Origin of the sequence: Sphingomonas sp. JC676 (genome assembly GCF_014489075.1) — a bacterium.
Taxonomy (GTDB): domain Bacteria; phylum Pseudomonadota; class Alphaproteobacteria; order Sphingomonadales; family Sphingomonadaceae; genus Sphingomonas.
This window is the reverse complement of record NZ_JACTGR010000006.1, coordinates 277,001-329,670: the sequence shown is the minus strand read 5'-3', so window position 1 is coordinate 329,670 and position 52,670 is coordinate 277,001. Positions and strand designations below refer to the sequence as shown.

General features: G+C 66.1%; 66 protein-coding genes and 1 riboswitch (2 of these 67 running past the window's edge). Of the genes, 41 read left to right on the top strand and 25 right to left on the bottom strand.

Annotated elements, in window-relative coordinates:
* Together ptsP and IAG41_RS20160 are read right to left on the bottom strand one after the other, a co-directional pair.
* Positions 1-68, bottom strand: the start of a protein-coding gene (gene ptsP / locus IAG41_RS20165) for a phosphoenolpyruvate--protein phosphotransferase (RefSeq protein ID WP_187730457.1). The gene continues 2,209 nt to the left of window position 1, outside the view; only the first 68 of its 2,277 coding nucleotides appear in the window; its start codon is at positions 66-68; its stop codon lies off the left edge, out of view.
* Between the two features lie 65 nt (positions 69-133).
* A complete protein-coding gene (locus IAG41_RS20160) occupies positions 134-784 on the bottom strand; it encodes a hypothetical protein (RefSeq protein ID WP_187730456.1) in 651 nt (216 codons plus the stop codon).
* 174 nt (positions 785-958) lie between these two features.
* On the opposite strand from IAG41_RS20160, the gene IAG41_RS20155 reads away from it, so the two are divergent.
* Together IAG41_RS20155 and IAG41_RS20150 are read left to right on the top strand one after the other, a co-directional pair.
* Positions 959-1,300, top strand: a complete 342-nt coding sequence (locus IAG41_RS20155; protein WP_187730455.1) for a PadR family transcriptional regulator — start codon at positions 959-961, stop codon at positions 1,298-1,300.
* Positions 1,300-2,262, top strand: a complete 963-nt coding sequence (locus IAG41_RS20150; RefSeq protein WP_187730454.1) for an HAAS signaling domain-containing protein — start codon at positions 1,300-1,302, stop codon at positions 2,260-2,262. Before IAG41_RS20155 ends, IAG41_RS20150 begins: the two co-directional genes overlap by 1 nt.
* 30 nt (positions 2,263-2,292) lie before the next feature.
* Here the strand turns inward: IAG41_RS20150 and IAG41_RS20145 are convergent, their stop codons facing one another.
* Entirely contained in the window at positions 2,293-3,324 is a 1,032-nt protein-coding gene (locus tag IAG41_RS20145) for an NAD(P)H-dependent flavin oxidoreductase (RefSeq protein ID WP_187730453.1), read from the bottom strand.
* A gap of 394 nt (positions 3,325-3,718) precedes the next feature.
* Here IAG41_RS20145 and IAG41_RS20140 point away from each other — a divergent pair, with 394 nt between their 5' ends.
* Positions 3,719-4,762 (top strand): hypothetical protein, encoded by a 1,044-nt coding sequence (locus IAG41_RS20140; RefSeq protein WP_187730452.1) that lies wholly within the window; start codon positions 3,719-3,721, stop codon positions 4,760-4,762.
* Between the two features lie 65 nt (positions 4,763-4,827).
* Positions 4,828-5,481: a hypothetical protein gene (locus tag IAG41_RS20135; RefSeq protein WP_262408783.1), complete on the top strand. Its 654-nt coding sequence runs from the start codon at positions 4,828-4,830 to the stop codon at positions 5,479-5,481.
* 49 nt (positions 5,482-5,530) lie between these two features.
* Here IAG41_RS20135 and IAG41_RS20130 read toward each other — a convergent pair whose 3' ends face one another.
* Entirely contained in the window at positions 5,531-5,950 is a 420-nt protein-coding gene (locus IAG41_RS20130; protein WP_187730450.1) for an organic hydroperoxide resistance protein, read from the bottom strand.
* Between the two features lie 176 nt (positions 5,951-6,126).
* On the opposite strand from IAG41_RS20130, the gene IAG41_RS20125 reads away from it, so the two are divergent.
* The gene (locus IAG41_RS20125) at positions 6,127-6,861 is read left to right on the top strand and encodes a copper homeostasis protein CutC (RefSeq protein WP_187730449.1); all 735 of its coding nucleotides are present in this window, start codon (positions 6,127-6,129) and stop codon (positions 6,859-6,861) included.
* On the top strand, positions 6,858-7,865 hold the full coding sequence (locus IAG41_RS20120; RefSeq protein ID WP_187730448.1) for a N(4)-(beta-N-acetylglucosaminyl)-L-asparaginase: 1,008 nt from the start codon (positions 6,858-6,860) through the stop codon (positions 7,863-7,865). Before IAG41_RS20125 ends, IAG41_RS20120 begins: the two co-directional genes overlap by 4 nt.
* Positions 7,866-7,871: 6 nt before the next feature.
* On the opposite strand, the gene IAG41_RS20115 is transcribed toward IAG41_RS20120, so the two are convergent.
* Positions 7,872-9,125 (bottom strand): aspartate kinase, encoded by a 1,254-nt coding sequence (locus IAG41_RS20115; protein ID WP_187730447.1) that lies wholly within the window; start codon positions 9,123-9,125, stop codon positions 7,872-7,874.
* 51 nt (positions 9,126-9,176) lie between these two features.
* On the opposite strand from IAG41_RS20115, the gene ubiG reads away from it, so the two are divergent.
* On the top strand, positions 9,177-9,908 hold the full coding sequence (gene ubiG, locus IAG41_RS20110; RefSeq protein ID WP_187730446.1) for a bifunctional 2-polyprenyl-6-hydroxyphenol methylase/3-demethylubiquinol 3-O-methyltransferase UbiG: 732 nt from the start codon (positions 9,177-9,179) through the stop codon (positions 9,906-9,908).
* 8 nt (positions 9,909-9,916) lie between these two features.
* Here the strand turns inward: ubiG and IAG41_RS20105 are convergent, their stop codons facing one another.
* The 3 genes from IAG41_RS20105 to IAG41_RS20095 are packed head-to-tail and all read right to left on the bottom strand — an operon-like array spanning position 9,917 to position 11,227.
* The gene (locus tag IAG41_RS20105) at positions 9,917-10,453 is read right to left on the bottom strand and encodes a hypothetical protein (RefSeq protein ID WP_187730445.1); all 537 of its coding nucleotides are present in this window, start codon (positions 10,451-10,453) and stop codon (positions 9,917-9,919) included.
* 49 nt (positions 10,454-10,502) lie between these two features.
* The gene (locus IAG41_RS20100; protein ID WP_187730444.1) at positions 10,503-10,874 is read right to left on the bottom strand and encodes a tRNA-binding protein; all 372 of its coding nucleotides are present in this window, start codon (positions 10,872-10,874) and stop codon (positions 10,503-10,505) included.
* A gap of 2 nt (positions 10,875-10,876) precedes the next feature.
* A complete protein-coding gene (locus IAG41_RS20095) occupies positions 10,877-11,227 on the bottom strand; it encodes a GFA family protein (protein WP_187730443.1) in 351 nt (116 codons plus the stop codon).
* A 108-nt stretch (positions 11,228-11,335) separates the two neighbouring features.
* Between IAG41_RS20095 and IAG41_RS20090 the strand changes: the two genes are divergently transcribed.
* Genes IAG41_RS20090 through ung form a run of 3 tightly spaced genes read left to right on the top strand, consistent with a single transcriptional unit; the run spans position 11,336 to position 13,201 of the window.
* On the top strand, positions 11,336-11,761 hold the full coding sequence (locus IAG41_RS20090; protein WP_187730442.1) for a DUF1810 domain-containing protein: 426 nt from the start codon (positions 11,336-11,338) through the stop codon (positions 11,759-11,761).
* A gap of 32 nt (positions 11,762-11,793) precedes the next feature.
* Positions 11,794-12,468, top strand: a complete 675-nt coding sequence (gene nth / locus IAG41_RS20085; RefSeq protein ID WP_187730441.1) for an endonuclease III domain-containing protein — start codon at positions 11,794-11,796, stop codon at positions 12,466-12,468.
* A 31-nt stretch (positions 12,469-12,499) separates the two neighbouring features.
* A complete protein-coding gene (gene ung, locus IAG41_RS20080; protein WP_187730440.1) occupies positions 12,500-13,201 on the top strand; it encodes a uracil-DNA glycosylase in 702 nt (233 codons plus the stop codon).
* A 48-nt stretch (positions 13,202-13,249) separates the two neighbouring features.
* Here the strand turns inward: ung and IAG41_RS23370 are convergent, their stop codons facing one another.
* Both IAG41_RS23370 and IAG41_RS20070 read right to left on the bottom strand, forming a co-directional pair.
* Entirely contained in the window at positions 13,250-13,900 is a 651-nt protein-coding gene (locus IAG41_RS23370) for a PEPxxWA-CTERM sorting domain-containing protein (protein ID WP_187730439.1), read from the bottom strand.
* Positions 13,901-14,215: 315 nt separating this feature from the next.
* Positions 14,216-14,830: a glutathione binding-like protein gene (locus tag IAG41_RS20070; protein ID WP_187730438.1), complete on the bottom strand. Its 615-nt coding sequence runs from the start codon at positions 14,828-14,830 to the stop codon at positions 14,216-14,218.
* 80 nt (positions 14,831-14,910) lie between these two features.
* On the opposite strand from IAG41_RS20070, the gene IAG41_RS20065 reads away from it, so the two are divergent.
* Together IAG41_RS20065 and IAG41_RS23365 are read left to right on the top strand one after the other, a co-directional pair.
* Positions 14,911-15,513: a TetR/AcrR family transcriptional regulator gene (locus IAG41_RS20065; protein WP_187730437.1), complete on the top strand. Its 603-nt coding sequence runs from the start codon at positions 14,911-14,913 to the stop codon at positions 15,511-15,513.
* A gap of 117 nt (positions 15,514-15,630) precedes the next feature.
* On the top strand, positions 15,631-16,452 hold the full coding sequence (locus IAG41_RS23365) for a PEPxxWA-CTERM sorting domain-containing protein (protein ID WP_187730436.1): 822 nt from the start codon (positions 15,631-15,633) through the stop codon (positions 16,450-16,452).
* 147 nt (positions 16,453-16,599) lie between these two features.
* Here the strand turns inward: IAG41_RS23365 and IAG41_RS20055 are convergent, their stop codons facing one another.
* Positions 16,600-17,469: a polysaccharide deacetylase family protein gene (locus tag IAG41_RS20055; protein ID WP_187730435.1), complete on the bottom strand. Its 870-nt coding sequence runs from the start codon at positions 17,467-17,469 to the stop codon at positions 16,600-16,602.
* A 137-nt stretch (positions 17,470-17,606) separates the two neighbouring features.
* On the opposite strand from IAG41_RS20055, the gene IAG41_RS20050 reads away from it, so the two are divergent.
* From IAG41_RS20050 to IAG41_RS20000, 11 genes are all read left to right on the top strand, one after another.
* Positions 17,607-18,509 carry a LysR family transcriptional regulator gene (locus IAG41_RS20050; RefSeq protein WP_187730434.1) on the top strand — a complete coding sequence of 301 codons (903 nt, stop codon included), beginning with the start codon at positions 17,607-17,609 and terminating at the stop codon, positions 18,507-18,509.
* Between the two features lie 56 nt (positions 18,510-18,565).
* The gene (locus IAG41_RS20045) at positions 18,566-19,354 is read left to right on the top strand and encodes a sterol desaturase family protein (RefSeq protein WP_187730433.1); all 789 of its coding nucleotides are present in this window, start codon (positions 18,566-18,568) and stop codon (positions 19,352-19,354) included.
* A gap of 118 nt (positions 19,355-19,472) precedes the next feature.
* Positions 19,473-20,321: a MipA/OmpV family protein gene (locus IAG41_RS20040; RefSeq protein WP_187730432.1), complete on the top strand. Its 849-nt coding sequence runs from the start codon at positions 19,473-19,475 to the stop codon at positions 20,319-20,321.
* Positions 20,322-20,459: 138 nt separating this feature from the next.
* Positions 20,460-21,161 carry a PEPxxWA-CTERM sorting domain-containing protein gene (locus IAG41_RS20035; protein WP_187730431.1) on the top strand — a complete coding sequence of 234 codons (702 nt, stop codon included), beginning with the start codon at positions 20,460-20,462 and terminating at the stop codon, positions 21,159-21,161.
* Between the two features lie 116 nt (positions 21,162-21,277).
* Positions 21,278-21,386: riboswitch (TPP riboswitch) on the top strand.
* Between the two features lie 43 nt (positions 21,387-21,429).
* Positions 21,430-23,325, top strand: coding sequence for a phosphomethylpyrimidine synthase ThiC (thiC, locus tag IAG41_RS20030; RefSeq protein ID WP_187730430.1), 1,896 nt, complete (start codon positions 21,430-21,432; stop codon positions 23,323-23,325).
* A gap of 85 nt (positions 23,326-23,410) precedes the next feature.
* Positions 23,411-24,316: a three-Cys-motif partner protein TcmP gene (gene tcmP, locus IAG41_RS20025; RefSeq protein WP_187730429.1), complete on the top strand. Its 906-nt coding sequence runs from the start codon at positions 23,411-23,413 to the stop codon at positions 24,314-24,316.
* Entirely contained in the window at positions 24,316-25,074 is a 759-nt protein-coding gene (locus tag IAG41_RS20020; protein ID WP_187730428.1) for a DUF5131 family protein, read from the top strand. Before tcmP ends, IAG41_RS20020 begins: the two co-directional genes overlap by 1 nt.
* Positions 25,075-25,081: 7 nt before the next feature.
* Complete coding sequence (locus IAG41_RS20015; RefSeq protein WP_187730427.1) at positions 25,082-25,477, top strand: VOC family protein; 396 nt, start codon at positions 25,082-25,084, stop codon at positions 25,475-25,477.
* A 112-nt stretch (positions 25,478-25,589) separates the two neighbouring features.
* Entirely contained in the window at positions 25,590-25,997 is a 408-nt protein-coding gene (gene arr / locus IAG41_RS20010; RefSeq protein ID WP_262408782.1) for an NAD(+)--rifampin ADP-ribosyltransferase, read from the top strand.
* A 96-nt stretch (positions 25,998-26,093) separates the two neighbouring features.
* Positions 26,094-26,618, top strand: coding sequence for a phage tail protein (locus IAG41_RS20005; RefSeq protein WP_187730425.1), 525 nt, complete (start codon positions 26,094-26,096; stop codon positions 26,616-26,618).
* Entirely contained in the window at positions 26,615-26,848 is a 234-nt protein-coding gene (locus IAG41_RS20000; RefSeq protein WP_187730424.1) for a hypothetical protein, read from the top strand. The genes IAG41_RS20005 and IAG41_RS20000 overlap by 4 nt, the downstream gene beginning before the upstream one ends.
* Before the next feature lie 199 nt (positions 26,849-27,047).
* On the opposite strand, the gene IAG41_RS19995 is transcribed toward IAG41_RS20000, so the two are convergent.
* Positions 27,048-27,932, bottom strand: coding sequence for an endonuclease/exonuclease/phosphatase family protein (locus tag IAG41_RS19995; protein WP_187730423.1), 885 nt, complete (start codon positions 27,930-27,932; stop codon positions 27,048-27,050).
* Between the two features lie 103 nt (positions 27,933-28,035).
* Between IAG41_RS19995 and IAG41_RS19990 the strand changes: the two genes are divergently transcribed.
* Positions 28,036-28,512 (top strand): DUF1579 domain-containing protein, encoded by a 477-nt coding sequence (locus IAG41_RS19990; RefSeq protein WP_187730422.1) that lies wholly within the window; start codon positions 28,036-28,038, stop codon positions 28,510-28,512.
* Between the two features lie 9 nt (positions 28,513-28,521).
* Here IAG41_RS19990 and IAG41_RS19985 read toward each other — a convergent pair whose 3' ends face one another.
* Positions 28,522-28,932, bottom strand: coding sequence for a hypothetical protein (locus IAG41_RS19985; protein ID WP_187730421.1), 411 nt, complete (start codon positions 28,930-28,932; stop codon positions 28,522-28,524).
* A 152-nt stretch (positions 28,933-29,084) separates the two neighbouring features.
* Here IAG41_RS19985 and IAG41_RS19980 point away from each other — a divergent pair, with 152 nt between their 5' ends.
* The 3 genes from IAG41_RS19980 to IAG41_RS19970 all read left to right on the top strand — a co-directional run bounded on the left by IAG41_RS19980 (position 29,085) and on the right by IAG41_RS19970 (position 30,181).
* The gene (locus IAG41_RS19980; RefSeq protein WP_187730420.1) at positions 29,085-29,516 is read left to right on the top strand and encodes a hypothetical protein; all 432 of its coding nucleotides are present in this window, start codon (positions 29,085-29,087) and stop codon (positions 29,514-29,516) included.
* Positions 29,517-29,594: 78 nt separating this feature from the next.
* Positions 29,595-29,999 carry a nuclear transport factor 2 family protein gene (locus IAG41_RS19975; RefSeq protein WP_187730419.1) on the top strand — a complete coding sequence of 135 codons (405 nt, stop codon included), beginning with the start codon at positions 29,595-29,597 and terminating at the stop codon, positions 29,997-29,999.
* 32 nt (positions 30,000-30,031) lie between these two features.
* Positions 30,032-30,181 (top strand): hypothetical protein, encoded by a 150-nt coding sequence (locus tag IAG41_RS19970; protein ID WP_187730418.1) that lies wholly within the window; start codon positions 30,032-30,034, stop codon positions 30,179-30,181.
* A 9-nt stretch (positions 30,182-30,190) separates the two neighbouring features.
* Here IAG41_RS19970 and IAG41_RS19965 read toward each other — a convergent pair whose 3' ends face one another.
* Together IAG41_RS19965 and IAG41_RS23360 are read right to left on the bottom strand one after the other, a co-directional pair.
* Positions 30,191-30,499, bottom strand: coding sequence for an alkylphosphonate utilization protein (locus tag IAG41_RS19965; protein WP_187730417.1), 309 nt, complete (start codon positions 30,497-30,499; stop codon positions 30,191-30,193).
* A 22-nt stretch (positions 30,500-30,521) separates the two neighbouring features.
* The gene (locus IAG41_RS23360; RefSeq protein ID WP_262408781.1) at positions 30,522-30,647 is read right to left on the bottom strand and encodes a hypothetical protein; all 126 of its coding nucleotides are present in this window, start codon (positions 30,645-30,647) and stop codon (positions 30,522-30,524) included.
* A 152-nt stretch (positions 30,648-30,799) separates the two neighbouring features.
* Between IAG41_RS23360 and crtY the strand changes: the two genes are divergently transcribed.
* The 5 genes from crtY to IAG41_RS19940 are packed head-to-tail and all read left to right on the top strand — an operon-like array spanning position 30,800 to position 35,206.
* A complete protein-coding gene (gene crtY / locus IAG41_RS19960; RefSeq protein WP_187730416.1) occupies positions 30,800-31,963 on the top strand; it encodes a lycopene beta-cyclase CrtY in 1,164 nt (387 codons plus the stop codon).
* Positions 31,960-33,438: a phytoene desaturase gene (locus tag IAG41_RS19955; RefSeq protein WP_187730415.1), complete on the top strand. Its 1,479-nt coding sequence runs from the start codon at positions 31,960-31,962 to the stop codon at positions 33,436-33,438. The genes crtY and IAG41_RS19955 overlap by 4 nt, the downstream gene beginning before the upstream one ends.
* Positions 33,435-34,016 carry a TIGR00730 family Rossman fold protein gene (locus tag IAG41_RS19950; protein ID WP_187730414.1) on the top strand — a complete coding sequence of 194 codons (582 nt, stop codon included), beginning with the start codon at positions 33,435-33,437 and terminating at the stop codon, positions 34,014-34,016. Before IAG41_RS19955 ends, IAG41_RS19950 begins: the two co-directional genes overlap by 4 nt.
* Positions 34,013-34,951: a phytoene/squalene synthase family protein gene (locus tag IAG41_RS19945; RefSeq protein ID WP_187730413.1), complete on the top strand. Its 939-nt coding sequence runs from the start codon at positions 34,013-34,015 to the stop codon at positions 34,949-34,951. Before IAG41_RS19950 ends, IAG41_RS19945 begins: the two co-directional genes overlap by 4 nt.
* A gap of 48 nt (positions 34,952-34,999) precedes the next feature.
* Positions 35,000-35,206, top strand: coding sequence for a hypothetical protein (locus IAG41_RS19940; RefSeq protein ID WP_187730412.1), 207 nt, complete (start codon positions 35,000-35,002; stop codon positions 35,204-35,206).
* Here IAG41_RS19940 and IAG41_RS19935 read toward each other — a convergent pair.
* A complete protein-coding gene (locus IAG41_RS19935; protein WP_262408780.1) occupies positions 35,158-35,445 on the bottom strand; it encodes a hypothetical protein in 288 nt (95 codons plus the stop codon). The two genes, IAG41_RS19940 and IAG41_RS19935, sit on opposite strands and share 49 nt — an antisense overlap.
* A gap of 93 nt (positions 35,446-35,538) precedes the next feature.
* Between IAG41_RS19935 and IAG41_RS19930 the strand changes: the two genes are divergently transcribed.
* A complete protein-coding gene (locus IAG41_RS19930; RefSeq protein WP_187730411.1) occupies positions 35,539-37,359 on the top strand; it encodes an ABCB family ABC transporter ATP-binding protein/permease in 1,821 nt (606 codons plus the stop codon).
* Between the two features lie 5 nt (positions 37,360-37,364).
* Here the strand turns inward: IAG41_RS19930 and IAG41_RS19925 are convergent, their stop codons facing one another.
* The gene (locus IAG41_RS19925; protein ID WP_187730410.1) at positions 37,365-38,114 is read right to left on the bottom strand and encodes an SIMPL domain-containing protein; all 750 of its coding nucleotides are present in this window, start codon (positions 38,112-38,114) and stop codon (positions 37,365-37,367) included.
* Between the two features lie 127 nt (positions 38,115-38,241).
* Here IAG41_RS19925 and IAG41_RS19920 point away from each other — a divergent pair, with 127 nt between their 5' ends.
* Entirely contained in the window at positions 38,242-39,174 is a 933-nt protein-coding gene (locus IAG41_RS19920) for an alpha/beta fold hydrolase (protein ID WP_187730409.1), read from the top strand.
* Here the strand turns inward: IAG41_RS19920 and IAG41_RS19915 are convergent.
* Entirely contained in the window at positions 39,171-40,625 is a 1,455-nt protein-coding gene (locus IAG41_RS19915) for an ATP-binding protein (RefSeq protein ID WP_187730408.1), read from the bottom strand. The genes IAG41_RS19920 and IAG41_RS19915 overlap by 4 nt on opposite strands.
* A 138-nt stretch (positions 40,626-40,763) precedes the next feature.
* Here IAG41_RS19915 and recQ point away from each other — a divergent pair, with 138 nt between their 5' ends.
* The 5 genes from recQ to IAG41_RS19890 all read left to right on the top strand — a co-directional run bounded on the left by recQ (position 40,764) and on the right by IAG41_RS19890 (position 45,908).
* On the top strand, positions 40,764-42,530 hold the full coding sequence (gene recQ, locus IAG41_RS19910; protein ID WP_187730407.1) for a DNA helicase RecQ: 1,767 nt from the start codon (positions 40,764-40,766) through the stop codon (positions 42,528-42,530).
* 70 nt (positions 42,531-42,600) lie between these two features.
* Positions 42,601-43,029, top strand: a complete 429-nt coding sequence (locus IAG41_RS19905) for a TIGR01244 family sulfur transferase (protein ID WP_187730406.1) — start codon at positions 42,601-42,603, stop codon at positions 43,027-43,029.
* The gene (locus tag IAG41_RS19900) at positions 43,026-43,433 is read left to right on the top strand and encodes a hypothetical protein (protein ID WP_187730405.1); all 408 of its coding nucleotides are present in this window, start codon (positions 43,026-43,028) and stop codon (positions 43,431-43,433) included. The genes IAG41_RS19905 and IAG41_RS19900 overlap by 4 nt, the downstream gene beginning before the upstream one ends.
* On the top strand, positions 43,426-44,388 hold the full coding sequence (locus tag IAG41_RS19895; RefSeq protein ID WP_187730404.1) for a sterol desaturase family protein: 963 nt from the start codon (positions 43,426-43,428) through the stop codon (positions 44,386-44,388). Before IAG41_RS19900 ends, IAG41_RS19895 begins: the two co-directional genes overlap by 8 nt.
* A complete protein-coding gene (locus tag IAG41_RS19890; RefSeq protein WP_187730403.1) occupies positions 44,322-45,908 on the top strand; it encodes a GMC family oxidoreductase in 1,587 nt (528 codons plus the stop codon). Before IAG41_RS19895 ends, IAG41_RS19890 begins: the two co-directional genes overlap by 67 nt.
* A gap of 106 nt (positions 45,909-46,014) precedes the next feature.
* Here the strand turns inward: IAG41_RS19890 and IAG41_RS19885 are convergent, their stop codons facing one another.
* The 7 genes from IAG41_RS19885 to IAG41_RS19855 form a co-directional block, all read right to left on the bottom strand.
* The gene (locus IAG41_RS19885) at positions 46,015-47,442 is read right to left on the bottom strand and encodes an ammonium transporter (protein ID WP_187730402.1); all 1,428 of its coding nucleotides are present in this window, start codon (positions 47,440-47,442) and stop codon (positions 46,015-46,017) included.
* A gap of 14 nt (positions 47,443-47,456) precedes the next feature.
* Positions 47,457-47,795 (bottom strand): P-II family nitrogen regulator, encoded by a 339-nt coding sequence (locus IAG41_RS19880; RefSeq protein WP_187730401.1) that lies wholly within the window; start codon positions 47,793-47,795, stop codon positions 47,457-47,459.
* Between the two features lie 144 nt (positions 47,796-47,939).
* The gene (locus tag IAG41_RS19875) at positions 47,940-48,143 is read right to left on the bottom strand and encodes a DUF2007 domain-containing protein (protein ID WP_187730400.1); all 204 of its coding nucleotides are present in this window, start codon (positions 48,141-48,143) and stop codon (positions 47,940-47,942) included.
* The gene (locus IAG41_RS19870) at positions 48,143-49,078 is read right to left on the bottom strand and encodes a DUF5996 family protein (protein ID WP_187730399.1); all 936 of its coding nucleotides are present in this window, start codon (positions 49,076-49,078) and stop codon (positions 48,143-48,145) included. The genes IAG41_RS19875 and IAG41_RS19870 overlap by 1 nt, the downstream gene beginning before the upstream one ends.
* The gene (locus tag IAG41_RS19865) at positions 49,078-49,596 is read right to left on the bottom strand and encodes a dihydrofolate reductase family protein (RefSeq protein WP_187730398.1); all 519 of its coding nucleotides are present in this window, start codon (positions 49,594-49,596) and stop codon (positions 49,078-49,080) included. Before IAG41_RS19865 ends, IAG41_RS19870 begins: the two co-directional genes overlap by 1 nt.
* Positions 49,597-49,608: 12 nt before the next feature.
* Positions 49,609-51,036: a metalloprotease TldD gene (tldD, locus tag IAG41_RS19860; RefSeq protein ID WP_187730397.1), complete on the bottom strand. Its 1,428-nt coding sequence runs from the start codon at positions 51,034-51,036 to the stop codon at positions 49,609-49,611.
* 18 nt (positions 51,037-51,054) lie between these two features.
* Positions 51,055-51,288, bottom strand: coding sequence for a zinc-finger domain-containing protein (locus IAG41_RS19855; protein WP_187730396.1), 234 nt, complete (start codon positions 51,286-51,288; stop codon positions 51,055-51,057).
* Between the two features lie 64 nt (positions 51,289-51,352).
* Here IAG41_RS19855 and IAG41_RS19850 point away from each other — a divergent pair, with 64 nt between their 5' ends.
* On the top strand, positions 51,353-52,276 hold the full coding sequence (locus tag IAG41_RS19850) for an ABC transporter ATP-binding protein (RefSeq protein WP_187730395.1): 924 nt from the start codon (positions 51,353-51,355) through the stop codon (positions 52,274-52,276).
* Positions 52,269-52,670: the beginning of an L-aspartate oxidase gene (nadB, locus tag IAG41_RS19845; protein ID WP_187730394.1), read on the top strand. Its footprint extends 1,185 nt past the window's final position; only the first 402 of its 1,587 coding nucleotides appear in the window; its start codon is at positions 52,269-52,271; its stop codon lies beyond the right edge, outside the window. Before IAG41_RS19850 ends, nadB begins: the two co-directional genes overlap by 8 nt.

Here is a 52,670-nt window from a genome sequence, read left to right as displayed (position 1 = left end):
CGTTTCGCCATCACGTCGTGAAGGCGTGTGAGGATTTCCCGGGCTGAAGCAGCGGCAGTGAGGGCCATGAGGGGGCGCTAACAGATTGTGTCAGCGCACGCCATTACTCGCGCGTGAGGGAGCGCGGCTTAGTTCAGCGGGCGCCCGGGCTGTCCGGAACCGAGGCCATCGCCATCACCGACGATGCCGCGCCGCTGCGCCATTCGGCATAAGCGGTGCGATACGCGTCGTAATCGCGATAGAAATCGGTGAACGGCGCCTCGAGCCGCGGCAACGCCGCCGAGGCGAAGGCCGCGAAATCGCCGGGCCGCACCGTCTGCGCCTCGGCCAGCACCGCGCGCGCCACTGCGCAGAAGCGCTGCTGCGCCGGGGGCTGGGCGAAGAAATTGTAGAGCCGGGTCATGTCGCGGTCGTGCATGGGCTCCCAGTCGGCGCCGTAGCGCGCGCGATAGCCGGTCTTCACGCCCGAAGCCGCGGCGGCGAGAACCACGCTGTTCCGCGCGATCAGCCGGTTATAGGCGGCGACCGTCGCGCGCTCCGCAGCGTCGCGGCAGCCGAGCGCGGCGACATTGAGCGCGGCGCGGACGTGCCAGCTGGTCTCGTCCTGGCTCAGCCCCTGGTTGAGCGTGACATAGCGCCCATCGGGACCCAGCGGCGGGACCGCCTGGTTGGACGCGGCGCCGGCGGGCGGGCGTGGCGGCTGGCTCCAGCCCTGCGCCGATGCGGGCGCGGCGAGAAATGCGATTGCGCTCAAGGTAGCCAGCGCGATGCCGAATCGAACCATGAATCACCCCCCGTTGGGCAGCGCGACTCCCCCCGCGCCCTCATGATTTCCTTATAGAGAGAATAAGTATCTCAGGGGTTTACACCCGGGATTCCCCGGAGTGCGGTTATACCTTGCATCGCACGGTACTGTGTGTCATATAGTGTATGTCATACACGATGCGAGACATAGGCCGTGCCAGTCGAAGACGATCTGTTCGAGAAATTGCGCATCGAGCTGCGCCGGGGTTCGCTGGTGCTGGCGGTGCTCGGGGCGCTGCGCGAGGAGCGCTATGGCTACACGCTGCGCGTCAGCCTGGAGGAAGCCGGGCTGCCGATCGAGGAGGGCGCGCTGTATCCGCTGCTGCGGCGGCTGGAGACGCAGGGCCTGCTCACCAGCGAATGGCGCGAGGAGGAAAGGCGCAACAAGCGCTTCTACCGGCTGAGCCCGGTGGGCCTCGCGGTGCTCGGCCAATTGCTCGCCGAATGGAACGCGATTTCGGAATCGATCCTACGCCTTACCGAGAAGGACAAGTGATGGACCTGCTGGACCGTTATCTGGCGGCGGTGCGCCGCAACCTGCCGGCGAAGGACGCCGACGACATCATCGCCGAGCTGCGCGACGTGCTGCTCGCCCAGGCCGAGGAGCGCGAGGAGCGCACCGGCCATGTCGACTGGACAGGGCTGCTCCGCGAGTTCGGCCATCCGCTGACGGTGGCGGCGCGCTACCGGTCGCAGCAATGGCTGATCGGGCCTGAGCTCTACCCCTTCTACCTCTATTTCCTCAAGATGATCGGCGCGATCGTCGCGGTGGTGGTGATCGTCACCGCGGTGGTGAAGGGCGTGGTCTATCAGGGACCGCCAGGGCCGATGATCGTCGACATGCTCGGCTCGCTCTGGTGGTCGCTGGCGGGGACGGTGGGATCGGTGACGATCGTGTTCGCGATTGTAGAGCGCTATGGCGGCGTCGACCGGTATTTCCGCAACTGGAAGCCGGGCGAGCTGCCCGAACTGCCCGAGCTTTCGCAGCTCATTGGCGACAAGCCCCGGAAGCGCTGGGAACATGCGTTCGAAGTCGCGGCCGGCGTGCTGATGCTGTTGTGGTGGGTGGGCGCGGTGCAGCTGCCCTTCGCCACGCACAGCGCCGATTTCCGGCTCGAGCTCGCGCCGGTCTGGACGCAGCTCTACTGGCTGATCCTGGCGCTGCTCGCCGGGCGGCTGGTCTATAATGTGCTGCGCTGGCTCCGCCCGCAGGCGCGCTGGCTGGTCGGGTTCTTCGGCATCACCACGGCGGTCGGCGGCGTGATCCTCGCGGCACTGCTCCACCGCGCCGGGCAATGGGCGACCGTGGTGCCGCTCACCATGCCCGCCGAGCAGGCCGCCAAGCTGCAGGAGAGCCTCAACCTGGCGCTGGGCATCGCGATCATCGCGGTGGCGGTGATCTGGACGCTGCAATGCCTGGGCGAGCTGTGGCGCTGGATGCGCGGGGGGCGAGGCTAGCGCTTTTAGGCGGCGCCGGCCCGCAACCAATCACGCCGCGCGCTTCTCCAGCGCGTGGGCCGCCTCGGCCATCAGCGCGGCGATGATCTCGGCGACGGGCTCTTCCTTGTTGACCATGCCGACCGACTGGCCCGCCATCAGCGAGCCGTTCTCGACATCGCCGTCGATCACCGCGCGCCGGAGCGCCCCGGCCCAGTAATGCTCGATCTGGAGCTGGGCCTCCATCATCTCGACCTTGCCCTCGTCGAGCAGCTGCGCGACTTCGCGCTGCTTGGCGGTGAACAATTCGGTCGAGCTGTTCTTGAGCGCGCGGACCGGAATCACCGGCAGGCGCGGATCGATCTGGACGCTGGCGATCGCATCCCTTGCCGACGCGCGGATGAACGCCTTCTTGAAATTGGCGTGGGCGATGCTCTCGGTCGCGCAGACGAAGCGGGTGCCGAGCTGGACCCCGGCGGCGCCCATGTCGAGATAGCCGGCGATCGCCTCGCCCCGGCCGATGCCGCCGGCGACGAAAACCGGGACCTGCTCGGAGACTTCGGGAAGGATCTCCTGCGCGAGCACGCTGGTCGACACCGGGCCGATATGGCCGCCGGCCTCCATCCCCTCGACCACCAGCGCGTCGACGCCCGAGCGGATCAGCTTCTTGGCGAGGCTCAGCGCCGGGGCGAAGCAGATCAGCTTGGCGCCGTTCGCCTTGATCGCGTCGAGCGACCCCGCGGGCGGCAGCCCGCCGGCGAGGACGACGTGGGTGACGTCATGGCGGCTGCACACTTCGATCAGCTCCATGAGCTGCGGATGCATCGTGATCAGATTGACGCCGAACGGCTTGTCCGTCAGCGCCTTGGTGCCCGCGATCTCCTTGTCGAGCAGCTCGGGGCTCATCGCGCCGCACGCGATCAGTCCGAACCCGCCGGCATTGGACATCGCCGCGACGAGGTTGCGCTCCGAAACCCAGGACATCGCGCCGCACATGATCGCGACCTCGGAGCCCAGAAATTCGCACCCGCGCGCCATGCGCCGCTGAAGGCGCTCGGCGCCGATCGTGGAAACCATGTTCATGGGCCGAGGGCCTAGCCGCGCCTGGGGGCATGGGGCAAGGGCGCCCTGTTCGATCGCCGGCGGACGCCGGTCCCGGCGCGCCGGCACGCGACGCATTCGGAGAGCGTCCGGCGGGATAATCGCCGAATCGGACCTTAATCCGCTCGATCAAGGCCGAATAACTCCCCAAATCGGTTCAGTAACTTCACCTTCGGCAACAAATTGCCGCTACATCTAATTCCACGGCTATGAGCAGTACGGTCTGCTGGTCGCCGGTACGCGTCATATACGTCACGACTTGCGCGAACGCGCCTATTACATCTGTTGAATGGTTCGAAATCACTGCATGGAATTGCGCCATTTCGGCGCATATTCCTTGCGGATGGCGATATATACTTAAATCACGGAGCTTTATATGCCAACCCAATACAAGATCTATCTGATCAACCAGTCCTCCTCGACGCAGACCTTCTGGTGCTTCCTGTCTCGCCCCGCGGAGCTTGCCAGCGACCCGAAGGTGTTCGCGAATTCGAGCGCGACCCTTGCCATCGACCCGAACGATCCGAGCACCAACTCCTTCACGATCCCGGTACAATATGTCGTTGGCGCGGGCGCCAGCAACGATGCCGTCGGCCTGAACGTCAAGGTCGATTCGATGATCACGCAGGACACCGATCTGGGCCAGGTCTGGGATGCGGCCTATGCCAATGTTCCGCCGAACAAAGGGCCCAAGCTGACGCTGGACAGCGGAACCGCCCCCGACAAGATGCTGAAGATCATCACGAATCCCTTCGACCAGGAGAATAACGAGGCTAATGGCTGGTACAGCAACCAGTCGTTCGGCATCATGACCGCCGCGGGCTTCATGGGCATGACCTGGTCGCCCTCTCCCAATCAAAGCAGGACGCTGACGCCGAAATTGACCTTCTACGTGAACGTCGGAGATTTCGGTTCGTCGACCCTCGCCGATTGGACGAACGTGGGCAACGACGCGGCGGTCGTCAGCGTTCCGGGATCCTTCATCGCCGGCGCCTGCACTGTCACCTTGCTGAACAACGGCAAATGGAAGATCGATCCCGGCAAGCCGCCGCAGCTGGCGATGCTGGAGAATCTGCCTTTCCTGAAGTCGGATGCCCATCGGCAATTGATGGCGATGGCCTATCTCGCCGATGGAACCGTTCAGAAGGAGACGGTCAAGTCCGTGCACTGGAACGGGTCAGCTCAGGCCGAGGCCGTCGAGGAAGGCGAAGGCGCCCCGATGACCTTCCTCACCGGCTCGATCACCGTCGGCGTGGCGCTGACCGCGACGTTCGCCTTCTTCGCGCTGTCCGGGGTTTACTTCACCGTCACCAGCGTGACCGGAGGAACCACCGTCAATTTCACCTACAACGGCACCCAATCGGCGCAGGCCATCCACGACCTGCTCGTGACCGGCGCTCAAGTCATCTTCGGCAAGTAATGATCCGAAGACGCTGAAACGCGATGCAGCCGCCCTTTTCGCCAAATCCCCCGGGAGAGGGGCGGTTGAATCCGCGTTTTCCGCCCGTGACAGCTGCCGGGGATTCCCTGGCCGTCGCCACGGGCACCGCGCTCGCCGCCCTGGATGCGCCCGACACGAATGTCGAGATCGAGCCGGCGCAGGACTATGCCATCGAACTGGTGGCGACCTTCTGTCCCGCGGCGGCCGCCCAATTCGACAGCATGCGGCTGGTGGCGGGCCTGCAGACCGTCGACTCCAACGTCTATGTCGATTTCAAGCGCAGCCTGCCGCTCTGGTGGCTGGGATCGGTGTACAGGACCGGCGAGGTCAGTCCGAACAGCCAGGTGTTTGCCTATACCAGCCATACCGACAGCTTCAGCATGCCGATAACCAAGGACATCACGCTTACGCATGATTCCGGCGGATGGAAGGTCCCGCTCTATGATGCGACAGATTATAGCGTGATGGTCGGGTTCGGGCTGGGCGTCGATCTCGTCTTCCCGGCCTATCTGGCCGAAGCGCCGCCGGCTACCCTGCTCACAGTCGCAGCGGGCGGCTATCAGCTCGCGCGATCGGCAGGCGCGCAGACGATCGGAGACGTGGTGGCTTCGAACCAGGAAGCCTGGTCGATGCCGCTGGGAAGCGCATACCTCCTGACGTTCGACGCATCGGGGACCGGGCATTTGACCAAGAGATGATGCGAGCGCGGCGGCCCATCCGGGATGGGCCGCCGTCTCGGCTGGCGGATCAGGCGAGCGCGAGATCGACCTGGGCGCCGTTGCGGGTCAGTTCCGAATAGGGGCAGACCACATGCGCCGCAGCGATCAGCGCTTCGGCGGTGTCCTTGTCGACCGCCGGGATCGAGACCCGCAGCGCGATCGAGAGGCCGAAACCGGCGCCGTCGTCGCGCTGGCCGATGCCCACCTGCGCAGTGACCGAAGGCTCGCCGAGCGCGATCTTCTGCTTGCCGGCGACGAACTTGAGCGCGCCGAGGAAGCAGGCGGCATAACCGGTCGCGAAGAGCTGTTCGGGATTGGTCCCCGCGCCGCCGGCGCCGCCAAGCTCCTTGGGCGTGTCGAGCGTGACTTCGAACGCGCCGTCGCTCGAGCGCGCGGTTCCGGTGCGGCCGCCGGCGGCGGTGACTTCGGCTTTGTACAGGACGTTCATGGCAGGGCTCCTTTGATTGAATAGCGCGATAAATATTATCGCGATATGGATGTGATCTAGGTGGCCTGGTGGAGGATGTCCAGTATAAATTTATCGCGATATGCATTTTTGCGACAAGAGAATGCCGGACCTCGTCCCTTTGCAAGCCGATGCGAAGGCCTTTAGGCATTGGGGCCGTGGGAGCCCTTCTGGAAATTTGCGTCGACGATGCCGCGGGGATCGACGCGGCCTGCGCAGGCGGGGCGGATCGGATCGAGCTCTGCTCCGCCCTCGAACTCGGCGGGCTAACCCCTTCGGCGGCATTGATCGAGCAAGCGGTCGGGTCCGGCTGCATCACGCATATGATGATCCGGCCCCGTGCCGGCGGCTTCGTGCTCGAATCGGGCGAAGCCACGCTGATGCTCGACGAGATCCGGCTGGGCCTCGCGCGCGGCGTCGCCGGCATGGTGGTCGGTGCGCTGCGGCCGGACGGAAGCCTGGACTGCGACGCGCTGGCGCGCTTCCGCGATGCCGCACAGGGCGCGACCCTCGTGCTGCATCGTGCGATCGATCTCGTCCCCGACCCCGTCGCGGCGGTGCGCGAGGCGGCGGCGCTCGGCTATGACAAGGTCCTGAGCTCCGGCGGCGCGGCCACCGCAGTGGAGGGCGCGGCGACACTCGCCAAGATGGTCGAGGCGGCGGGCGACCGGCTGGCGATCATCGCCGGATCGGGAGTCACGCCCGAAAATGTCGCGTCGCTCATCGAACGCACCGGCGTGCGCGAGGTGCACGGGTCGGCCAGCCGCTTGGGCCCCGATCCCGATGCCGACACGCTGCGGCTCGGCTTCGCGACCGGTCCGCGCCGCCGGACCGACGAGACCATCGTGCGGCGATTGCGCGCCGCCGTCACCGATCAAGGGAGACCAGCATGACCGACGGGATTTCGCGGCGCAGCGCGATCGGCCTTGGCGCCACGGCGATGCTTGCGGCGCGCGCGGCCCGGGCTGCGGATGCCGCCGATCCGGTCGCAATCCTCTCCACCTGGGACTTCGGCAAGGCGGCGAACGCGGCCGCGCTCGCGGTGTTCAAGGCCGGCGGCAGCGCGCTCGACGCGGTCGAGGCCGGCGCCAAAGTGCCCGAGGCGGACCCCACCAACCATTCGGTCGGCTATGGCGGCTATCCCGACCGCGACGGCCATGTGACGCTCGACGCGATCATCATGGACGAGAATGGCGGGGTCGGCGCGGTCGCAGCGCTCGAGGATGTGGTCCACGCCATCTCGGTTGCGCGGCTGGTGATGGAGAAGACCCCGCACACCTTGCTGGTCGGCGAAGGCGCGACCCGGTTCGCGCTCGACCAGGGGATGCAGCGTACCAAATTGCTGACGCCCGAGGCCGAGAAGGCCTGGCGCGACTGGCTGAAGACCGCGCACTACCAGCCCGTCGCCAATAGCGAGAACCGGCTTCCCGGACCGCCGGGCTCGAAGCTGAACCACGACACGATCGGCATCATGGCGCGCGGGCTCGACGGGCGGATGGCGGCGGCCTGCACCACCTCCGGCATGGCATTCAAGATGCGCGGCCGCGTCGGCGATTCCCCGCAGGCCGGCTGCGGCCTGTTTCTCGAAAAGGGCGTCGGCGCGGCGGCCTCGACCGGGGTGGGCGAGGAAGTGACCCGCATCGCCGGCACCGCGCGGGTGGTCGCCTCGATGCGCGCCGGCCTTTCGCCCCAGGCGGCGTGCGAGGAAGCGGTGAAGCATATCGCGCAGCTGCGCGGCGACGCGATCAAGGGGCTGCAGGTCGGCTTCCTCGCGCTCGGCCAGGATGGCCGACTGGGCGCCTATGCGCTGCTGCCGGGCTTCACCTATGCGGTGACGCGCCATTCGGGCGCGGCCGAGATACTGCCCTCGGCGAGCCTGTTCAGCCAACCGGCCTGAGCCGGTTCAGGCCGCCGCTTCCTCGGCGTCCAGTCCGTAAGCGGTGTGGAGCACGCGGACGGCGAGCTCGGTCTCGTCCTCGTGGATCAGCACCGAGACCTTGATCTCCGAGGTGGTGATCGCCTGGACGTTGATGCCGCGATCGCCCAACGTCTTGAACATCTGCGCGGCGACGCCGGCATGGCTGCGCATGCCGACGCCGACGACCGAGATCTTCGAGACGCGCGTGTCGTGGATCAACTTGTCATAGCCGATCGAATCCTTCGCCTTCTCCAGCACGTCGAGCACGCGGGCGAGCTCGGCCTGGGGGGCGGTGAAGGTCACGTCCGTGGATCCCGTCGAGTGCGCGACGTTCTGGACGATCATGTCGACATTGATGTTCGCCTCGGCCAGCGGCGTGAAGATCGACGCGACCGCGCCCGGGCGATCGGGCACCGCGGTCAGGGTGATCTTGGCTTCGTTCTTGTCGTGCGCGATGCCGGTGATGAGCTGGCGTTCCATTTCGTCGATCTCCTCTTCGCCCACGATCAGCGTGCCCGGCTCGCTCGCGCCATCGGCATCGACGAACGAGGACAGCACCTGGATGCGGACGCCTTCCTTCATAGCGAGTCCCACCGAGCGCGTCTGGAGCACCTTGGCCCCGACGCTGGCGAGCTCGAGCATTTCCTCATAGGTCACGCGCTTCAATTTGCGCGCGCGCGGCACGATGCGCGGATCGGTCGTGTAGACGCCGTCGACGTCCGTATAGATGTCGCAGCGGTCCGCCTTCATCGCCGCGGCCATCGCCACCGCCGAGGTGTCCGATCCGCCGCGGCCCAGCGTGGTGACGCGCTCGCCGGCGGCGACGCCCTGGAAGCCTGGGATCACCGCGACTTCGCCGTTCGCAAGGGATGCGTTGAGCGCCGTCGTGTCGATATCGGCGATCCGCGCCGAGGCATGGCCGTCCGAAGTGCGGATCGGCAGCTGCCAGCCCATCCAGCTGCGCGCCGGCACGCCGATCGCCTGGAGCGCGATCGCCAGCAGCCCGCTGGTGATCTGCTCGCCGGCCGAGACGACGACGTCATATTCCTTGGCATCGTAGAGGGAAGAGGCCTCGCGGCAGAAGCCGACCAGCCGATCGGTCTCGCCCGCCATCGCCGAGACGACCACCGCGACCTGATTGCCCGCGTCGCGTTCGCGCTTGACGCGTGCGGCGACGCTGCGAATCCGCTCGATGCCTGCCATCGAGGTGCCGCCGAACTTCATCACGATGCGTGCCATGGGTGGTGCTTGGGCCTTGGGATAGAAAGGACGGGCTGATAGGAGCGCGCCATGGCGAAGGCAACCAAAGCAACTATTGACCCGCGTGAAGCTGAGCATTTCGGCCGGCTGGCGCGCGATTGGTGGGATCCGAAGGGATCGTCGGCGATGCTCCACCGGCTGAACCCGGCGCGGCTGGCCTATATCCGCGAGAGCGTCGATGCGCATTGGGGCGGCGATCCGGCCTCGTTCGCGCCGCTGGCGGGCAGGACCGCGATCGATGTCGGCTGCGGCGCGGGGCTGCTGGCGGAACCGCTGGCGCGGCTGGGCGCACAGGTGACGGGCGTCGATGCCGCCCCCGAGAATATCGGCGCGGCACGGACGCATGCCGAGGCGGCGGGGCTCGCCATCGACTATATCGCCGGCGGGATCGAGGATCTGACCGGGCGGCGCTTCGACCTGGTCGTGTCGATGGAAGTGATCGAGCATGTCAGCGATCCCGCGGCGTTCGTCTCGGGACTCGCCGGCGCGCTCGCCGAGGGCGGACTGATGATCCTCTCCACGCCGAACCGCACCCTGCTTTCGCATGTGGCGATGATCGAGATCGGCGAAGGCCTGGGCGCGATCCCCAGGGGAACGCATGACTGGGACCGATTCCTGACCCCCGACGAGCTGGAGGCGCTGCTGACCATGGCTGGGCTGAAGGTGATCGGCCGGCGCGGGCTGTCTTTCTCTCCGGCGCGGGGCTTCGTCACCAGCGGCAACGAGGCGCTCAACTATCTGCTGACCGCGGTGCGGGCCTAATCCCCGCCCTACAAATTGAGATCCAGCAGGAAGATCGGCCCGAGGTCGATCACCTGCTTGCCCGTCGCCAGGTGCATCGCGACGGCGAGCTCGCCCGCGGCATAGTCGCGGTCCGCCACCCCCTCGACGCTGTAGAGCTTCCATTCCGGGCCGATATCGACGCCCTTGGCGAAGAAGCTCGTATAGGGCGCGGTGGCGAGCTGGACCGAGACATTGGCGATGGTGACGCTCGTCCCCTCGGCCTTGTCGAAGCGCGCCCAGAAGGCGAGGACCAATTTGTCGCCCTTCCGAATCGCTTTCTTCACCGGCGCCGACAGGCCGACCGCATAGGGCGTCGCGCCCTTGCCCGGCACCGCGACGCGCAGCGCCTGGCCGCCTTGCACGCTGGCGTCCTTGCGAACCTTGGGCTTTTCGGGGAGGCCGTAGATCGTGAAGGCCGCGGGCGACGGTTCGTTGATGATCTGCTTCGCGATATCGTCCTGCGCCGCGGCGGGCACCGCCGCGAGCCATGCGGCGCCGAGCACCGCAAGCCATGCCTTCCTCATCAGCCTCTCCCCCTTATGTCGTTGTGGGGAAGCTATAATGCGCCGCGCGTCAGAACAAGCGCCCGCCATCGGGCACAGGGACGCTCGGGTGGAACAGCACGACCTTGCCCTCGGCATCGGGGAAGCCGAGCGTCAGCACTTCGGACATGAACTTGCCGATCTGGCGCGGCGGGAAGTTGACCACCGCCGCGACCTGCCTGCCGGGCAGCTCCTCCAGCGTGTAATGCTCGGTGATCTGCGCCGAGGAGCGCTTGCGGCCGATCACCGGGCCGAAATCGATCACCAATTTATACGCCGGCTTGCGCGCCTCCGGATAAGGCAGCGCCTCGACGATCGTGCCGACGCGGATATCGACGGCGAGGAACTGATCGAAGCCGATCGTCTCCGCCGGGCCGGCTGCATTGTCGTGCGTGACGTGCATGATTAGCGGCTCGCCCCGTCATAGTGATGGATCTGGAGCGCTTCGAGGTCGATGCCGTCGGCGCAGCGCAAATTGATCGCCATTGCCGGCTTGCCGTCGGGCCCGGTGCCTTCGCTGAACGGCGCGCAGCCACAGGTCTTGCAGAACTGGTGGCGGATATTGTGGGTCTTGAAGGTGTAAGCCGTGATCGCGTCGCGGCTGGTGTGGAGATCGAACCTGTCAGGGGTGGTGAAATGCAGCATCGAGCCTTTGCGCCGGCACATCGAGCAATTGCACGTCACCGCACTCGAGGGCGCTTCCTCGTCGAGCGTATAGGCAATCGCGCCGCAATGGCAGCTTCCGGTGATGGTCATGCGCGGCGGCTCCTTTTAATTTGCCCTCTTCTGCCACCTGGGACTTGCGGCGGCCAGCCTTGCGTCGATTGGCGGCCTCGTGCGTTCCAGCGCCAGCGGAGGCGGAAAATGGTTGAACTGGAACGATTCGAAGAGGCGCAGCGCGAGATCTATCCGCGCGCGCTGGCCGAGCTGAAGGCGGGGCGCAAGGCCAGCCACTGGATGTGGTTCGTCTTCCCCCAGATCGCCGGCCTGGGGCGCAGCGCGATGGCGACGCATTATGCGATCACCGGGCTGGACGAAGCGCGCGCCTATCTGGCGCATCCGGTGCTCGGCGCGCGGCTGCGCGAAGCCGCCAAGGCAATGTGCGGGCATGCCGGGCTCTCGGTCGAGGCGATCCTGGGCGGAATCGACGCGGTCAAGTTCCGCTCGTCGATGACCCTGTTCGAGGCCGCCGCCCAGGGCGAGCCCAAGGCACTGTTCGGCACCTGTATCGACGCATTCTATGGCGGTGCGCGCGACCCGGCGACCTTGGAGCGGATCAAGCGCGATTGACTATTGTTCCTGATATGTTCTAGTCTCCCGGCATGCAGCTCGGCTTCTTCGGACGTGGCGACCTCGAGCATTGGCGCGCCGGACTGGCGGTGCTGGGCACAGCACTGCCGCCGCGGCGGCGCAAGCCGGTGGGGCAGTTGGTCAAGTCGCTGATCAGCGGACGCACCCGCGATCCCGTGTCGCTCGCCGCCTATCACCGGCTGCGCGACCGGTTCGGCTCGGCGCGCGGCATCGCCGCCGCGCCGGTGCCGCTGATCGAGGACGTGATCGCCGACGTCACCTTCGCCGATTCCAAAGCCAAATGGCTGGCGGCCGCGCTCCGGCGGATCGGGCGCGAGCATCCGGACTTCGACCTGGATTTCCTCGGCGCGCCTCCGCTCGACGACGCGCTGGCCTGGCTTGAGCGCTTGCCGGGCGTCGGGCGCAAGGTCGCGGCTGCGACGCTCAATGCCAGCACGCTCGGCCGGCCGGTGTTCATCGTCGACAGCCACGTGCTGCGCGTCCTCCGCCGGCTGGGTTTCGTCGGTCCCGCCGCCGAGGCTTTTGCCGCGAGCGAGGCGGTGACCGCTGCGATGCCGCACTGGACCGGCGACGATTTCCTCGGGCTTCACATCGCCGCCAAGCGGCTCGGCCAGGTCGCCTGCCATGTCGAGGTGCCGGCCTGCGCGCGCTGTCCGCTTCGTCGCGACTGCCCGTCGCGCGATTGACAGCGGGCCTGCGCTTTCCGAGAGCAGGCGCATGGGAGACGTCAAGCTGCACCCGAGCTGGCTCGCGCCGCTCCAGGACGAGTTCGCCGCGCCGTACATGGCCGCGCTCAGGGACTATCTCGTCGCCGAAAAGGCGGCGGGCAAGCGCATCTTCCCGGCGGGCGGCGAATGGTTCCGCGCGCTCGACCTGACTCCGCTGGAGAATGTCCGCGTCGTGATCCTCGGCCAGGATCCCTATCATGGCGAGGGCCAGGCGCACGGGCTATGCTTCTCGGTGCGCCCCGGCGTCCGCACTCCGCCGAGCCTGGTCAACATCTACAAGGAGATGGAGGCGGACCTCGGCATCCCGCCCGCGCGCCACGGCTTCCTGGAGCATTGGGCCGAGCAGGGCGTGCTGCTGCTGAACGCGATGCTGACCGTGCAGATGAGCATGGCGGCGTCGCACCAGGGCCGCGGCTGGGAGCGGTTCACCGACGCGGTGATCCGGCTGGTCAACGCCAAGCCCGAGCCGGTGGTGTTCCTGCTCTGGGGCAGCCATGCGCAGAAAAAGGCGGCGTTCGTCGATTCGATCGATCGCGGCGGCCGGCATCTGGTGCTCAAAGCGCCGCACCCCTCGCCTTTATCGGCGCATTCGGGATTCTTCGGGTGCCGGCATTTCTCCAAGGCCAATGCCTTCCTGGAGAGCCACGGCCAGAAGCCGATCGACTGGGCGCTGCCCGCGCTGGCGCAATAAAAAACGAGCCGGGCAACGCCCGACCCGTCTTTCCCCCTTCACGATGGATCAGGCGGCGTAGGCCACCGAGACCTTCTGGCGACGGCGCAGCGCGAAGCCGGCCAGCGCGAAGCCGCCGATCATCATGCCCCAAGCCGCCGGCTCGGGAACTCCACCCACCCCATCGGTGGTGAAGGTCAGCGTCCAGCCGTCGAGGACGGTACCGCCATCGGCCGGGAACACGTCGTCGACATAAAGCGTCCACAGGCCGTTTGCGCTGAAGCCGCTGAAGTCCGCGAACGCCGTGGCATTGTCGAAGAAGCTGAACTCATACTGCCCATAGTTCGACGGCAGATAGGTGCCCGAGGTGATCGCACCGCCGACGAACGATTCCGGCAGCTGGCTGCTGGCCGCATCGCTGAAGGTCAGGTTGACGCCCGAGATGTCGGTGCTGCCGCCGGCGCCGCTGAAGAACACGAAGCCGAGGCCGAGGCTTTGGTTGAGCACGCCGAATACGAGATCGTCCGGATAGGTATGGCTCAGGCCGTTCAACGACAGCGTCATCCCGGTGATGTTGCCCAGGCTGCCGGTGACGTTGATATCGCTGGTGGTTTCACCGCCATCGACGACCGTGATCGTGTTCGGATTGGTGTAGGTCTGCGCCAGAGCCGGCGAAACGCCGACGGCAGTGAGCGCAAGTGCAGCAAGCAATGTCTTCATCATTTGTCCCCTTTTGATGTCAAACGCTTGGAGAGGCATGCTCCCGTTCATCAGGGGTAGAGTCAACGGTTTGTTAATCGGTTCTTTCGCAACTGCATCCAAAGTCGAGGGGCTGCGCAATTGTTTCCGAAAGCCCGCGACAGAATATGCGCAAATTCGCAGAAGCCCGTGTTTGATTCGGATTCGTAACGACTTGGTGTGCGCCGCAGAAACATTCCGATCTTGGCTCGCCGGGGCGCGGAGGCGTGATGCGGCGAACCTGATGTCCCGAATCAGAACAGCCGCGCCCGACTCGGCGCCGAACCCCGCCGAGACTCAGGCCGCCTTGAGCAGCGGCCATTCCTCCGCCATCGCCCGGGCGATCGAGGGCCGCGCGCGCATCCGCTGGCGATAGGCGGCCAATACCGGCCAGTCGGCGATCGGCACGCCGGCGCTCTCGCACCAGTTGAGCACCGCGAGCAGATAGGCATCGGCGACGGTGAAGCGATCCTGAAGGAACTCGCGGCCTTCCAGGTGGCGCTCGAGCACGCCGAACGGCCTGACGGCACGGCCGAGCGCCGCGGCGCGCTCCTCCTCGCCGGCGCTCTTCCCGAGCAAAGGCGTGAACACCGATTTGTGCAGCTCGGTCGAGGTGAAGTTGAGCCAGGCGAGCATCCGGTAATGCGCGTCGGAAAAGCCGGTGAACGACAGCGCCCCCTCAGGCGCCAGCTCGGCGATATAGGTGAGCACCGCAGGTCCTTCGGTGAGCGTGAAGCCGCCGCGCGTCTCGATCGCAGGGACATAGCCCATCGGACTCACTGCGCTGAAAGAGCGGCCGTCGGGCAGCCGGCCGTCGGCGGGCACAGGGATGAATTCGGCGTCGAGCCCGGCCTCGTCCAGCGCGATCCGCGCGGCGAGTGAACAGGCGAAGGGGCGGAAATAGAGTTTCATGACAGGTCTCCCACTTGATTTCTGTACGATCTCGCACAAAAATGAGTCGGTCAAGGAGTTTCATGCGAAACAGTACAAAAATGCCGGAGCCGCGCCCGCGCGGCCGGCCCCGCAAGTTCGACGAGGCGGTAGTGCTGCGCGCCGCGCTCGAACGCTTCCGCACGCATGGCTTCGCGGCGACCTCGCTCGACGACCTGGCCGAAGCAACCGGGGTCAACCGCCCCAGCCTCTACGCCACGTTCGGCGACAAGAAGGCGCTGTACCTCGCCGCGATCGCGCGAACCAAGGCGGGGGTCGAGGCGCGCTTCGACCAGCTGATCGCCGCCGACTATGCGATGGAGAAGATGCTCAAGGCGCTCTTCATCGGCACGATCGAAGGCTATCTGACCGGCGAGAACGGCCCTTCGGGATGCATCGCGATCAACACCGCGGCAACCGAGGCGGTCACCGATCCCGACATCCGCGCCGCGCTTGCCGGGTTTCTCGCGGTCGAGGACGAGAAGATCGAGATATTGCTGCGCCAGGCGGGCAGTCCCGCGCCGCAATCCCGTGCGCGAATCCTGGCGGCGATGCTCCATTCGCTGAGCGTCCGCGCCCGCGCCGGCGAGCCGCGCGCGGCGCTGATCGCACTCGCCAAGGATGCGTCGGCGCTGGTGGGCGGCGTCCCGCAAAGGGACGGCTGAAATCGAGGCGGCAGTAAGAAATCGTTAAAATCTGTCCCGTTGTCACGAGAGTTGCACACTCCCCGCCTACCCGCCCTCTCGCCACCCGGCAGTTCAGGTAAAAGGGGTTACAACTTCATGAAATCGCAGATTTTTGCGCGCCGCCTGCTGGCTGGCGCTGCGCTGACGCTCGTCTCGGCTCCGGCATTCGCGCAGACCCCGGTCTCGCTCGGCCGCACGACCTACACCCAGGATTTCAATGGCCTCGCCGCCAGTGGCACCAGCAGCGCGCTTCCCGCCGGCTGGGCGCTCAGCGAACAGGGCACCAGCACCGTCGGCAAGGACAATCTCTATGCGGCCGGCACCGGCAGCTCCAACCAGGGCAACACCTACAGCTTCGGCAGCGCCGGCAGCAGCGATCGCGCGCTGGGCACGCTCACCTCGGGCACTGCCACGCCGCTCCAGTTCGGCGCGTTCTTCACCAACAATCTCGGCGGCACGATCGAGTCGATCTCGCTCGAATTTTTCGGTGAGCAGTGGCGCCTGTCGAACGGCGCCGGCGACAAGCTGAGCTTCGAATATTCGACCGACGCTACCGCGCTGTCGAACGGCACCTGGACCATGTTCAGCGCGCTCGACTTCGCCGCCATCCTCAGCAACGGCACTTCGGCCGGCGCCGCGCTCAACGGCAATCTCGCCGCCAACCGTAAGGACATCTTCGCGATGATCACCGGCCTCTCGATCGCCCAGGGCGGCAGCTTCGCCTTCCGCTGGACCGATCTCGACGTCGGCGCTTCGGATCAGGGCCTCGGCGTGGACGATCTGACGCTCACCGCCGGCCTGCAGACGCCGCCGACCAGCCCGGTTCCCGAGCCTGCCGCCTGGGCGATGATGATCGGCGGCTTCGGCCTGGCGGGCGGCGCGCTGCGCCGCCGCGCTTCGCGCGTCACCTTCGCCTGACACGGCTTGGAGGGAGCGCTCGTCCCGCTTTGAGGGCGCTCCTTCCCGGCGGAGGAGGTGAGGAAAACCCTCCCCTCACCTCCTCCGTCTCCCGTCCTCCCGGATGTCAGGGCTCGCATGGAGCGGCGATAGCATCGCCTGTCCATTTCAGCCGTCGTGCAGGGTCGACGCCCGATACTGCTCGGCGATCTCGTCGCTCGTGGTCAACCAGACGCCCTGGTGCGACGCGACATAGTCCAGCGCCTTGTCGAGCCATTTCGCGCGGAACGGCTGGCCGACGACGAAGGGATGCAACGCCAGCGCCATCACGCGCCCCGAGTCGGCGCTGTCGGCAAAGAGCTGATCCAGTTGATCGACCACCGTGCGATAGAAGTCCTCGCCGGTCATGCCTTTCACGCCGAACAGGCTGAGGTCGTTGAGCTCCACCGAATAGGGCACGGAAAACATGCCCGGCACATTCAACGCGAAGGGTTGATCGTCCGCGGTCCAGTCAAGAACGTAGCTATAGCCGAGCGCCTTGAGGATCTGCGGCGTCTCCAGGGTCTCGGTCAGACCGGGACCCATCCATCCCTTGGGCCGCTGGCCGGTCGCGCCTGCGATGGCTTCGGTCACCTCAGCGAGAAACCGACGCTCCGCTTCGGGCGCCATGCCGGTATGGAGCATCGAGTTGGTCTTGCCGTGGGCAAGCCACGCCCAGTCGCGTGCGTTGCCCGCCTCGATGATCTGTGGGTAGTGATCCACGACGTCAGAGTTGAGCAGCGCGGAGGCGCGGATGGCGTGTCGGTCGAAGCTCTCGATCATCCGCCAGATCCCGACGCGATTGCCATAGTCGCGCCAGCCGTGATTGAGCGGGTCTGGCGAGAGACCGGCGGTACCTTCCCAGATGGTCGTTGACGGCTTGCCGAACTCGAAATGCTCGATGTTCAGTCCCACGTAAAAGGCGACCCGAGCCCCGTTGGGCCAGCTGATCTTCGGCCGATCGACGATCGGGGAATAGGGGTAAGGGGCGGTGTCCATTCTGCGCTCCTGCGAAATCCATATATCGAGTCGTGCTGCCCTCGACTTCGTGCGCTACAGTTGGCGGCTTCCCCAATGTCAGACAATTGAGCTACAATTCCGATTATTTCGGACAAATATTCCTGAATGGGACGGGCATGGACAAGATCGGCGCGTTGAGTGCTTTCGTGGCCGCAGCCGAAGCGCGAAGCTTCACGATCGCGGGGCGGCAGCTCGGGCTTTCCGGGTCTGCCGTCGGCAAGGGGATCGCGCGTCTCGAGGATCGGCTTGGGGTGCGCCTCTTCCACCGTTCGACCCGCTCGATCACGCTGACCGAAGAGGGAGCGATGTTCCTCGAACGATGCCGGCGCATCCTCACCGAGGTCGAGGCCGCGGAAAGCGAACTCGCGCAGACCAGTGGTACGCCGCGCGGCACGCTGCGCGTCAGTCTGCCCATCATCAACGCCGTCACGGAGCCGGCGCTGCGCGGGTTCATGCGCGATTATCCCGAGGTTCAGCTCGACCTGGACTTCGGCGACCGGTTGGTCGATGTCATCGAGGAGGGCTTCGATGCCGTCATTCGGGCTGGCGAGGTTTCCGACTCGAGGCTCATGAGCCGCGTCCTCGGCGAGTTCCGCCTCAAGCTCGTCGCCTCACCCGATTATTTCGCGCGGACCGGCACTCCTAAGGTCCCGGAGGACCTTGCGGCACATGCCTGCCTGCTTCACCGGTTCGCGACGAGCCGCAAGTTCGAACGCTGGCCGCTCGTGCGCGGTGGCGAGCCCATCGACGTGCCTCTCGGCACTGCCGTGATCGCCAACACGATCGAACCGCTGCTGCTCATGGCCGAGCAGGGCCTCGGAATCGCATGCCTGCCCGATATGCTGATCCGCGATCAGCTTCGGACCGGCAGGCTGGTGACGGTTCTCGACCCGTTCGTCAGCCATGTCGGTCTGATGCGCATATTATGGCCGGCAAGCCGCTATCCTTCTCCAAAACTGCGGGCGTTCGTCGATTTCATGACCGGGCACCTGTTCGGCCAGCCCGCGCTCAACATCTGATTCTCAAAGTTCGCGCCGCCATTCCCCTCCCTTCGCACAAGCCCTAGAACGCCGCCATGCTGCTCGCCATCCTCGCCTCGGCGCTCGCGATGACGCTGATCGTCGGGGTGCGCTATCTCGCCGCCTCGGGCGGCTTCGCGCTGGCGACGCGGTTCCGCCATCCCGGCCTCTATGCCGGGCTCGACGTCCAGATCCGCCGCGAGATCGGCTGGAGCCTCGCGTCCGCGGCAATCTATGGCGTTCCCGCCGGTGTGATCGCCTGGGGCTGGGCCAATCGCGGCTGGACGCGGATCTATGCTGACCTCCACGCCTGGCCGCTCTGGTATCTGCCGGTCTCGGTGTTGCTCTACCTGCTCGCGCACGATGCCTGGTTCTACTGGACTCACCGGCTGATGCACCGCCCCAGATGGTTCCGCATCGCCCATGCCGTCCACCATGCCAGCCGGCCGCCCACCGCCTGGGCGGCGATGAGCTTCCACTGGATCGAGGCGCTGACCGGCGCGGTGGTGATCCCGCTGCTGGTGTTCGTGATACCGATCCATGTCGGCGCGCTCGGGCTGGTGCTGGCGATCATGACGGTGATGGGCGTCACCAATCACATGGGCTGGGAGATCTTCCCGTCCTTCGTCTGGCGCGGGCCGCTGGGCGCGTGGCTGATCACCGCGAGCCACCACCAGCGGCACCACGAGCACTACCAGTGCAATTACGGCCTCTATTTCCGGTTCTGGGATCGGCTGTGCGGCACCGACAAGGGGTTGGGCAGCTTCGAGACGCCGGGCGATAGCCCTCGCCGCCGCGTGCGCGTGCATGCTGTTACGGGTGGGGATCCTTCGCGCCGTCTTTGAGGCAACGCACGACGGGACCGATGCCGAAAGGCAACAGGTTCGGATTCGCTACCTAATTCAGGAACCCCGGCGGTCAGGGGGCGTTTCGCGGGTGCAACATTTCCTTCGGAGCCGCTTCATGTTCGTCCGTACCGCCGCCTTCCTGATCCCCCTGCTGCTCGCCGGCCCTGCGCTGGCACAGGAGTCGAGCGCCGATACGATCGACCCCGCCAAGCTGGACGGCGACCGGCTGACGATCGGCCTCGGCGCCGCGGTGGTCCCGAGCTATGAGGGCTCGGACGAGATGGTGATCGCCCCGGCGCCGGCGGCGATGGGTCGCGTTTCCGGCATCAACTTCACGCTGCGCGGCAACCGCGCCTGGGCCGATGTGATCCCGACGCCGGGCGGCCCGGGCTGGGATTTCCAGCTCGGCCCGCTCGTCTCGATCAATTTCAACCGCCATTCCCAGATCAAGGACAGCCAGGTCGAGGCGCTGGGCAAGATCCCCATCGCGATCGAGGGCGGCGCCTTTGTCGGCATCGGCCGGCAGGGCGTGTTCACCAGCGACTATGACAAGTTCAGCATCAGCGTCGGCTATGTCCATGACGTGGGCAAGGTGCACCGCAGCTATGTGATCACCCCGTCGCTCGACTATGGCACGCCGCTCAGCCGCAAGGCCTATGTCGGGATCAACCTGTCGGCCGATTATATGGGCGAGGGCTATGCCGACACCTATTTCAGCGTCAGCCCCGCTGGCAGCGCCGCCAGCGGCCTGCCGGTCTTCAGCGCCGGCAAAGGCTGGAAGGACTGGAGCCTGGGCGCGGTCGCCATGGTCTCGTTGACCGGCGACCTGACCGGCGGCCTCCAGGCGGTGGGCGGCGTCAATTATCGCCGGCTGCTCGACGACGCGGGCGACTCCCCCGTCACCAGCATCGCGGGCTCGCGCGATCAATGGGCGGGCGTGCTGGGATTGGCCTATACTTTCTGAACCGGTCCCCGATCGGCCAGTATCCAGACATGACGGCGCATCCCGATCCAGTTTCGGGACGTTAACCGCAAAAAGTACACGGGTGTCAGTCTTCAAAAGGCAAGTTAGTCCCCAGCCAACAGATCAAAGGGGACTGAAATGAAGCTCAACCTGTTCATCGGCGCCGCGGCCCTCGCACTCGGCCTCGCTTCCGCACCTGCGATGGCGCAGGACATCGACACCACCGGCACCTATGGCGGCGACATCAGCAGCTTCGGCACGCCCAACACCGCGACCTATGGCCAGACTTTCACGGTCGGCGCCGAGAACGCGCTCAATTCCTTCACCATGTACCTCGACAGCGGCTCGGGCGGCGCGCTCAACTTCCAGGCCTATGTCTATGCCTGGACCGGCAGCCGCGCGGTGGGCAACGCGCTGTTCGCCAGCACCACGCAGCAGTTCAACGGCTCGAGCTACGGCAATCCCGTCGCGTTCGACTTCAACACCGGCAGCCTGAACCTGGTCAGCGGCCAGCAATATGTTGCCTTCGTCACCACCGCGGGCGTCGCCAATAGCGGCTATGCCTCGGCCTATATGCCGTTCAACGGCTGGGGAACCGACACCTATGCCGGTGGCGACTTCGTCTATTTCAACAATGGCACCGACTTCGCGCAGCTGACCGCACGCAACTGGGACTGCACCGGATGCGGCTTCGGCGACGCCCATTTCAAGGCCGACTTTACCGCCGGGATCAGCGCGGTCCCCGAGCCTGCCGCCTGGGGCATGCTGATAGGCGGCTTCGGCCTGGCCGGTGGCATGATGCGCAGCCGCGCTCGCAAGGGCCGTACCGCGATCGCCTGATCCGGCAACGAAGCGACCAACCTGGGCGCGGCGGACGAGTTCGCCGCGCCCTTTTCTTTGCGCCCGACGCCGCCGATTTGCCGCTTCCCCTCGCGCCGGCCGCGGACTAAGGTCCCTGCCATCCCCGGGGGACCGCTGATGCGCGGTTGAGAGGGAGGCCGCAGCCTCCGACCCGCTGAACCTGATCCGGTTGAGACCGGCGGAGGGAGGGAGCGGCTTTCATCCGAAAACCGTGATCTCGCTCCGGCATGATTGGAGCGACACGCACATGGCCGACATCCCCGCCAAGACCGAAATCGGCGTCACCACCGGACCGATCCGCGGCTCGAAGAAGATTTACGTCGGCCCCAATCGCGTCGCGATGCGCGAGATCCATCTCGATCCGCATTCGGGCGAGCCGCCGGTCCGCGTCTACGATACCTCGGGCCCCTATACCGATCCCGACGCCCGCATCGACATCATGGCCGGCCTGCCCCCGATCCGCCGCGACTGGATAATCGGTCGCGGCGATGTCGAGCAGGTCCAGGCCAGGGACGTCCGCCCCGAGGATAACGGCCAGCTCGGCCCCGATCGCTCGGGCGGCGTCCAGCCCTTCCCCAATGTCGTCAAGCGCCCGCTGCGCGCCAAGCCGGGCATGAACGTCAGCCAGATGCACTACGCGCGGCAGGGCATCATCACCCCCGAGATGGAATATGTCGCCGAGCGCGAGAATCTCGGCCGCGCCCGACTCGCCGAATACACGCGCGACGGCGAGTCCTTCGGCGCATCGATCCCCGATTACGTCACCCCCGAATTCGTCCGCGACGAGGTGGCGCGAGGCCGGGCGATCATCCCCAACAACATCAACCACCCCGAATCCGAGCCGATGGCGATCGGCCGCAACTTCCTCGTCAAGATCAACGCCAATATCGGCAATTCCGCCGTCGCCTCCAACGTCGCGGCCGAGGTCGACAAGATGGTCTGGTCGATCCGCTGGGGCGCGGACACGGTGATGGACCTCTCCACCGGCCGCAACATCCACGACACCCGCGAATGGATCCTGCGCAACGCGCCCGTCCCGATCGGCACCGTCCCGATCTACCAGGCGCTGGAGAAGGTCGGCGGCGTCGCCGAGGAGCTGACCTGGGAGATCTTCCGCGACACGCTGATCGAGCAGGCCGAGCAGGGCGTCGACTATTTCACCATCCATGCCGGCGTCCGCCTCGGCTATATCCCGATGGCCGCCAAGCGCGTCACCGGCATCGTCTCGCGCGGCGGCTCGATCATGGCGAAATGGTGCCTCGCGCACCACAAGGAGAGCTTCCTCTACGAGCGCTTCGACGAGATCACCGAGATCATGAAGGCCTATGACATCGCCTATTCGCTCGGCGATGGCCTGCGCCCCGGCAGCATCGCCGACGCCAACGACGAGGCCCAGTTCAGCGAGCTCTACACTTTGGGCGAGCTCACCCACCGCGCCTGGAAGCAGGACGTCCAGGTGATGATCGAGGGCCCCGGCCATGTGCCGATGCACAAGATCAAGGAGAATATGGACAAGCAGCTCGAGGTCTGCGGCGAGGCGCCCTTCTACACGCTCGGGCCGCTCACCACCGATATCGCGCCGGGCTACGACCATATCACCAGCGGCATCGGCGCCGCGATGATCGGCTGGTACGGCACGGCGATGCTTTGCTACGTCACCCCCAAGGAGCATCTGGGGCTCCCCGACCGCGACGACGTCAAGGTCGGTGTCGTCACCTACAAGCTCGCCGCCCATGCCGCCGATCTCGCCAAGGGCCATCCCGCCGCGCAGGTCCGCGACAATGCCTTGTCAAAGGCGCGCTTCGAGTTCCGCTGGCGCGACCAGTTCAACCTGTCGCTCGATCCCGACACTGCTGAACAGTATCACGACCAGACCCTCCCCGCCGAAGGCGCCAAGACCGCGCATTTCTGCTCGATGTGCGGGCCCAAATTCTGCTCGATGCAGATCAGCCAGGAGGTCCGCGCCTTCGCCAACAAGCAGAACCAGGGCGTCGAAGGCTTCCTCGCCACCGGCCCCACCGGCGCGGAAACCGCCGCCGCCAGCAAGGCCGCCGCGCTCAAGGGCATGGAAGAGATGAGCAAGGTGTTCAAGGAAACGGGGAGCGAGCTGTATATGGGGGCTGGCGGGCGGGAGCATGACTGACCCGCGAAAATGACGAGTTGAGCCGTTACTTGAGTTATTTCTGCGCATAGATTACTGTTCCCTAAGTGTTCTTAGGGGGTTAAGAATGGTCGCGCAGGCTTTTGGAGACGAGCACACGCGTCGCAAACTGGAGACGGTCGAGAAGTATCTCGCGGCCTATACCACCGCGCTCAAGCTGCAGGATTTTGAATTGCTCTATGTCGATGCCTGTGCGGGTTCTGGGGCGTCGATCCCACGTTCCGCACTGGCCGACCGTGAGGCCAAGGACAATGGGCAGACTTACCTTCTTGATAGCAACCAAGCCGTAGCCGATGCGGACCAGATTATCGTCGGGTCGGCTCTTCGGGCGCTGAAAGTAGGACCTTCCTTCGACCGTTACCTACTGAACGATGTGAAGAAATCGAACGTGGATGCTTTACGCGCCGCAGTAAGCTCCGACTTTCAACATCTCACAGATCGTATTCAAATCACTAAGTTCGATGCCAACGAGATGTTGCTCGACCTGTGCAAGCGCACAAACTGGAAAGCTACCCGAGCAGTCGTTTTCCTTGACCCGTTCGGGTTGCAGATCAAGTTTTCGACGTTGGAAGCGCTAGCGCGAACATGCGCCGTGGATGTTTGGTATCTCGTGCCTGTCTTTGCGATGTACCGGCAAATCCGTCATGATGGAGAGGTCTTGGAGGACGGCGGTCGGAGCGTGGATGAGGCGCTCGGAACGACTGAATGGAGAAACGTCGTGGCAGTCGAAGAGAAGGGGCAAATAGACTTGTGGGGCGCGAGTCAGCCCGTGTCCCGGCGTGCGGTAGATGTGAAGTGGTTTGAAACCGTTGCGAAGGAGCGTTTGAAGCATGCGTTTCAAGGACGGGTCATAGATCAGGTTCTGCCGCTTGGTCGCAATGGCTTGCACGAATTCTCTTTGATGTTTGCTTGGGCGAATCCTAGTGAGCGAGCAAAGTTGGCGTCGAAGCTGGCAAGCGCGGTTCTAAGGTAATGTCTGGCAATTCATCAATCGAATGGACCGACGTGACATGGAATCCGGTCGCAGGGTGCAACATTGCCTCTGCAGGATGCTCCAACTGCTACGCTATGCGTATGGCTGCTCGGCTTCAGGCAATGGGGCATCCGAAATATGAAGGCACGACTCGTAAGAGTGGGAGCCGCACGGTGTGGACGGGACGTGTAAATGTCGATCACTCGAGTTTGAATGATCCCGTTGGATGGAAGCGTGGCAAGCGTATTTTCGTCAATTCAATGTCCGATTTGTTCCATGAGGACGTGCCGGATGCCTTTATCACAGCCGTCTGGGCCACGATGAAGTTATGTCCACAGCATCAGTTCCAAGTTTTGACAAAGCGGCCGGATCGTATGGCTGCAATGTTCGCCGAGAAACAACTGCCCATTCTCAATCAAGTTTGGATCGGTACTTCGGTCGAAAATTCCGAGGTTGTTGATCGCATCGATCATATTGTCGGTATCGCGGGAATGACGCGCTTCGTTTCCTTCGAACCGCTCATCGGGTCTATTGGTCCGATTAAACTTGATGGCATCCATTGGGCCATAGTTGGAGGGGAGTCGGGACCAAGCGCCCGGCCAATGGAAATCGATTGGGTCGAAGATATCCAAACAGCTTGCCGCAGGGCGAATACCGCCTTCTTTTTCAAGCAATGGGGCGGCCGAAATAAAAAAACTACGGGCCGGAAGCTGCGTGGCCGGACTTACGATGAGTACCCGCACGAATTGTCAGCCTAAATTCGCCATGCCCCACCTAGCCCATATCGCCCTCCTCGTCCGCGACTATGACGAAGCGCTCGCCTTCTACACCGGCAAGCTCGGCTTCACCCTGGTCGAAGACAACTACCAGCCCGAGCAGGACAAGCGCTGGGTCACCATCCGCCCGCCCGGCGCGCCGGAGAACGCCACCGCTATCCTCCTCGCCCGCGCAACCACGCCCGAGCAGGAAACCGCCATCGGCAACCAGGCCGGCGGCCGCGTATTCCTCTTCCTCGCCACCGATGATTTCGACCGCGACTTCGCCGCCTACACGGCCGCCGGCATAAGCTTCGTCCGCCCGCCGGCCGTCATGCCCTATGGCAAGGTCGCGGTGTTCGAGGATCTCTACGGCAATCGCTGGGATCTGGTGGAATACCGCTGATCCCGCCCTCCGCCCGTCCCGCGCCCGCAACGGGGAATAGATTGAGGACTGGCTCGCGCTCCCAGCGACGCGCTATGCGATCACGAACCCGGCAATGCGAGAGTTCGACCCGATGACATCCCCGGACGCCCTCCAGCTCTTCTACCACGGCACCCGCGCCGATCTGGTACCGGGCGATCTGATCGCCCCCGGCTACAGCTCCAATTATGGCCAGCGCAAAAAGGCGTCCTGGGTCTATCTGACCGGCACGCTCGAAGCGGCGATCTGGGGTGCCGAGCTGGCGGCCGGCGAAGGGGCGGGGCGGATCTACATCGTCGAGCCGACCGGGCCGATCGTCGACGACCCCAACCTCACCGACAAGAAATTCCCCGGCAACCCCACCCGATCCTACCGTTCGCAGGCGCCGCTGCGCGTCACCGGCGAGGTCGCAGAGTGGCAGGGCCACCCGCCCGAACAGCTCCAGGCCATGAAGGACCATATCGAGCGGCTGCGCGAACAGGGCGTCGAGGCGATCGACTGACTCCGCGACGCAGGCGAACCACCCGCCGGTCGCGCGGCGGTTGACATGGCCGCCCGGGCACGGCCTCTTTCGCTTCCCGGCTGAAGGAGTCGTCTCATGGCGCAGTTCACCGTCAACCCGACGCGGTTCGATCCCTACAAGAACTTCAAGTTCCGCCTGCAATGGGATGGCCGCGTCATCGCCGGCATCTCGCGGGTCAGCGGCCTGCGCCGCACCACCGAGGTGATCGAGCATCGTGAGGGCGGCGATCCCTCCACCTCGCGCAAATCCCCCGGTCGCACCGAATATGAGCCGATCACGATCGAGCGCGGGGTCAGCCACGATCCCGAGTTCGAGCGCTGGGCCAACAAGGTCCATAATTTCGGCGCGGTCCCGGGCGAGGAGGTCTCGCTCAAGGATTTCCGCAAGGACCTGCTGCTCGAACTCTACAACGAAGCGGGCCAGGTGGTGCTCGCCTACAAGATCTTCCGCGCCTGGCCCTCGGAGTTCGAGGCGTTGCCCGATCTCGACGCCAATGCCAGTTCGGTCGCGTTCCAGCGGCTGGTGCTGCAGAACGAAGGCTGGGAGCGCGACTATGACGTGCCCGAGCCCGCCGAGCCGAACTATAACGAGCCGAAATGAAGGACCCCGCCGCCAAGGTCGACGCGCCGGCGCCGCACCCGCTCGACACGCCGCAGACCACCCGCGCCACGATCCGTTTCGGCGACCGGTTTTTGATGGAATCCGAGGTCCGCATGACCCCGCTCGGGCTGCTCGCGGTCGGCGGGATGGTCGCGGCGATCCTGCTCGCGACGGCGCCGCTCGTCCACGCGCGATACGCCCGCAAGGCGCTGCCGCCGCCGCGAAGCTGACGGCCCTTCCAATGTAGGATTTCGTCTGCTGCAGTCCCCCGCATGCGCGGAATCCGAGGATCAGCACCCATGCCCGTCGCGGCACCCGGCGCCGCCAGACGCGGCCGCATGCGCACCGTCGGGGCGATGCTTTTTTCACATAGCAGGTGTCAACCGTGTCAACTTGATCGCCTGTGCGACGGCTGCCAGACGCTGCGCCTCACTGCATCTTCAGGTCCGCGACGATCGGAAAATGATCCGAGGTCCATACCGGCCCCTTATGGTCGGTCAGCGTCTCGGCCCGCAGCGCGGTGAAGCCGTGCACGAAGATCCCGTCGATCCGGCCGTCGGGCTTGCCGGTAAAGGCATGCCAGGTCCCCTCGGGCCCCGTGCGGGTCGGCGCGGCGGTGCGCGTGTCGGTCAGCGCCCCCGCCAGCACCTTCCAGGCCGGGCTCTCGGGCGTGGTGTTGAAGTCGCCGGTCAGCACGGTGGGCAGGTCGGCGCCGGGCAGCGTGCCGAGCCGGGAGACGATCAATTTCGCCCCCTTCTCCCGCGCGACATCATCTTCGTCGCGATAGGGGAAATGGGTGTTGAGCAGCCGGAAACGGCGGCCCTTGTCCGGTCCCTTGCCGATGCGCTCGAAGATCGCCCAGGTGACCATGCGCGGATAGAGATTTTTCCAGCTGATGCTCGCCACCATCTCGGGCGTGTCCGACAGCCAGAACTGGCCGGTCTGGACCAGCTTCAGCCGTTTTGTGTCGTAGAGCACGCCCATATGCTCGTCGGCATGGCCGCCGCGCCGGTCGATCCCGAACCAGGCAAAGCCGGGCAGCCGCGCGACCAGATCATCGCCCTGGCGCTGGAACAGCTCCTGCGTGCCGATCACGTCGGGATGCTCGCGCCGGATCATCGCCGCAGCGAGATCGCGGCGGGCCTCCCACAGATTGGCGCCGTCGTCCTTGGACGGGAAACGAACATTGTAGCTCATCACCCGGAGCGGCTGCGCGGCGGCGGGCACCACGCTCCCCAAAGCGAGGGCGAGGCCGAGGAGCAGCCGCACGAGCAAGGTCGGGCGGAGGGCGGAGCGGTGTCGGGCGAATCGCATGGGCGCTTGGTAAATGCTGGCCGCGCGATCTCCAAGGATCGCGCACTTGACAAGCATGGAACGTAAAGTGAACGTTCCGCGCATCCATTCCAGGGAATTTTGCATGCCGTCCACCGATCACTCGCCCGATTTCGATTTCCAGATCGGCCGCTGGCGCGTGTCGCATCGCCGGCTCAAGGCGCGGCTGGCGGGTTGCACCGACTGGGAGGCATTCGAGGGGACGAGCGAGATGCGCCCGGTACTCGGCGGCAACGGCAATGTGGAGGACAATCTGCTCCACATCGCCACCGGCAGCTACCGTGCGATCGCCATCCGCTCGTTCGATCCGGCGAGCGGCGCCTGGGCGATCTGGTGGCTGGACTCCCGCGCGCCGCATGCGCTGGACGTGCCGGTCGTCGGCCGGTTCGAGAACGGCGTCGGGACCTTCTACGCCGATGACATGCTGGACGGCCGCCCGGTACGGATGCGCTTCCTGTGGCTGCGCACCGATAGCGATGCGCCGCGTTGGGAACAGGCGCTCTCGGCCGATGGCGGGCAGAATTGGGAGACCAACTGGACGATGGACTTCGCGCGGGCTTGAAGCGGGCCGCTAGTAGCGGCTGACCTTCGACGGATCGGCCTTGTCGATCTTCACCTGGATCACGTCGCCATAGTGATAGGTGTAGAATTCGTCGTCGCGGCCGGTGAGCTCGATGGTGCCGGTGCGCTCATATCGCTCGCCCGGGGCCATATAGGAGAGCGTCACCTTCGCCTTGCCCTTCAGGTCGCGGGTGCGGTCCTTGGCATGGTCGCGCATGCCCTCGAAGGTCTTGGTGAGGTTGCAATCGGCCTTGAGCGTCTCGCCATAGCTGTGGCGCACCACGGCGGTGTATTCGCAGGTGCGGTCGATCGAGGCGATGCGGGCCTTGACCGGCACCTTGTTGCTCGTCGCGACCGAGAAGGCGGCGGCCAGGAACGGCAGGCATCCCACCACGCCGCCCGCCAGCAGATAGTTGCGCATCGCTCGTCCCCTAAGCGATTGGAACCGCGCCATCCTAGCGCAGCCCCGCTTGCCGAAGCGTTAAGCGCCCGCGTGCGCCCAGCCGAGTGCGCATTGAACCAACGCCCCGCAGCCGGCGTTGCCCGATTACGAAACGTCTCAGGAGAGCCTCCATGCGCATCCTTGCCGCCGCCCTGTTGCTCCCGCTTGCCGCTTATGCCCAGACCCCGCCTCCGGGCACCGCGGTGGAACGCGTCACGCTGCATCCGGGCGAAAGCGTCAGCTTCGTGCTGGCGCCGGGTAAGGACCACCAGCTGCTCAACCGCGTCGACGCCCGGACCAAGGGGGCGATCACGATCCGCTACGGGGTCACTAACGGCATGTCGACGATCGTCGCGACCAGCGGTACCGGATACGACACCCGCTTCACCGTGCTCGCCGATCCGGACGGCGATGGCGGGTTCGAGCCGGCGGGCGATGTCGCGCTGCCCGGCAACGGCACGCCCGCCTCGCGCGGCTGGCCCAAGCTGCTCGGCACGATCAATGTCGGCGATTTCACCGGCGGCCCCCACGGGACGCATGAGCACGTACCTTCCGGCGAGTGACCGGCGGCCCTTGCTTGGCGCGTGACAACCCCCTGCAATGGGTGCAGCCTCCTTCCACAGCATTTGGAGGAGGATGCCATGTCGGCCGAGAATGTCGCCGTGATCCGGGCGATCTATGATGCCTTTGCCATGGGCGACGTGCCGGGCGTGCTCGGGCGGATGGCGGCGGGCATCGTCTGGAACGAGGCCGAGAATTTCCCCTATGCCGACGGCAATCCCTATGTCGGGCCCGAGGCGATAGCGGGCGGCGTTTTCGCACGGTGCGTGGGCGAGTGGGACGGGTTCGCGGTGAAGATGGACGACCTGCTCGATGCCGGCGACCGCGTCGTCGCGCTCGGCCGCTATGCCGGAGTCAACAAGGCGACCGGCCGGTCGATGCATCCGCAGGCGGTGCATGTCTGGACGCTCGAGGACGGCAAGGTCACGCGCTTCCAGCAATATGCCGACACGCTCGACGTGGCGCGGGCTACCGGCGCCTTCTGAAACCCACCCGATGCTCGGGCGTTTTGCCCGGCATGATCCGCAAGCTCGCCTCGGGCGAATATCGCCTCTATTCGCGCAAGAAGGACCCGGATACCGGCAAGCGCCGCAACCTGGGCACCTTCGATACCCGCGCCGCCGCCGAGAAGCACGAGCAAGACGTGCAATATTTCAAGCGACATTGAGCCGGGCGCTCAGCGCTTCTTCACGAACTCCGCGCGCAGCACGAGGCCCTTTATGCCTTCATATTTGCAGTCGATCTCCTGGCGGTCGCCGGTCAGCCGGATCGACTTGATCAGGGTACCGCGCTTGAGCGTCTGGCCCGCACCCTTGACGGTCAAATCCTTGATCAGCGTCACTTGGTCGCCGTCGGCGAGCAGGTTGCCCACCGCGTCGCGCACTTCGACCGCGCCCTCGGCGCCTGCCTTGGCGGCTGCTTCCGCCGCGCTGATCCATTCGCCGCTCGCCTCGTCATAGACGAACGCGTCTTCTTCTCCGCTCATTCGGTCCTCAACGCTGCGATGCTCAACTCTTGATCGTCACCATGTTCACCGGCTTGTCCTTGGTGGAGGCATTGGCGGCGATCGTCTTGGTCTTCTCCGCCTTGGGCTTTCGCACTTCGCGGTTCGACTTCTTCTGACTCTTGGCCATGACCTGTCCTTCGGGGGCCAGATGCCCCGCTGGCGCTGATAGCGCGAAGCTAGGCCGAACCCCGCATCAATTCGCGCGAGCCGAGCCTGAGCGGCGACCGGCGCCGCCGCGCGGGGTTTCCCCGACCGGCCGCATGGGCTAGGCGGCGTCGAATGCCGTCCACCATCAGTTGCGACGTCGCCATAGTCGGCGGCGGACTTGCCGGCGGGCTCATCGCCCTGGCGCTCAAGAAGAAGAAACCCAATTGCGACATCCGCCTGATCGAGGGATCGACGCGGATCGGCGGCAACCATCTCTGGTCGTTCTTCGGCAGCGATATCGCCACCGCCGACCGCTGGCTGGCCGCGCCGCTGATCAGCTATGGCTGGACCGGATACGATGTCGCCTTTCCGGCGCACGAACGGACGCTGAAGGCGCCCTATTATTCGATCGAATCCGAGCGGTTCGATCGACTGGTGCGCGCGGCGCTCCCCAAAAAGGCGCTGATGATGCGGCGCAAGGCGATCGACGTGACACCCACCGCGGTCGCGCTTTCGGGCGGCGACCTGGTCCAGGCCGATGGCGTGATCGACTGCCGTGGCACCGGCGATCTTTCTAAGCTCGACCTTGGCTGGCAGAAATTCCTGGGGCGCGAGCTCGAGCTCGCCGAGCCGCACGACCTGGAGCGCCCGGTCGTAATGGACGCAAGGATCGAGCAGCTCGACGGCTACCGCTTCGCGTATTGCCTGCCCTTCGCGGCGACGCGGATGTTCGTCGAGGATACTTATTACAGCGACACGCCCGAGCTGAAGGCGAAGGAGATCGGCAGGCGGATCGACGCCTATGTCGCCGAGCGCGGCTGGCAGGTCGATCGGGTGACGCGCGAGGAATCGGGCAGCCTGCCGGTCGCGATGGGCGGCGATTTCGAGGCCTATTGGGATTCGGGCGGGCGCGGCGTTGCCAAAGCGGGAATGCGCGCCGGGCTGTTCCACCCGATGACCGGCTATTCGCTGCCCGATGCGGTGCGGCTGGCGTCGATGATCGCCAATGCGCACAGCCTCAGCGGCGCGGCGCTCCACACGCTGACTCATGACGCCGCCCGGAATGCCTGGCGCAGCCGTCGCTTCTACCGCATGCTGGCGGCCATGCTGTTCCGCGCCGCCGACCCGCACGAGCGCTATCTCGTGCTCGAACGCTTTTACCGGCTCGACGCGGGGCTGATCGCACGCTTCTATGCAGGCCAATCGACGCTGTTCGACCGGCTGCGCGTGCTGAGCGGCAAGCCGCCGGTGCCGATCGGGCGCGCGATGAAGGCAATGCGGAGAAATATCGCATGAAACGAGTCGCGGTGATCGGCGCTGGGATTGGCGGGCTCGCGCTCGCCATCCGCCTGCAATCGGCGGGCGTCGACACCGTGCTGATCGAGGCGCGCGACAAGCCGGGCGGCCGCGCCTATTTCTGGGAGAAGGACGGCTTCACCTTCGATGGCGGCCCCACCGTGATCACCGATCCCGCGGCGCTGGCCGAGCTGTGGCGGCTGTCGGGGCACGATATTTCCGAAGACGTGAAGCTGGTGCCGGTGACGCCCTTCTACCGCCTGTCCTGGCCCGACGGCGAGCGCTTCGATTATTCGAACGATGATCCGGTGCTGAACGCCGAGATCGCGCGGCTGAGTCCCGAGGATGTCGGCGGCTATGCGCGCTTCCTCAAATATTCGGAGGCCGTGTACCGCGAAGGCTATGTGAAGCTCGGTCAAGTCGCCTTTCTCGACTTCAAGTCGATGCTGAAAGCGGCGCCGGCGCTGATCCGGCAACAGGCCTGGCGATCGGTCTATTCGATGGTCTCCAGCTATGTGAAGAACGAGAAGCTCCGCCAGGCGCTGTCGTTCCACACATTGCTGGTCGGCGGCAATCCGATGACCGCCAGCGCGATCTATGCGCTGATCCACAAGCTCGAGCGCGACGGCGGCGTGTGGTGGGCCGAGGGCGGCACCAACAAGCTGGTCGCGGGCATGGTCCGGCATTTCGAACGGCTGGGCGGTGTGGTGCGATTGGGCGATCCGGTGACTGCTATCGACACGCTGGGCGATCGGGTCACGGGGGTGAAGACCGAAAGCGGCTTCGAGATGCAGGTCGATGCGGTGGCGAGCAATGCCGATATCGTCCACAGCTATCGCGACCTGCTCAAGGGCTCGCGCAGCGCGCAGCGGACCACGTCCAACCTGCTCCGGAAGCGCTATTCGCCATCGCTGTTCGTCGTGCATTTCGGCGTGAAGGGGAATTTCCCCAACATCCCACACCATTCGATCCTGTTCGGCCCGCGCTATCAGGGGCTGCTCTCGGACCTGTTCGACACTGGCGTGCTGCCCGAGGACTTCTCGCTCTATCTCCACCATCCGAGCGCAACCGACGCGGGTATGGCGCCCGAGGGGCACGCGGCCTTCTATGCGCTGGCGCCGGTGCCGCATCTCGGCAAGTTCCCGGTCGATTGGGACCAGGTCGGGCCGGTCTTGGAGGCGCGCATCCTCGCCGAAGTGCAGCGGCGCCTGATCCCGGACCTGAACGAGCGCATCGTCACCAAGTTCAGCTATGCGCCCAAGGATTTCCGCGACGATCTCCACGCGCATCTCGGCTCGGGGTTCAGCCTGGAGCCGATCCTGACGCAGAGCGCCTGGTTCCGCGTCCACAATCGCGACGACGCGATTTCCAACCTCTATTTCGTTGGTGCGGGCACACATCCCGGCGCCGGCATTCCCGGCGTCGTCGGCAGTGCCAAGGCGACGGCCGCGCTGATGCTGGGAGAGACCAAGTGAAGCGTATCGCAGTCTATTGCGGGTCGGCGAGCCCGGCCGATCCGGTCTATATCGAAAGCGCGCGGACGGTTGGGCGGACGCTGGCCGCGCGTGGCATCGGCGTGATCTATGGCGGCGGCAAGCTGGGATTGATGGGCGCGGTCGCCGATGCGGCGCTAGCGACTGGCGGCGAAGTGATCGGGGTGATCCCGACCGCGTTGGTCAACGCCGAAGTCGCGCATCGCGGGCTGACCGAGCTCCACGTCGTCGACACGATGCACGAGCGCAAGGCGCGCTTCACCGAACTGGCCGACGGCTTCATCAACCTGCCGGGCGGCACCGGCACGATGGACGAATTGTGGGAAGCGCTGAGCTGGGCGCAGCTCGGCTATCATTCCGATCCGATCGGGCTGCTCAACATTGCCGGCTATTACGACAAGCTGATCGAATTCTGGGAGCATATGGGGAAAGTCGGCTTCGTACGGGCCCAGCATCAGAGCCTGCTCATCGTGGCGAACACCGTCGACGATCTGCTCGCCAGGATGGCCGATTTCGAACCGACCGTGCCGATCATCCGGATGAAGCGCGAGGATCTGTGACGGCTCTGCCCGCCCGCGACGCGATCGTCGCCACGGCGGGCGAATCGATTGCGCGCGGATCGAAGAGCTTCGCGGCGGCGAGCCGGCTGTTCGCGCCGGCGGTGCGCGAGCGAGCCTGGCTGCTCTATGCTTGGTGCCGGCGCTGCGACGATCTCGCCGATGGGCAAGACCACGGTCATGATACGACCCCGGTCGCCGATCCCAATGCGCGGTTGGCGGGGATCCGCGAGCGGACCGCGGCGGCGCTGAACGGGCAATGGGTGGGCGATGCGGCGTTCGATGCGCTGCGCATCGTGGTCGGTGAAACCGGCATACCGCAGCGGCTGGTCTGGGACGTGGTCGAAGGCTTCGCGCTCGACGCTGCGGGCTGGCGCCCGGCGAGCGAGGCCGATCTGATGCGCTATTGCTACCATGTCGCCGGCGCGGTCGGCTGCATGATGGCGGTGGTGATGGGCGTGCGGCCCGACGACGACGCGCTGCTCGACCAAGCCTGCGACCTGGGGCTCGGCTTCCAGCTCGCCAATATCGCGCGCGACCTGGGCGAGGATGCGGAGGCAGGGCGCTGCTATCTACCCGCCGACTGGCTGGCCGAAGCAGGCATCGCACCCGACGCGGTGACGGCGGATCGCGAAAAGCTCGCCGCGCTGGCGGCGCGGCTCTGCGCGATGGCGGAGGCCTATGAGGCGAGCGCGCGGCGGGGCACGCCCGCGCTTGGGTTCCGATCGGCATGGGCCGTGCTCGCGGCGACTGGGATCTACGGCGATATCGCGCGCGCGGTCGAAGCGCGCGGACCGGCGGCGTGGGACCGGCGGGTATCGACCTCGGCGGGGGCGAAACTGGGCTGGATCGCGCGCGCGTTCGGCGAGGCGCGTCTGCGCGTTCGCCTCTATCCGCCTCAGCCGAGAACAGAAAATTTGTGGACCCGGCCACGTTAACCCTGCTCGGAAAGCGGACTGCAAGCACCCACTAGGCAAGAATTGCCTATGACCATGTTGTCGCTCAAGCTTTCAAAGGCCCTCGCCAAGGGCCGCGCCGCGCCGGCCCGCCCCGATTCGCGCGAGGAGCTGCTGGTGACGCTGCTGCGCAAGCGCGCCGCCGCGCACAATATCGGCGCCGAAGAGCTCGAGACATTATTGCGCGATCAGATCCGCTGGGCGCTGCCGATCCACCACGGTGCGGTCAACGACTGAGCTTTAGCCGCCGCGGCGTGCGCGTGGCGCGTCCCGATGACCATGCGCTTGCCCTGGCGCTGGCAGGCCGCGCTGATCACCGGATAGGAAAGGTCGGCGTTGCGCTGGAGGGCGGCGGGCATGGCCTCCTGGCAGGCGACATAGGAAGTGTAGCGCACCGGCTCGACGCGCGCCTGGCTGCACGCGAGCGAATCGTCGCTACAGCCCATGATCGCCAGCACGTAGAACACCTGGTCCATCGCCCATTGCCTTCCGACGCTCGAACGAAACGCGGGCGCGCTCGTTCCGGCAAACCGTTGCATCCGCGCGCCCGACGCCCCAAATCGAGTAGGATGCCACCTCAGACCCCGTCTTCCGCGCCCGAGCGGCCGTTGCTCGGCACGATGAAGCGCTTCCTGCCTTATCTATGGCCGAAGGATTCGCCGGGGCTGCGCATCCGCATCGTCATTGCGCTGCTGCTCGTCGTCTGCTCAAAGCTGGTCCAGGTCTATGGCGCGCCCTTCGCGCTGCAGGGCGCGATCGACCGGATGGCGAGCGGATCGCGCGACGGCGTGTGGCTGGTCGCGGCCTTGGTGACGGGATATGCCGCCGCGCGGTTGGGCGGCGTGCTTTTCGACAATCTGCGCAACGCGGTGTTCGAACGCGTCGGCCAGGACGCGACGCGGCGGCTGGCGTCCGACGTGTTCCGCCATCTCCACCAATTGAGCCTGCGCTTCCATCTTGAGCGGCGCACCGGCGCGATAACCAAGGTGGTCGAGCGCGGCACCAAGAGCATCGATACGATGCTCTACTTCCTGCTGTTCAACATCGCGCCGACTATCCTCGAGCTGGCGCTGGTGGTCGGCATCTTCGCGACGCGCTTCGGCTGGTGGCTGGTCGCCGGCACGCTGACGATGGTGGTGGTCTATATCGCCTTCACCCGCTGGGTGACCGACTGGCGCGCCAAGCTGCGCGAGCAGATGAACAATCTCGACACCGGCGCGGTTGCGCACGCGGTGGATTCGCTGCTCAACTTCGAGACGGTGAAATATTTCAACGCCGAAGGCCGCGAATCCGCGCGTTACGACAAGGCGGTCTCCGATTATGCCGATGCGGCGGTCACTTCGGAGAATTCGCTCGCCTGGCTCAATATCGGCCAGGCGCTGATCACCAACCTGATGATGGCCGCGGGGCTGGCGCTGGTTGTGTTCGGCTGGGCGGCGGGCAAGTTCACGCCGGGCGACGTCGTATTGGTCTCGACCCTGCTCGCCCAGCTCTTCCGCCCGCTCGACCTGCTCGGCATGGTCTATCGCACGATCCGCCAGGGCGTGATCGACATGGCTGCGATGTTCGACCTGATCGACACCGATGCCGAAGTGAAGGACGCGCCCGGCGCGCCGCCGCTGGTGGTGGGCAAGGGCCATGTCCGCTTCGAGGACGTGCATTTCGGCTATGAGCCGAGCCGCGAGATATTGAAGGGCATCGACCTCGACATCCCGCCGGGCGCGACCGTCGCCGTGGTCGGCCCCTCGGGCGCGGGCAAGTCGACGCTCGCGCGGCTGATGTACCGCTTTTACGATCTGACCGGCGGGCGGATCACGATCGACGGGCAGGATATTTCGCAGGTCCAGCAGGCCACGCTGCGCGCGGCGATCGGCATCGTCCCGCAGGATACGGTGCTGTTCAACGATACGATCGGCTACAACATCGCCTATGGCCGCGAAGGCGCCGGACCGGAGGAAGTCGCCTCCGCGGCGCGCGGGGCGGCGATCGCGGGCTTCATCCAGTCGCTGCCCGAGGGCTTCGACACGCGTGTCGGCGAACGCGGGCTCAAGCTCTCCGGCGGCGAGAAGCAGCGCGTCGCGATCGCGCGGACGCTGGTGAAGAATCCCCCGATCCTGATCCTCGACGAGGCGACCAGCGCGCTCGACAGCCGAACCGAGGCGGATATCCAGGCGACTCTCGAAGCCATCGAGCATGGCCGCACCACGATCGTCATCGCGCACCGGCTCTCAACGGTAGTCCATGCCGACCGCATCATCGTGCTCGAGGCCGGCCGCGTCGCCGAACAGGGCACGCATGCCGAACTGCTCCGCAAGGGCGGCCTCTACGCCGACATGTGGGCCCGCCAGGCGCAGGAGCGCGAGGAAGGCGAAGAAGTCGCGGCCGAATAAATGGTTCAGCGCGGCGCGAGAATGAAATCGACGGTGACGCGGGCGCGCGTCACGACCTCATTGTCCGGATCGCCCATCTGCATCGCAAGCATCGTCTGAATATAATTCGGATCTTCTCCGGGGTTCGACGCGAAATTGGATAGCTGCGCGATGCCGGCCACGCGCAGGCCCAGCGCCGACGCATAGATGTCCGCCTCCGCACGTGCGCGCGCCAGCGCGTCCGTCGCGGCCGCCCGGCGAGCCGTGCTGTCATTCTTGAGCGACAACAACGGCGGCAAGGACATCGCTTCGCCCTGGCTATCGAGCACGGCTCGCACCGCCTCGATGCGCGCCGGATCGGACAATTTGATCTGGAGCATCGCGGACGACCGTTTGGCGCGAGGCGCGGGGACGTCCATCGTCACGTTAGGCAGTTCGACATTCTCGGAAACGTACGCTTCGTTTCCGACAAAGCCGAAAGGCTGGCGGACGTTCGACACCGTTATCGAGCCGCGATCGACGCCGGCGGCGACCAGTGCCTTGGTAAGCGTCTCAAGCTTGGCCGCAGCCGCGCGGCGCGACGCCTCGGCCGTGTCGCCGGACCCAGTGACAGAAACAATCAAGGTGATATCGTCGGCGCGCGTCCGAGTGCGCCCTTCTGCTGCGATATGGAAGACAGTCTCGCCGATTGCCGCGGCGCGAACCCCGTTCTGCGCGAGCGCGTGCGGAGGAAAAAACACAGCCGTAAGCATGGCGGCAGCGATCCGGACCTTCATGCAATCCTCCCCTTTTGTCCGGCGAGACTGGAGCATGGGGCGGCTTCGGTCGCAATCCCGTCCGCGACGCGTTCATGGCTTTCGCGCACGATCAGGCTATCGTCGCACTGAAAACGGAGAGGACGCGATGCTGATACCCCTGGGAATTGTCGGAATCGCCATCGCCGCGCTCGCCGGATGGTCGGCCTATGTCGGCCGCAAGGTCGAGGAGGCGGTGCCGCCCGACGGGAGCTTCGCCGATGTGGCGGGCGCGCGGCTGCACTTTCTCGACATGCGACCCGAGAACGAGAAGGGCCCGCCAATCGTGATGCTCCACGGGCTGATGGGGCAGATGCGCAACTTCTCGCATTCGCTGGCCGGGCGACTGGCCATGGACCACCGCGTGATCCTGATCGACCGGCCGGGCTGGGGCTATTCGAAGCTCACCGGTCCCCGCGCGGGCGTAGCCGAACAGGCGGCAATGATCGCAGCGCTGATCGGGCAGCTCGGGCTGGAAAAGCCGTTGTTGGTCGGCCATTCGATGGGCGGCGCGGTGTCGCTCGCGCTTGCGCTCGACCATCCCGAACTCGTCCGCGGGCTCGCGCTGATCGCACCCTATACCCAGCCGGTCGACCAACCGCCCGACGTGTTCAAGGGGCTGGTGGTACCCAGGGGTCTGCGCGGGCCGCTCGCCTGGACGATCGCGGTGCCGATCGCGATGCGGACGGGCAAGCTCAGGAGCACCCAGGCCTTCGCCCCCGATTCGGTGCCATCCGATTTCGGGACGCGCGGCGGCGGCGTGCTGACGGTGCGGCCTACGTCCTTCCTGCAGGGCACATTCGAGATCGGAATCGGCAAGACCGAGATGGAGCGGCTCACGCCGCGTTACGGCGAGATCAAGGTGCCGGTGGCGATCCTCTATGGCCGGCAGGATGCTTTGCTCGATCCCGCGCTGCACGGCACCAAGACGGCGGAGGCGATCCCAGGCGGGACGATCGAGATGATCTACGGCGGGCATATGCTGCCCGTCGCGCATGCCGCCGAGACCGAGGCCTGGCTGCGCAAGGTGCTCGCCGCCTAGCCGACTTCGGCGGGCTGCGTCGTCCAGCCGAGTCGAGGGATGGTGATCGAGCGCTTGCCCGACAGATCGACGCGGGTGACGAACAGGTCGCGGCTCTCGATATAGGTCATCAGCCGGCGGACGCGGCCAAGCGAGCTGGTGCCGTAGCTCGCGGCGATCTCGGTATCGCTCGGGCAGGGCAGCCCCTCGCGCGCGGCGCGGGCGACCAGCAGGAACGGGCCGAGCATGTCGTCGGGCAGCGCGCCGGCGGCGTCTAGCGCCTGGCTCCAATCCTCGTCGGGATCGCCATGGATGCCGGCGCGCGCCGCCGAGAGCCGGCGGACGAAGTTCGACAGATCGAGCGGCGGGCGGGCCAGCCCGACCATCCGGCAGCGGACGAGGAAATCCTGATAGAGCACGGCGGGCGAGCGCAGCGCGGATTCGCCATCGCCGACGATGTCGCGCAGCACGTCGGCGATCAGGCCCGCGGTTTCCTCGGGATCGCGGTCCGGCTCGGGCTCCGCGGCCACCGACGTGGAGCGCGCCAGCGCCTCGATCAAGGTCTCCGATGCCAGCGGCTTCGGCGCAGGCGACGGCGCGGGCGGCGTCCATGTCGGCTCGGCAGGGGCGAGCAGCATGTCCTTGATTCCCTCGGCCGGCGCCTGGGGCAGCGGCGTGAGCTTGGGGCTCGAGCTGCGCGCGCTGGTCTCGACCGCGCCGATGCGGATCGCGACCGGGCGCCGCGCGACGGCGGGGCCGAGCGCGAGGAAGGTGCCGCGCTCGAGGTCGCGGATCGCCTCGGCCTGGCGGCGCTCCATGCCGAGCAGATCCGCCGCGCGCGCCATGTCGATGTCGAGAAAGGTGCGGCCCATCAGGAAGTTCGACGCTTCGGCCGCGACATTCTTGGCGAGCTTTGCCAGCCGCTGCGTTGCGATCACCCCGGCGAGACCGCGCTTGCGGCCGCGGCACATCAGATTGGTCATCGCGCCGAGCGAGGCGCGGCGGACCTCCTCGGCCACCTCGCCGCCGCCGGCGGGCGCGAAGAGCTGCGCCTCGTCGACCACCACCAGCGCCGGATACCAGTGATCGCGCGGCGCATCGAAGAGCCCCGAGAGAAACGCGGCGGCGCACTTCATCTGCCCTTCCGCCTCCAGCCCCTCGAGACTGAGCACGACCGAGGCGCGATGCTCGCGGATCCGCGCGGCAAAGCGCGCCACGTCGCGCTCCGAATGATCGACCGCCTCGATCGCGACATGGCCGTAGCGGTCCGCCAGCGTGACGAAATCGCCCTCCGGATCGATCACCACCTGCTGGACATGGCCGGCCGACTGTTCGAGCAGGCGGCGCAGCAGATGCGACTTGCCCGAGCCCGAATTGCCCTGGACGAGCAGCCGCGTGGCGAGCAGCTCCTCCAGGTCCATCGACACCGCATTGCCGGTGCCGTCCACCCCCATGTCTACGCGAACCGTCATCTGGCGCGGCTTTGCAGGATCAGGGGCACAAGGGGCAAGGTCGGTTCGGCGAAAAGCTGTTAGCGTTTCACCGCGCGGGGCATCGCGTTCGCGCAATCGCCTCGACAGGCCGCCCGCCGCACCGCTAGGCGGGGCGGGATGGCCGATCCGCTCGAAATCCTGCACACCACTTTCGGTTTCCCCGGTTTTCGCGGCGTCCAGGACCAGGTGATCGGTCGCGTGATGGCCGGCGCGAACACGCTGGCGGTGATGCCGACGGGCGCGGGCAAGTCGCTTTGCTATCAGGTGCCGTCGCTCGCGCTTGAGGGGACCTGTGTCGTCGTCTCCCCGCTGATCGCGCTGATGCACGACCAGCTCCGCGCGGCGGAGGCGGTGGGGATCAAGGCCGCGACACTGACCTCGGTCGACGACAATCGCGAGGAGACAATCGCGCGCTTCCGCGCCGGCGATCTCGACCTGCTCTATATCGCCCCCGAACGCGCGTCGGGCGAAGGCTTCCGCAACCTGCTGGGCCAGGCGAAGCTATCGCTGTTCGCGATCGACGAGGCGCATTGCGTCTCCGAATGGGGGCATGATTTCCGCCCCGACTATCGGCTGCTGCGCCCGCTGCTCGATCGCTTTGCGGACGTGCCGCGGCTCGCGCTGACTGCCACCGCCGATGCGCATACCCGCGCCGACATCCTCGAGCAGCTTGGCATCCCGGCCGAGGGACTGATCATCGCCGGCTTCGACCGGCCCAATATCCGCTACGCGATCACCCCGCGCGAGAACACGACGCGCCAGGTGGCCGACCTGATCGCCGAGCAGCCCGGCCCAGGCATCGTCTATGCCCAGACGCGCGCGGCGGTGGAGAAGCTCGCCGAGAAACTGGGCGAAAGCGGCCGGCCGGTGCTGCCCTATCATGCCGGGCTCGATCCCGCGGTACGCCGGCGCAACCAGGCGGCGTTCGTCGCGTCCGAAGAAATGGTGATCGTCGCCACGGTCGCGTTCGGCATGGGGATCGACAAGCCCGACGTCCGCTTCGTCGCGCACGCCGGGCTGCCCAAGTCGATCGAGGCCTATTATCAGGAAACCGGCCGCGCGGGTCGCGACGGCGATCCGGCGGTGGCGCATCTCTTCTGGGGTGCGGACGATTTCGCCCGCGCCCGCCAGCGGATCGGCGAGGTCGAGCCCGGACGCCAGGCCGGCGAGCGGACGCGGCTGAGCGCGCTTGGCGCGCTGGTCGAGACTGGAGGCTGCCGGCGCCGCATCCTGCTCAAGCATTTCGGTGAGGGGGACACCCCCGAACAATGCGGCAATTGCGACAATTGCCTGACCCCGCCCGCCGCGATCGACGCGACAGTGACCGCGCAGAAGTTCCTCTCTGCGGTGTTCCGCACCGGCATGAGCTTCGGCGTGGGCTATATCGAGAGTATATTGCTCGGCCAATCGAGCGAGCGCAGCCTGATGAACGGACATGAGGCGCTGTCGGTGTTCGGCATTGTCGACGGCGACGAGGCAGCCTTGCTCAAGCCGGTATCGCGCGCGCTGCTGCTGCGCGATGCGCTGCGGACCAACGAGCATGGCGGGCTCGAATTCGGCCCTGGCGCGCGGCCGATCCTGAAGGGCGAGGCCGATCTGTCGCTGGTGCTGCCGCCCAAACGCGAGCGGCGCTCCAGGCGCGGCAAGCCGGGCGCCCCCAATCCGATCGGCAATCCGCTGTTCGAGGCATTGCGCTCCCGGCGCCGCGAGATCGCGCAGGAGACCGGGTTGCCGCCCTATGTGATCTTCCACGATTCGGTGCTGCGCGACATGGCCACCACGCGGCCCGCCAGCCTGGCCGAGCTCGGCAGGATCGCCGGCGTCGGCGCGCGCAAGCTCGAAGCCTATGGCGAGGATTTCCTGACGGTGATCCGCCAGAACTGAGCGCCTGCGGTTCTTCGCTTTCGGACCAGCGCCCTCCTGGTCTAGGCTTGTGCCGAAGCAGGAGCATGCCATGACCAGAACCATCGACGACCGGATTTCGGTCGCCCCCCAGATTTCGCCCGAGGACATCCCGGCGCTCGCCGCGGCGGGGTTCAGCTATGTCATAAACAACCGGCCCGATGACGAGGAAGCCGGCCAGCCATCGGGCGAATCGATCGCGCGGGCGGCGGCCGCAGCCGGGCTCGGCTACGCCGCGATTCCGGTGACGCCGGGCGGCTTCTCGAGTCAGCAGGTCGAGGCGATGACCAAGGCATTGGCCGAAGCCAACGGCCCCGTCCTCGCCTTTTGCCGGTCGGGCACGCGCTCGTGCAATTTGTGGGCGCTCGCTGCCGCGCAAAGCGGCGGCACGCCCGACGAACTGATCGAGAAGGCGGCCGGCGCGGGCTATGACATCTCGGGAATCCGCCCGCTGCTCGAAACGCTTTCGGGCGACAAATGAATCAGTTCGCGCTGCTCGGCGGTTCGCTGGCGGCGATCCTTTTGCTCGCGCTGGCGGCATATCTACTGCGGCTCGGCGGCGCACGGCTGGCCGGCGAGAACGAAGCTTGCGAAATTGCGGAAACAACATTTGCGGATTTCGAGGCGGACCGGGCCTGGCTCGATATGGACGGCCAGAGCGCGATCATTGCGGGCAAGGATGGCAGCCATGCGCTGGTCCGCCGCCACGGCGCGCGCTTCGTCGCGCGCAAGCTGGTCCCGCCGGCAGAGGTTTCGGCGGAAGGGCCGGTGGTCATCGTCGCCAGCGGCGAGCGGCTGCTCAAGCCCTTCGTCATCACACTTGAATCTGCGGACGAAGCGCGCTTACTTACATCCCTGTTAGGAAGCACCACGCCCCATGCCTGATCTGCCCAATCCCGTCGACCTCGCCATACCCGGCTTCGTGCTGCTGGTGCTGGCCGAGATGGTCGTCGCCTGGGCCAAGGACCGTCGGCGCTATTGTCCGCGCGACACGCTGACCTCGCTGGCGCTGGGGCTGGGCAGCACCGTCGCCGGGCTCATCACCGGCGGCGCGGTGTTCGCGCTGGCGATGTGGGTATGGCAGTTCCGCCTCTTCGACATTTCCTATGCTTGGTACTGGTTCGTCATCGCCTTCGTGATCGACGACCTCGCTTATTATCTCTTTCATCGCTCGGCGCACCGGGTGCGGTGGTTCTGGGCGAGCCACGTCATCCACCATTCGAGCCAGCATTATAATCTGTCGACGGCGCTCCGGCAGACCTGGACCGGCTTCATCTCGATCGGCTTCCTGTTCCGGCTGCCATTGTTCCTGATCGGCTTCCCACCGGCGATGGTGTTCTTCGTGGCGGGGATCAACCTGATCTACCAGTTCTGGATCCACACCGAGGTGATCGATCGGATGCCCAAGTGGTTCGAGGCGGTGATGAACACGCCGTCGCACCACCGCGTCCACCACGCAACCAATCCGCGCTATCTCGACAAGAATTATGCCGGCGTCTTCATCGTCTGGGACAAATGGTTCGGCACCTATGAGCCCGAGCGCGGCGACGACCGGCCGCGCTACGGCATTGTCAAGAATCTCGGCAGCTTCAATGTGCTGTGGGCCGCCACCCATGAATGGATCGGCATCGCGAGCGACGTGTGGCACGCGCCGAGCTGGAAGGCGCGCTGGCTCTACATCGCCGCGCCGCCGGGCTGGAGCCACGACGGCAGCCGCGACACATCCGAGACCATAAAGGCGCGTTGGCAGGCGCGGCAGGAGCGGGGGGCCGAATGGAAGAAGCCGATATCGTCGTCATCGGCGGAGGATCGGGCGGGAGCGCCGCCGCAGGCCGCCTGAGCGAAGGCGGCCTTTATTCGGTCGCTTTGCTCGAGGCGGGCGGACGCAACACCGGACTCAAGACGATCATGCCGGGCATGATGCCGTTCCAGGGGCCCGCGACCAACTGGGCGTTCGAGACGGTACCGCAGGCGGGGCTGAACGGCCGGCGCGGATACCAGCCGCGCGGACGGGGGCTGGGCGGATCGAGCGCGATCAACGCAATGCTCTATGTCCGCGGAATTCCGGCGGATTATGACGAGTGGCGCGATCTCGGTTGTCCCGGCTGGGGCTGGGACGATGTGTTCCCCTGGTTCACGGGCACCGAGCACAACACGCGCGGCGCCGATGCTTTTCACGGCGATGCCGGGCCGCTCTGGGTGAGCGACCAGGCCTATGCCCATCCCGGCAGCCAGGCGTTCATCGATGCGGCGGCGGCGCTGCAGATCCCGGTCAATCCCGATTTCAACGGTGCGCGGCAGGAAGGCGCCGGCCTTTACCAGGTGACGCAGAAAAATGGCGAGCGCTGGAGCGCGGCGCGCGCCTTTCTGAGCGACGCCAAGGATCGCGCCAATCTCGAGATCGTCTGCGACGCGATGGTCGACCGCATCCTGTTCACCGACGGACGGGCGACCGGTGTCGCCTATCGCCGCGGCGGCGAGGCGCGCGAGATCCGGGCCAAGCGCGCGGTGGTGCTGGCGGCGGGCGCCTTCCAGACGCCGCAGCTGCTGATGCTGTCGGGCATCGGCCCGGGTGCGCATCTGCAGGAGACGGGGCTTGAGGTGCGGATCGACCGGCCCGCAGTGGGTGCCGATCTGCAGGACCATGTCGACTATGTCGCCAGCTTCGAGACCGAGGGCAGCTTCTTCGTCGGGCGTTCGGCGCTGGGCTCGCTCAAATCGACCGGTGCGCTACTGCGCTGGCTGTTCACCCGCAAAGGCGGGATGACCACGCCCTATGCCGAGGCGGGCGCTTTCCTACGCACCGACCCGGCCGATCCGCGCCCCGACATCCAGCTCCACTTCCTGATCGCGATTGTCGAGGATCATGGCCGCACCGCACTCAAGGGCCATGGCTTCAGCTGCCATGCCTGCGCATTACGCCCGGAAAGCCGGGGCACCGTGCGGCTGCAATCCCGCCACGCCCAGGCCGCGCCGCTGATCGATCCCGCCTATCTGACCGCGCCGGCCGATATCGAGAATCTCAAGCGCGGCACCCGCGCGATGTACCGGATCATGGAGGCGTCGCCGCTCGCGCGGTTCAACGGCCGCGACCGCTGGCCGGTCGATCTGGCCGACGATGCCGCGCTCGAAGCGGCGATCCGCAACCGCGCCGACACGATCTATCACCCGGTCGGCACTGCGCGGATGGGCAATGACGGTGAGGCGGTATGCGATCCCCGTCTGCGGGTGCGCGGGGCGGACGGGCTCTACATCGCCGACGCATCGGTGATGCCGCGGCTGATCGGCGGCAACACCAATGCCCCCACCATCATGATCGGCGAACGCTGCGCCGCGTTCGTCCGGGAAGACCTGCGCTAGCGCAAAAAAAGAGGGCCGGTGGGGTAAACCACCGGCCCAGTCGTCCGCAGGAGGAACATCGTGTGGGCGCCGCGCTCAGGAGAGGCGAACGCGGCGCCCGAACTCGTCAGTAGTTATAGGCCCGCTCGCCATGGTCGTTGATGTCGAGACCCTCGACTTCGACCTCGGCGCTCGGCCGGATGCCGATCGTGACCTTGAGGATGTAGAACAGGATCGCCGAGACCAGGCCCGACCAGACCAGCGTGATCGCCACGGCCTGCACCTGCACCCAGAGCTGGGCGGTGATGCTGTACGCCTCGGGCGTGACGGCGACGGCGGGGAACTTGGTATAGTCGAAATAGCCCTGACCGCCGAGCTTGGGATCGGCGACAATGGCGGTTGCCAGCGCACCGACGATGCCGCCGATGCAGTGGACGCCGAACACGTCGAGCGAGTCGTCATACTTCAGCCGGTTCTTCACCGTGGTGACGAAGAAGAAGCAGACCGGCGAGACGACCAGGCCGAGCACGACCGAAGTCATCGGTGCGGCGAAGCCCGAAGCCGGGGTGATCGCGACGAGGCCGGCGACGGCGCCCGTGGCCGCACCCAGCAGCGACGGCTTTTTGTGGATGATCTGCTCGATCACCGCCCAGCTCACTGCCGCCGCGGCAGTCGCCACGAAGGTGTTGATGAAGGCAGTCGCGGCGACGCCATTGGCTTCGAGGTTGGAACCGGCGTTGAAGCCGAACCAGCCCACCCACAGCAAAGAGGCGCCGATCATGGTCATGGTCAGCGAGTGCGGTGGCATCGGCTCGGTCTTGTAGCCGATCCGCTTGCCGATCACGAGGCAGCCCATCAGGCCCGCGATGCCGGCGTTAATGTGGACGACGGTGCCGCCGGCGAAATCGAGCGCGCCCTTGGCGAACAGGAAGCCGCCATCGGTCGGCGCGTCCGGAAGATAGTCCGGGCCCGCCCAGTACCAGACCATGTGCGCGATCGGGAAGTAGACGAGCGTCAGCCACGCGATCACGAAGATGATTAGCGGCGTGAACTTCACCCGTTCCGCAAAGGCACCGACGATCAGCGCCGGCGTGATGCAGGCGAAGGTCATCTGGAAGCAGATATAGGCATATTCGGGGATGTAGACGTTGTTCGAGAAGGTCGCCGCCGACGTGGTCGCGCTGACTCCCATCAGGAACGCCTTGGAGAAGCCGCCGAAGAAGTGGTTGTCGCCACCGCTCGTGAAGGCCATCGAATAGCCGTAGCAGACCCACAAGAGCGCTGCGACGCAGACGATCATCAGCACCTGCATCAGCACCGAGAGCATGTTCTTGGTGCGCACCAGGCCGCCATAGAAGAGCGCCAGGCCCGGCACCGACATCATCAGCACCAAAGCCGAGGAGACGAGCATCCAGGTGGTGTCGCCCTTGTTCTGCATGGCGAGTGCGGCCGCGGCATCGGGCGCCTTGACCGGCCCCCCTTGCGCGAGCGCGGGCAGCGCCACGAACAGGCCGGCGATCGCCGCCGCGCCTGCGAATTTCATTGCTTTGTTCATCGTGACCCCCTTCATCACAGCGCGGTTTCGTCGGTCTCGCCGGTGCGGATGCGCACCGCCTGACCCAAATCGAGGACAAAAATCTTGCCATCGCCGATCGCGCCGGTGCTGGCGGCCGCCTGGATCGCCTCGACGACGCGGTCCGCGACGTCGGAGCCGCATGCGACCTCGATCTTGATCTTGGGCACCATGTTGGTGCTGTATTCGGCGCCGCGGTAAATCTCGGTCTGGCCCTTTTGCCGGCCGAACCCCTTGACCTCGGTAACGGTCATGCCGGCCACGCCGACCGCGGTCAGCGCTTCGCGGACCTCGTCGAGCTTGAACGGTTTTATGATGGCGATGATGAGTTTCATTTCGCCCCCTTATGGCGGTTGTCCCGGGGGCTAGTTCAGCAAGGGGCGTGCCATACGCAGGAATCCCACGATTCCGCGCCTTTCGCGCAATGAAATATTACCGAAACGTGAATTTTTGTGCAGTTGCGAAACGCTGCTCAAAAATCAGGCAGAAGTCTCGACCAATTTGCGGGCGGCCGCGAAGTCGTCGTCATCGACCATCACCCGTACCGGGATCAGGAAAGCACTTCCGTCGGCGATGCTGGCGCCGGCATCGAACACGAAGGAGGGAATGCCCTCTGCTTCGAGCCGCGACTGGACGATAAAGGCTTCCTGCCGGTCGAAGCGGCCAATCTCTACAAGTGCCATCAGACTTTCCTTGGGCGGCGGGGGACGCCGGGGGAGCATTCGAGGGTGGCGCGGTCCCAGCCGGCCAGATCGGCGGCGGCGGCATAGCTGGCGTGGAGGAATTCCAGCAGCATCGCCTCGGGATCGGGCGCGGCGCGAACGGCGTCATAGTCGAGGATGAACTCGCCCATGTTGCTCTCGAAATAGGCCGGCGCCGGCACCGCGGCGGCGCCGTACCCAGCCGGGGCCGGATAGGCATAGGCGTAGAAAGCGGGCTTGGGGAAAGCGTCGGTGCCTGGCCAGAAGCCGGCGCTGGCTTCCTCATGACTATAGGCCTCGCAGGTCACATCGTCGGGCAGGCCAGGAAAGCCGCCGGGATGCCTGGGCGCGCTGCGTCCCGAAAAGCGCGTCACCGCGAGATCGAAGCTGCCCCAGAAGAAATGGACCGCGCTCGCTTTGCCGAGGAAACCGGTGCGAAACTGCTGGAAGACACGAACGACCGACAGCAGCGCGCGGTGGAAGCGTCGCACGGCGTCGGGATCATAAGGACGCTGCGCGCTGTCCTCGGGAAAGGGCAGGGCGTCGGGCATTTCGCTGGGCTGGGTGACGATGTCCACCCGCGTACCGAGCCGATCGAGCGCGGCCATCACTGCCGCGTAGAAATCAGCCATGCTGCCGGGCGCCAGTTCGATCTGCTCGATCGCGTCGCCGGTGGCCAGCGTCAGATGACTCGAGACCAGGTCGAAATCGAGCTGCAGCGTCTTGCCCTGGACCGGAATCGGCCCCGTCGTCATCCCCCGCGCGGTGGGAAAGAGGACGACGTGCCAGCTATGATTGAGCCAAGGCGTTTGAGCGAGGCGGATCTTGCCCGCGACCTGCGTCATCAGATGCAGGTGCTGCGCCGTCTCGCGCCACGCTGCCCAATCGAGCTTGGGCCAATCAATCCTGCCGTCCATCAATGCACCCTATACTCGCTTTGGACCAGACCGCCCGGATAGGAACGGGTGGCGACATGATCGAGCCGCACATCGTGCGGAAGCGGTCCGAACAGCGGAATGCCTTCGCCGATCAACACCGGCACACGCGTCATGATCAATCGTTCGACAAGGCCCGCGCGCAGGAAATCCTGGATGGTGATCCCGCCATCGACATAGAGATGATCGATCCCGCGGGCGGCAAGCTTCGCGACGATTTCGGCGGGCGCACCGGCCATCTGCTCGGCCGTGCCGGGCACCGCCGACAGATCGAGCGGGCGGCGGCTCAATATCACGGCCGGCTTGCTGCCATAGGGCCAGGTCTCGAACGCCGCGACGATCTCGAACGTGTTGCGCCCGATCACGAGCGCATCGACCGTCTCTAAGAATTCGGCGTAACCATGGGGTTCGCCGCCGCCCTCGGGCAACCAGTCGAGCCCGCCGTCGGGACGCGCCATGAACCCATCGACGCTGATGCCGACAAATACGGATACCGGCATCGCGCGTCCCTCCTAGGTTGCGGTTCCACCCACCGTGAGCCCTTCGACCAGCAAGGTCGGCTGGCCGACGCCCGCCGGCACGCTCTGCCCGCCCTTGCCGCACATGCCGACGCCTTCGTCCAACGCAAAATCGTTGCCGATGCCGGTCACCTTGTTGAGCACGGTCGGCCCATCGCCGATCAAGGTAGCACCCTTGATTGGGCGGCCGAGCTTGCCGTTCTCGATGCGATAGGCCTCGGTGCAGGAGAAGACGAACTTGCCCGAGACGATGTCGACCTGGCCGCCACCAAAGCTCTTGGCATAGATGCCCCTCTTCACCCGGCTGAGCAGCTCGGCGGGGTCGTCGTTGCCGCCGCGCATGAAGGTGTTGGTCATCCGGGGCATTGGCGCGTGCTGGAAGCTTTCGCGTCGCCCATTCCCCGTGGGCGCGACGCCCATCAGCCGGGCGTTGAGCCGATCCTGGATATAGCCCTTGAGGATGCCGTCCTCGATCAGGATATTCTCCTGGGTCGGCGTGCCTTCGTCGTCGATCGACAGCGAGCCGCGCCGCGCATCGAGCGAGCCGTCATCGACCACGGTCACGCCGGGCGCGGCGACGCGTTCGCCGACGCGGCCCGAAAAGGCCGAGGTGCCCTTGCGGTTGAAATCGCCTTCGAGCCCGTGACCCACCGCCTCGTGGAGCAGCACGCCGGGCCAGCCGGGGCCGCACAGCACGGTCATGTCGCCGGCCGGGGCGTCCTCGGCATCGAGATTGACCAGAGCCTGACCGAGCGCCTGGTCGATCGCGCGGTTCCAGGTCTCGGGCAGGAAGAGATTGTCATAGAGCGTGCGCCCGCCAAGCCCGAAGCTGCCGGTCTCGCGGCGGCCATTCTGCTCGACCACGATCGAGACGTTGAGCCGCACCAGCGGGCGCACGTCGGTGGCGACGAAGCCGTCGGGGCGGACGATCTCGACCACGCTCCACTGGCCTGTGAGCGACACTGAGACCTGCGCCACTCGAGGATCGCGCGCCCGCGCCGCCGCGTCGATCGACTGGCACAGATTCACCTTATCGGCGAAAGGCACCAGATCGAGTGGATCACTATCGGTGTAGAGATGACGGTTGTTCCGGCGCGGCGGCGCGGCCTTGGGGCCGGTGGCGGGATCGATCAGCGCCATCGTCTCCGCCGCGCGACGAATCGCCTCAGGCGTGATCTCGTTAGCGTGGGCGAAGGCTGTGGTCTCGCCCGAGACCGCGCGCAGCCCGAAGCCCGATTGTGTATCGAACGATGCGGTCTTGAGCCGGCCATCGTCGAAGCCGAACGCCTCGGTCTTGCGATACTGGAGATACAGCTCGCCATCCTCGGCATTGCCAAGCGCCTCGGCGGTCAGCCGGACGGCGGTGTCGGGATCGAGGCTGTCGCGATAGAGGAACGCGCGGGGATCGGAGGGAAGGCTCATTCCACCGATATAGGAGCCTTAAATGCTTGCGCCAGCCGGGTGATCGGGAAGCGTGCTCTGATCGGCGCCGTCGGCGACTCCGCCGATCAGGACGAAGCGGCGGTCGCAATAGCCGCAATCGACATAGCCGTCATTCTCGTCGATCTGCAGGAACACGCGCGGATGGCCGAGCGCGGCGGGCACGCCGGGACCCGACCCGTCGCAGGAAACGCGGGCATGGGTGGTGCGGATCAGCTCGGGCGGATGGCTCATGGCGCCCGGTTAGCAAAGCCGGAGGGGGCTCGCAATCGTTCGCGCGCGGTCCTATGCGGGCGCCATGACCCAGGCGGCAATCGAGATCGACGGTCTGTGCAAGACCTATCAGGGCGGCAAGCGGGCGCTGGACGGCGTCACGTTCGACGTCCCCCGCGGCCAGATCTTCGGGCTGCTCGGCCCTAATGGCGCGGGCAAGTCGACGCTGATCAACATATTGGCTGGCCTGGTGATGAAGACCGGCGGCCGCGCGTCGATCTGGGGCTTCGACATCGACCAGCATCCGCGCAACGCCAAGGCGAGCATCGGGATCGTCAACCAGGAGATCCTGTTCGATCCCTTTTTCACGCCCAAGGAGACGCTGGCGATCCAGGCGGGGCTCTATGGCGTCAAGAAGGGCGCGTTCGACCCGATGGAGCTGCTCCGCGCCGTCCATCTGGAGGACAAGGCCGATGCCTATTCGCGCACGCTTTCGGGCGGCATGAAACGGCGCCTGATGGTCGCCAAGGCGATGGTACATTCGCCGCCGGTGCTGGTGCTCGACGAACCGACCGCCGGCGTCGACGTCGAGCTTCGCCAGCAGCTCTGGGCCTATGTGAAGCAGCTGAACGCACGTGGCGTGACGGTGGTGCTGACGACGCACTATCTCGAGGAAGCCGAGCAGCTCTGCGACCGGATCGCGATCATCAACCATGGGACGCTGATCGCCAACAAGCCGACCCGCGAGCTCGTCGGCATGGCGCAGGAGAAGCTGGTCGAAGTAACCGTCGACCGCGACGTGATCGCGCTGCCCGACAATGCCTGTTTCCAGAAGATCGAACTCAAGGGCGCACGGACGCTGGTCATCACCTATCGCAAGGACCAGGCGAATGCCGGCGAAGTGCTGGGGGCCGTCCAGGGCAGCGGCTACGGCATCGTCGACGTATCGACCCGCGAGGCCGATCTGGAGGACGTGTTCCTCAACCTGACGCGGGCGGCAAATGGCTGAGGCGCACATCAGCGAGGTCCTCGTCATCGGCTCGGGCGCCGCGGGGCTTACCGCTGCGCTGAACCTGGCCGAGCGCTTCAAGGTCACCGTGCTCGCCAAGGGCGCGCTCAACGAAGGCTCGACCGCCTGGGCGCAGGGCGGCATCGCCGCTGTGCTCGAGCCCGGCGACACGTTCGAGAGCCATATCGAGGACACGATGATCGCCGGCGCGGGGCTCAACGACCGCGCGACCGTCGAGATGGTCGTCGAGAATGCTCCCGCGGCGATCCAGCGGCTCGCCAAGCTGGGCGTGCCGTTCAACACCGAGGGCAATACGCTCCATTTGACGCGCGAGGGCGGGCACAGCCATCGCCGGATCGTCCATGTCGACGACGCGACCGGCTGGGCGGTGCAG

Bases quoted from the DNA above. Each gene is read 5' to 3' on its own strand.
- IAG41_RS20140 (WP_187730452.1), top strand. From the start codon at position 3,719: ATGCCAACCCAATACAAGATCTATCTGATCAACCAGTCCTCCTCGACG.
- arr (WP_262408782.1), top strand. From the start codon at position 25,590: ATGACATCCCCGGACGCCCTCCAGCTCTTCTACCACGGCACCCGCGCC.
- IAG41_RS19935 (WP_262408780.1), bottom strand. From the start codon at position 35,445: ATGGACCAGGTGTTCTACGTGCTGGCGATCATGGGCTGTAGCGACGAT.
- IAG41_RS20070 (WP_187730438.1), bottom strand. From the start codon at position 14,830: ATGAAACTCTATTTCCGCCCCTTCGCCTGTTCACTCGCCGCGCGGATC.
- IAG41_RS19920 (WP_187730409.1), top strand. From the start codon at position 38,242: ATGCTGATACCCCTGGGAATTGTCGGAATCGCCATCGCCGCGCTCGCC.
- IAG41_RS20130 (WP_187730450.1), bottom strand. From the start codon at position 5,950: ATGAACGTCCTGTACAAAGCCGAAGTCACCGCCGCCGGCGGCCGCACC.
- IAG41_RS20150 (WP_187730454.1), top strand. From the start codon at position 1,300: ATGGACCTGCTGGACCGTTATCTGGCGGCGGTGCGCCGCAACCTGCCG.
- IAG41_RS19965 (WP_187730417.1), bottom strand. From the start codon at position 30,499: ATGAGCGGAGAAGAAGACGCGTTCGTCTATGACGAGGCGAGCGGCGAA.
- IAG41_RS20120 (WP_187730448.1), top strand. From the start codon at position 6,858: ATGACCGACGGGATTTCGCGGCGCAGCGCGATCGGCCTTGGCGCCACG.
- IAG41_RS23370 (WP_187730439.1), bottom strand. From the start codon at position 13,900: ATGAAGACATTGCTTGCTGCACTTGCGCTCACTGCCGTCGGCGTTTCG.
- IAG41_RS19895 (WP_187730404.1), top strand. From the start codon at position 43,426: ATGCCTGATCTGCCCAATCCCGTCGACCTCGCCATACCCGGCTTCGTG.
- IAG41_RS19870 (WP_187730399.1), bottom strand. From the start codon at position 49,078: ATGGACGGCAGGATTGATTGGCCCAAGCTCGATTGGGCAGCGTGGCGC.
- IAG41_RS19875 (WP_187730400.1), bottom strand. From the start codon at position 48,143: ATGGCACTTGTAGAGATTGGCCGCTTCGACCGGCAGGAAGCCTTTATC.
- tldD (WP_187730397.1), bottom strand. From the start codon at position 51,036: ATGAGCCTTCCCTCCGATCCCCGCGCGTTCCTCTATCGCGACAGCCTC.
- IAG41_RS19855 (WP_187730396.1), bottom strand. From the start codon at position 51,288: ATGAGCCATCCGCCCGAGCTGATCCGCACCACCCATGCCCGCGTTTCC.
- crtY (WP_187730416.1), top strand. From the start codon at position 30,800: ATGCCGTCCACCATCAGTTGCGACGTCGCCATAGTCGGCGGCGGACTT.
- IAG41_RS19955 (WP_187730415.1), top strand. From the start codon at position 31,960: ATGAAACGAGTCGCGGTGATCGGCGCTGGGATTGGCGGGCTCGCGCTC.
- IAG41_RS19885 (WP_187730402.1), bottom strand. From the start codon at position 47,442: ATGAACAAAGCAATGAAATTCGCAGGCGCGGCGGCGATCGCCGGCCTG.
- IAG41_RS23365 (WP_187730436.1), top strand. From the start codon at position 15,631: ATGAAATCGCAGATTTTTGCGCGCCGCCTGCTGGCTGGCGCTGCGCTG.
- IAG41_RS19940 (WP_187730412.1), top strand. From the start codon at position 35,000: ATGACCATGTTGTCGCTCAAGCTTTCAAAGGCCCTCGCCAAGGGCCGC.
- recQ (WP_187730407.1), top strand. From the start codon at position 40,764: ATGGCCGATCCGCTCGAAATCCTGCACACCACTTTCGGTTTCCCCGGT.
- IAG41_RS20005 (WP_187730425.1), top strand. From the start codon at position 26,094: ATGGCGCAGTTCACCGTCAACCCGACGCGGTTCGATCCCTACAAGAAC.
- ubiG (WP_187730446.1), top strand. From the start codon at position 9,177: ATGGCGAAGGCAACCAAAGCAACTATTGACCCGCGTGAAGCTGAGCAT.
- ung (WP_187730440.1), top strand. From the start codon at position 12,500: ATGGGAGACGTCAAGCTGCACCCGAGCTGGCTCGCGCCGCTCCAGGAC.
- IAG41_RS20090 (WP_187730442.1), top strand. From the start codon at position 11,336: ATGGTTGAACTGGAACGATTCGAAGAGGCGCAGCGCGAGATCTATCCG.
- IAG41_RS19990 (WP_187730422.1), top strand. From the start codon at position 28,036: ATGCCGTCCACCGATCACTCGCCCGATTTCGATTTCCAGATCGGCCGC.
- IAG41_RS20160 (WP_187730456.1), bottom strand. From the start codon at position 784: ATGGTTCGATTCGGCATCGCGCTGGCTACCTTGAGCGCAATCGCATTT.
- IAG41_RS20045 (WP_187730433.1), top strand. From the start codon at position 18,566: ATGCTGCTCGCCATCCTCGCCTCGGCGCTCGCGATGACGCTGATCGTC.
- IAG41_RS19890 (WP_187730403.1), top strand. From the start codon at position 44,322: ATGGAAGAAGCCGATATCGTCGTCATCGGCGGAGGATCGGGCGGGAGC.
- nth (WP_187730441.1), top strand. From the start codon at position 11,794: ATGCAGCTCGGCTTCTTCGGACGTGGCGACCTCGAGCATTGGCGCGCC.
- IAG41_RS19980 (WP_187730420.1), top strand. From the start codon at position 29,085: ATGCGCATCCTTGCCGCCGCCCTGTTGCTCCCGCTTGCCGCTTATGCC.
- IAG41_RS20065 (WP_187730437.1), top strand. From the start codon at position 14,911: ATGCCGGAGCCGCGCCCGCGCGGCCGGCCCCGCAAGTTCGACGAGGCG.
- IAG41_RS20095 (WP_187730443.1), bottom strand. From the start codon at position 11,227: ATGACCATCACCGGAAGCTGCCATTGCGGCGCGATTGCCTATACGCTC.
- thiC (WP_187730430.1), top strand. From the start codon at position 21,430: ATGGCCGACATCCCCGCCAAGACCGAAATCGGCGTCACCACCGGACCG.
- IAG41_RS20145 (WP_187730453.1), bottom strand. From the start codon at position 3,324: ATGAACATGGTTTCCACGATCGGCGCCGAGCGCCTTCAGCGGCGCATG.
- IAG41_RS19975 (WP_187730419.1), top strand. From the start codon at position 29,595: ATGTCGGCCGAGAATGTCGCCGTGATCCGGGCGATCTATGATGCCTTT.
- IAG41_RS20115 (WP_187730447.1), bottom strand. From the start codon at position 9,125: ATGGCACGCATCGTGATGAAGTTCGGCGGCACCTCGATGGCAGGCATC.
- IAG41_RS20055 (WP_187730435.1), bottom strand. From the start codon at position 17,469: ATGGACACCGCCCCTTACCCCTATTCCCCGATCGTCGATCGGCCGAAG.
- IAG41_RS20000 (WP_187730424.1), top strand. From the start codon at position 26,615: ATGAAGGACCCCGCCGCCAAGGTCGACGCGCCGGCGCCGCACCCGCTC.
- IAG41_RS19900 (WP_187730405.1), top strand. From the start codon at position 43,026: ATGAATCAGTTCGCGCTGCTCGGCGGTTCGCTGGCGGCGATCCTTTTG.
- IAG41_RS19995 (WP_187730423.1), bottom strand. From the start codon at position 27,932: ATGCGATTCGCCCGACACCGCTCCGCCCTCCGCCCGACCTTGCTCGTG.
- IAG41_RS19925 (WP_187730410.1), bottom strand. From the start codon at position 38,114: ATGAAGGTCCGGATCGCTGCCGCCATGCTTACGGCTGTGTTTTTTCCT.
- IAG41_RS19985 (WP_187730421.1), bottom strand. From the start codon at position 28,932: ATGCGCAACTATCTGCTGGCGGGCGGCGTGGTGGGATGCCTGCCGTTC.
- IAG41_RS23360 (WP_262408781.1), bottom strand. From the start codon at position 30,647: ATGGCCAAGAGTCAGAAGAAGTCGAACCGCGAAGTGCGAAAGCCCAAG.
- IAG41_RS20100 (WP_187730444.1), bottom strand. From the start codon at position 10,874: ATGCACGTCACGCACGACAATGCAGCCGGCCCGGCGGAGACGATCGGC.
- tcmP (WP_187730429.1), top strand. From the start codon at position 23,411: ATGGTCGCGCAGGCTTTTGGAGACGAGCACACGCGTCGCAAACTGGAG.
- IAG41_RS19905 (WP_187730406.1), top strand. From the start codon at position 42,601: ATGACCAGAACCATCGACGACCGGATTTCGGTCGCCCCCCAGATTTCG.
- IAG41_RS20105 (WP_187730445.1), bottom strand. From the start codon at position 10,453: ATGAGGAAGGCATGGCTTGCGGTGCTCGGCGCCGCATGGCTCGCGGCG.
- IAG41_RS19865 (WP_187730398.1), bottom strand. From the start codon at position 49,596: ATGCCGGTATCCGTATTTGTCGGCATCAGCGTCGATGGGTTCATGGCG.
- IAG41_RS20015 (WP_187730427.1), top strand. From the start codon at position 25,082: ATGCCCCACCTAGCCCATATCGCCCTCCTCGTCCGCGACTATGACGAA.
- IAG41_RS20040 (WP_187730432.1), top strand. From the start codon at position 19,473: ATGTTCGTCCGTACCGCCGCCTTCCTGATCCCCCTGCTGCTCGCCGGC.
- IAG41_RS19970 (WP_187730418.1), top strand. From the start codon at position 30,032: ATGATCCGCAAGCTCGCCTCGGGCGAATATCGCCTCTATTCGCGCAAG.
- IAG41_RS20020 (WP_187730428.1), top strand. From the start codon at position 24,316: ATGTCTGGCAATTCATCAATCGAATGGACCGACGTGACATGGAATCCG.
- IAG41_RS19880 (WP_187730401.1), bottom strand. From the start codon at position 47,795: ATGAAACTCATCATCGCCATCATAAAACCGTTCAAGCTCGACGAGGTC.
- IAG41_RS19850 (WP_187730395.1), top strand. From the start codon at position 51,353: ATGACCCAGGCGGCAATCGAGATCGACGGTCTGTGCAAGACCTATCAG.
- IAG41_RS19930 (WP_187730411.1), top strand. From the start codon at position 35,539: ATGCCACCTCAGACCCCGTCTTCCGCGCCCGAGCGGCCGTTGCTCGGC.
- IAG41_RS20035 (WP_187730431.1), top strand. From the start codon at position 20,460: ATGAAGCTCAACCTGTTCATCGGCGCCGCGGCCCTCGCACTCGGCCTC.
- IAG41_RS19915 (WP_187730408.1), bottom strand. From the start codon at position 40,625: ATGACGGTTCGCGTAGACATGGGGGTGGACGGCACCGGCAATGCGGTG.
- IAG41_RS20050 (WP_187730434.1), top strand. From the start codon at position 17,607: ATGGACAAGATCGGCGCGTTGAGTGCTTTCGTGGCCGCAGCCGAAGCG.